This is a genomic window from Sphingomonas sp. GCM10030256, from assembly GCF_042666415.1.
Lineage (GTDB): Bacteria > Pseudomonadota > Alphaproteobacteria > Sphingomonadales > Sphingomonadaceae > Sphingomicrobium.
Map to the genome: position 1 here is coordinate 1,300,689 of NZ_JBHTDI010000001.1, position 54,095 is coordinate 1,354,783.

Here is a 54,095-nt window from a genome sequence, read left to right on the forward strand (position 1 = left end):
CGGGGTCATCCTGATGCAGCGTTCGGAAGGCGGGGGGCTGGGCGTGGGCGGAAGCTCGTCGGGCTTCATGACTGCTCGCGGCGCGGCGGACTTCCTGACCCGCGCCACCGCCATCCTCGGCGGCGTGTTCGTTGTGCTCTGCATCGTGCTGGCGGCGATTGCCGGCACGCGCGATAATGCTGCCACCGTGGATACTTCGCTGGTCAACCAGACGGCTCCCGCGCCGGCCCCGATCAGCCCGCTGGAGCCCGGCGGCAACCCGTTGACCGCTCCGCCAGCCGGGCCGAACACGGCTCCGCCGAACAACGCCGCGCCCGGCACCCAGCCGCCGGCCGACAATGGCGCCGTTCCGCTCGCGCAATAAAGCACGGCGTTCCAAAAAACTCGGCGCCGGGCGGATAATCCGCTTGCCTGTCCGCGCGCCTACGACTTAAGGCCCGACTCCCATGGCGCGGTTCATTTTCGTTACCGGCGGCGTGGTCTCCTCGCTCGGCAAAGGTCTTCTCTCGGCAAGCCTCGCAGCTTTGCTGCAGGCGCGTGGCTATTCAGCCCGCATCCGCAAGTTCGATCCCTATCTGAACGTCGACCCGGGGACGATGAGCCCCTACCAGCATGGCGAAGTCTACGTCACGGACGATGGCGCTGAGACGGACCTCGACCTTGGCCATTACGAGCGCTTCACCGGGGTCGCGGCGCGCCAGTCGGACAACGTCACCTCCGGCCGCATCTACCGTGACATCATCGCCCGCGAGCGGCGCGGCGATTACCTTGGCGCAACGGTGCAGGTCATCCCCCACGTCACAAACGCTATCAAGGAGTTCGCCGTCGCGGACACCGACGATCTCGACTTTGTGATCTGCGAGATCGGCGGGACCGTCGGCGACATCGAGAGCCTGCCCTTCATCGAGGCGCTGCGCCAGCTCCGCAACGATCTCGGCCGGGGGCAGACGGTCAGCGTCCACACCACCCTGGTACCGTGGATCAAGGCGGCGGGCGAGCTCAAGACCAAGCCGACCCAGCATTCGGTCCGCGAAATTTCCTCGTTGGGCGTGCAGCCGGACGTGCTGCTGTGCCGCGCCGACCGGCCGATTCCCGACAGCGACAAGGCGAAGATCGCGCAATTCTGCAACGTGTCCAAGTCGGCGGTGATCGAGGCGCTCGACGCTCGCTCGATTTACGACGTGCCGCTGCAATATCATCGCGAAGGGCTGGACGACGAAGTGCTCGCCGCCTTCGGGATCACCGACGCGCCGCGGCCGGACCTTTCCCGCTGGGAAACGATCATGGACCGGCTCGACAATCCCGAAGGCGAGGTCACGATCGGCGTGGTCGGCAAATATGTCGGCCTTCCCGACGCCTACAAATCGCTGCGGGAGGCGCTGGTCCACGGCGGCATTGCCAATCGGGTCAAGGTCAACATCCAGTGGCTCGACGCCGAGATGTTCGAATCCGATGGCAAGGACCTGCCGGTCGAGCTCGAGCCGATGCACGCGATCCTCGTCCCCGGCGGCTTCGGCGAGCGCGGGTCGGAAGGCAAGATCGCATCCGTGAAGTTCGCCCGCGAACGCAAGGTGCCGTTTTTCGGAATTTGCCTGGGCATGCAGATGGCCTGCATCGAAGGCGCGCGGAACACCGCCGGAATCGCCGACGCCTCGACCACCGAATTCGGCGACACGGCGGAGCCGGTGGTCGGTCTGATCACCGAGTGGATGAGCAAGGAAGGTCTCCAGGCGCGCGAGGCCGGGGGCGATCTTGGCGGCACCATGCGGCTGGGCGCCTACGAGGCGGAGCTTGGCGGCAACAGCCATGTCTCGGCGATCTACGGCGCGACCCGGATCAGCGAGCGCCACCGCCACCGCTACGAGGTCAACGCGCACTACAAGGAGCCGTTGGAAAAAGGCGGACTGGTCTTCAGTGGCATGTCGCCCGACGGTCGTCTGCCCGAGATCGTGGAGCGGCCGGACCATCCCTGGTTCATCGGCGTGCAGTTCCACCCCGAACTCAAGAGCCGCCCCTTCGCGCCGCACCCGCTGTTTGCCAGCTTCATCGAAGCTGCTGTGAAGCAATCAAGGCTGGTTTGACGGCATTGCCGCCGCGACCGTGTATCGCCAGATAGGAAGCGTATGAGCGAGACTCTTCACACCCGCATGGCCGTCCTCGGCTCCGGCCCGGCCGGCCTCACCGCCGCCATCTACGCCGCGCGTGCCGGCCTGCAGCCGATCGTTATCCAGGGGATCCAGCCCGGCGGTCAGCTGACGACCACGACCGACGTCGAAAACTATCCGGGCTTCCGCGACGTGATCCAGGGCCCGTGGCTGATGGAGGAGATGCAGGCGCAGGCCGAGCATGTCGGCACCCGCATGGTCTGGGACCACATCAGCGAGGTCGATGTCTCGCGGCGCCCGTTCCGGCTGGTCGGTGACGGCGGCACCACCTATCTTGCCGACACGCTGGTGATCGCCACCGGGGCGCAGGCCAAGTGGCTCGGCCTCCCGTCCGAAGAGCATATGAAGGGAAAGGGCGCCTCGGCGTGCGCGACCTGCGACGGCTTCTTCTATCGCGGCAAGAAGGTGGCGGTGATCGGCGGCGGCAACACCGCAGTGGAGGAAGCGCTCTACCTCACCAACCATTCGCAGGACGTGACCCTGATCCACCGCCGCGACTCGCTTCGGGCGGAGAAGATCCTGCAGGACCGGCTGTTCGCCAGTCCGCACATCAGGATCATCTGGAACCATGAGGTCGAGGAGTTCCTCGCCGGCGGCCAGCCCGAAGCGCTGGTCGGCTTGCGCCTCAAGGATCGCCTGACCGGCGCCACTCAGATCCTCGATGTCGATGGCGCTTTCGTCGCCATCGGGCACAAGCCCGCGACCGAATTGTTTGCAGGCAAGCTCAAGCTGGATTCGGACGGCTATATCGAGGTGGAGACCGGCACCACCCGGACCAGCGTCGACGGCGTATTCGCTTGCGGTGACGTGATGGACAAGATCTATCGCCAGGCGGTCACTGCGGCCGGTACCGGCTGCATGGCCGCCTTGGACGCCGAGAAATATCTCGCCGCACAGGAATATGAGGCGATCGCCGCGGAGTGAGCTAGCGCCTTAGCCGCTCGACGAATGCAAGCAGTCGGCCGAAGGTCAGGAAGTCCTCGGCTTCGACGTCGTCATCCTCGATCACGACATGGAAGCGCTCCTCGATCCCCGTGAGCAAATGCGCGACCGCCATCGAGTCGAATTCCGGCAGCGCTCCGAACAACTCCGTCTCGTTAGCAAAGGTGGCGGCCCGCGCCGGCGCAAGGCCGAGCACATCGGCAAGCAGCGTGCGGAGCGTGGCCTCGGCGTCTTGCGCGGGCGAGGGAAGGGGCTGGGCCGTCATCCGTCGGGCCACTAGGGGAGTGCGGAAAGACGGGCAAGTTTGCGTCGAACATTGCAGCGGGCCGTTCGGCGACGCAAACGCACCCTGTGGAACCAGATCCTACACCTTTTCCGCTCGACCACCTGGCTCGCCGCGGCCGTCCCGATAGTCCGGCACTGCATGCCGGGGGCGTGACGCTGACCTATGCGGAGCTGGACCAGGCCGTCGGTCGCACCGCCGCGCGGCTGCTCGAGCTCGGCCTTGCTCCCGGCGAGCGGGTGGCAAGCTGGATGGGCAAGACCGCTCTCGCCTGCGTTCTCCCACTGGCTGCTGCGCGGGCAGGGCTGGTGCATGTGCCGATCAACCCAGTCTTCCGCCATGCCCAGGCGGAGCATATCCTGGCGGACAGCGGCGCCTCGCTGCTGGTCGGCAATAGGCCTCGGCTCAACACCCTCTCGGGCGGCAGCAGTCCGCAAATGGTCGCCTTGGAAGAGTGGCGGGACGGCGGGGACGCCCTTCCGCCATCGGACCGCGACCCCACCGAACTCACGGCCTTGCTCTACACGTCCGGCTCCACGGGACGCCCTAAAGGCGTGATGCTCAGCCATGCCAACCTCTGGCTGGGAGCGCTCAGCGTCGCTCACTATCTTGGCCTCTCTGCCGCCGACCGGACGCTGTGCGTGCTGCCATTGGCATTCGACTACGGCCAGAACCAGTCTCTCTCCACCTGGGCGGCCGGCGGGCAGGCCATCGCGTTCGACTATCTGCTTCCCAAGGAGGTCGTCCGGGCGGTTGGCCGCCATGACGTCACGGTTCTGGCCGGAGTGCCCCCCTTGTGGTTGCAGCTGGCCGAGACGAGCTGGTCCGCTGGTGAAGGCGACTCCCTGCGCACCCTGACCAACAGCGGCGGCCATCTGCCCGAGCCGCTGGTTCGCCGCTTGCGCTCCCAGTTCCCCGCGGCGAATCTGCACCTGATGTACGGCCTGACCGAAGCTTTCCGCTCCTCCAGCCTCGATCCAGCTTCGGTCGACGCGCATCCGGACAGCGTCGGCACCGCCATCCCCTTCGCCGAACTGCTGGTCGTCCGCCCGGACGGAAGCGAGGCGGGGCCCGGTGAGGAAGGCGAACTGGTCCATGCCGGCCCGCTGGTCGCTAAGGGCTATTGGCAGGATGCCGAGCGCACCGCCGAGCGCTTCCGACCGGCACCCGACTTTGCCCGTTCGGGCGGCACTGCGGTCTGGTCCGGCGACACGATGGTGCGCGGCGCGGATGGCCTGCTCCGCTTTCGCGCACGCGACGACGCGATGATCAAGGTCAGCGGCAACCGGATCAGCCCGACCGAGATCGAGGAAGCGGCACTGGCAAGCGGCGCGGCAGCCGACGCCGCGGCCTTCGGAGTGCCGGACGAGCGGCTCGGCCAGGCGATCGTCCTGTTTGTCGTCGCGCGCGGCGATGATGCGGAGAAGCTACTGCGCTCTTATCTTCGCGCCGAACTGCCCCAGCATATGCAGCCTGCCCGCTTCGTCTGGCGCGACAGCCTTCCACTTGGCCCGAACGGCAAGCTTGATCGAGCAGCACTGAAGGCGGAGCTCGCATGAAGGGCATGGGCCCGATCCCGCCCGCGTTCCGGGCGAGCGAAGACGGGATTCTGCGGGTCGGCGGCCGACGGGTGGATGAACTGGTCGAGGAGGCGGGGGGCACGCCCTTGTTCGCCTATGATCGAGCCGCCATTCGCGAGCGCGTCCAGCTCTTTCGCGGCTCCATGCCGACGGGTCTGGCCCTGCACTACGCGGTCAAGGCGAACCCGTTCGGACCCCTGCTCGCGCACCTGCGCGACCTGGTCGATGGCTTCGACCTCGCGTCCGGCGGCGAGCTGGCCCGCATCGACGCGAGCTGGCCCTCGATGCCGATCAGCTTCGCCGGCCCGGGCAAGACGGACGCCGAACTCTCTGCCGCACTCGCGCGCGGCATCACGATCAACCTCGAAAGCGAAGGTGAGGCCGAACGAGCCCTGACCCTTGCCGCCGAGGCTTCAACCCGCCCGCAGCTCGCCGTCCGGGTCAATCCGCCGTTCGGCCTAAAGGGGTCGGGCATGAAAATGGGTGGTCTCGCCAGCGCCTTCGGTGTCGATCACGACCGCGTGCCCACGCTGGTGAGGCGACTTCTCGACGGCGGCGCCAACTGGCGCGGCCTGCACATCTATGCAGGCTCACAATCACTATCCACCGAGGCAGTGATCGAGAGCCAGCGCGCCACCGTCGCGCTCGCCGCCGAGATCGCGCAGGCCGTCGGGGAGGGTCCGCCGGAAGTCAACCTCGGCGGCGGCTTCGGCATCCCTTATTTCGCGGGCGACAAACCGCTCGACATCGCGGCAATCGGCGAAGCCCTGAAGATGACACTGCGCGATCGCTCGCCGGTCCTCGCGGATACCCGTTTCGCCATCGAGCTTGGCCGCTGGCTGGTCGGGGAGGCAGGGGTCTACCTGACCCGCATCGTCGATCGAAAGGTGAGCCGCGGGCGGACCTTCCTCGTCACCGACGGCGGGCTCCACCAGATGCTCGCCGCGTCCGGCAATTTCGGCCAGCTGCTCCGCCGCAACTATCCGGTGGCGCTGGCCAATCGTTTCGGGGGGGAGGGCGAGGAAGAAGTCACGGTCACCGGCTGCCTGTGCACGCCGCTCGACTTGCTCGCCGACGAGGTGATGCTGCCCAAGGCAGAGCCGGGCGACCTGATCGCGGTGTTCTGCGCCGGGGCCTACGGCCTCACCGCCAGCCCGCAGCAATTCCTCAGCCAGAGCGTGGCACGGGAAGTGCTGGTCTAGGCCTCCGCAGGCTCGATCTTGTCCGGATACAAGGCTTCCACGAAATAAAGCCCCGCGGCCGGCGCATTCAGCCCCAGCGCGGTCCGGTCCCTAGCCTCCAGCGCCTCACGCACCTGCTCGGCCCGCCATTGACCTTGCCCGACCAACGCCAGGCAGCCGACCATGGACCGCACCTGGTGATGCAGGAAGCTACGCGCCGCGGCGTGGATATGGATCTCCCGGCCGTGTTGCTCGACCTCCAGCCGATCAAGCGTCTTCAACGGACTTTCCGACTGGCAATGGACGGAGCGGAAAGTGGTGAAATCATGCCGTCCGACCAGCATCGCCGCGGCGTCCCGCATCGCTGCCAGGTCCAGCTCCGGGCCGATCCGCCATGCCTTGCCGCGATCCAGCGTCAAGGGCGCGCGGCGGTTAGCGATCCGGTAGAGGTAGCGCCGCCCGTCGCAGGAAAAGCGCGCGTGCCAGTCGTCGCTGACTTCATCCGCTGACAGGACGGCCACCGGATCGGGCCGCAGCAGCGCGTTCATGCCCTCCCTCAGTCGGTGAGCGGTCAGCGGCTTGGCCAGGTCAATGTGCGCCGCCATGCCGAGGGCATGCACCCCCGCATCCGTCCGCCCGGCGGCATGGGCGGTGACCGCCTCCCCGGTCATCGCCCGGGCCGCCCGCTCGACTGCGGCCTGCACCGATGGGCCATGGTCCTGGCGCTGCCAGCCCATGAAGGGCTCTCCGTCCCATTCGAGGATCAGCTTCCAGCGTGTCACGGCAGGATTGTGCCGGCCGGAATCGCGAACCCGCGGAGCAGATCCTGCGGGCTCATTGCTCCACGGCCCGCGCGCTGGACTACCGTCGGCCGGATCGCTCCGCCCTCGCACGCGATGGTCAGCGCCTCGTCGAGCACTTGGCCAGCGACGCCGCTTCCCTCAGCGAGATGCGCTGCCAGCAGCTTGATCCGCTCCCCGCCATGCTCGAACCAGGCTCCCGGTGCCGGCGCAAAGGCGCGCACCTGCCGCTCCACGGCCTCCGCGGGCAGGCTCCAGTCGAGCCTTGTCTCCGCCTTGTCGATCTTCGCGGCGTAGGTGACGCCCTCGTGCGGCTGCGGCTGCGGCTCGGGAGGAGAGGAGGCGGGGTCCGCAAGGTAATCGACCAGCAGGCTCGCGCCCAGCTTCGCAAGGTCGTCGGTCAATTCGGCGGCGTTGCGGCGACCGATCCGGAGCTCCGCGCGTGACAGCATCGGGCCGGTATCGAGGCCCGCCTCCATCTGCATGATGGTGACTCCGCTCACCTCGTCCCCTGCGAGGATCGCGCGATGGATCGGCGCAGCACCGCGCCAGCGGGGAAGCAGCGAAGCATGGACGTTGATGCAGCCCATCCGCGGCGCATCAAGGACAGGCTGCGGCAGGATCAGCCCATAAGCGGCGACCACGGCCACGTCGGCGCCCAGTGCTGCGAATGCCGACTGCTCGTCCTCGCTGCGCAGGCGGACAGGAGTGCGCACCTCAAGGCCCAGCTCCTCTGCGCGCTTCTGTACCGCCGTCGGCTGAAACCTCTTGCCCCGTTGTGCGGGGCGGGGCGGCTGGCAATAAACCGCGGCAATCTGGTGTCCCGCCCCGATCAGCGCGTCCAGCGTCGGGACGGCGAACGCCGGGCTCCCCATGAAAATCACTCGCGCCATCTGAACCCGTATGCCCTGAGCGTGTCGAACGGGCGTCCTTCTACTTTGACAGCAGCAAAGGGGAAGGGCAGGCCGTCGACAGGCTCAGGCCATTCGGATGAAGGAGATTGGATGGCCAGTCAGGAAATCGAAGCACTCAGCAACGCGCTCGCCCGCCTTCCCGGACTCGGCCCGCGCTCTGCCCGGCGTGCGGTGTTGCACCTGATGAAACGGCGCGAAGCGGCGCTGCAGCCTTTGCTCGCCGCGCTGCAGACCGTCGCCGACCGGCTTTCCAACTGCAGTATCTGCGGGAACGTCGACACCGCCGATCCCTGCTCCATTTGCCGCGACCCGCGCCGGGACGAGCGGTCGTTGTGCGTGGTCGAGGAAGTGTCCGACCTTTGGGCGCTCGACCGCTCCCGCCTGTTTCCCGGCCGCTACCATGTGCTCGGCGGCCGGCTGTCCGCTCTCGAAGGCGTTCGGCCGGAAGACCTGCACATCGATAGTCTGGTGCGGCGCATCGGCGACGGCGGGATCGACGAGGTCGTGCTGGCGATGAACGCGACACTGGAGGGCCAGACGACCGCCCACTACCTCGTCGAAAGGCTGGAGAAATTCCCGGTGCGCTTGACCCAGCTGGCGCACGGCCTGCCCGTCGGCGGTGAGCTCGACTATCTCGACGAAGGGACGTTGGCCCAGGCCCTGAGGGCGCGGCGGCCGGTTGCCTGAACCGCTTGAACAATAGGATTGCAGCTGCTCCAGTTCGCCTCGGCTCCGCCGCGGCTCTTTAACATCGCTGGTTTTCTTCGCCGGTGCAGCGCGAGAGGGCTGACTTCCGTCTCAGCTTTGGCGGTTTTCCAAGCTCGTCAGTGTGAACATTGTGAACATTCGTGGCCGTAGCTTGAAACGGGAGGCCCGAAAGGATTAACGCACCGCCATGGCCATCCGTCCGATCCTCTGCATTCCCGATCCCGTCCTGCGGGAGATTTCCACGCCGGTCGATTCGATCGACAATGAGGTGCGGACGCTCATCTCGGACATGTTCGAAACGATGTACGCCGCGCCCGGAATTGGGCTTGCGGCGGTGCAGGTGGGGGTTCCCAAGCGGCTGCTGGTCATTGACCTTATGGAGCCGGCGGAAGAAGGCGTTGAGCCGGTCAAGGACTCCCGGGTCTTCATCAATCCGGAGATCCTCAGCGAATCGAACAATCTCGTCCCCTACAATGAGGGTTGCCTGTCGATTCCGGAGCAATATGCCGAAGTGATGCGGCCGGACCGGGTCCATGCCCGCTGGCTCGATGAGCAAGGCGAAACGCAGGAGGAGGAGATCAGCGGCCTGCTTGCCGTCTGCCTCCAGCATGAGATCGACCATCTGAACGGCGTGCTGTTCATCGACCATCTGTCCCGGCTGAAGCGGGACATGGTGGTCCGCAAGGTCGCCAAGCTCCGTCGCGAGGGCCGAATCGCCGCCTAGGCGAGGGCCGGCTCAGGCGAGCGAAAGGGCAGCGTTGCGGCAGTCGGCGGCGCACTCGCGGCAGATCTGCGCGCAGAGCCGGCAATGCTCATGATCGTGCCGCTCGCACTCGGCGGCGCATTCCTCGCACATCCGCGCGCACAGCTGGAGCAGTTCACGAAGGATCGGCTGGTCTTCCCCGGTGCGCCGGAGGCCAAGTCTCGCCGTCGCCTCGCAGATGTCCGAACAGTCCATGCACAGTCGGATGCACTGGGTCATGTCCATCTGTTCCGCCATGCACGCGTCGGCGCACGACAGGCACATCTTGGAACAATACATCAGGTGGTGCACCGCATCGCCAAGCGCCTGATTGACATGGTCCCGGCTGTTCGGGTGCAGCGCGATCATCTTGCGGATGGACATGGGCTCTCCTGTTGGAACGTCAGCGCCACAGTGCGCGCAAGGTTCCGCTTGAGCAAGGGTGCAGATGGCCCTAGGTTCGCTGTCTGTTCTTCTGTGGGGGCGTCGCGATGAATGCGGTATTGGCGGTAGTGCTGGCAGTTGCTGCTCTGCTCGGTGGGCTGGTGCTCGGTTGGGTGCTCGGGTCGCGCAGCGTTGCGGCGGCCAAGGGCGAGGTTGAATCGCTCAAGGGTGAAGCCGAGGGGCTGCGGTGCAACCTGGCCGAGGCAACACGCGAGCTTGCGACCGAGAGCGAGCGGGCGCGGCGGCTTCCCCAGGTGGAGGCCATGCTGGAGGCGGTCACCGAGGAGCGAAACACTGCCCGGCAGGAGTTGGCCGCGGTTGCGCCGGAGGCCGAGCGCGCACTTCGGCAGGATGGTGAATTGGCTACGCTCCGGGCGGAAAAGGAGCAGCTTGCAGCTGCGAAGGCTGCGTTCGAGCGCGGGGAGCAGGAACGCCTGCGCGCATTCGAAGAGCAGCTGGCCCAGGTCAAGGAATTGGAAGCGCGGATGGAGACGCGGTTCGGCGAGCTTGCCGGCAAGGCCGTCGAGACCGCGCACGAGTCCTTCCTCAAGCGGGCCAGCGAGCGGCTGGGCCATGAAAGCAAGGAGCATAGCGTCAAGCTGCAGAACCTCCTTCAGCCGGTCGAAGCGACCCTGAAGCGCTACGAGGAAGGCCTTCAGCGGGTCGAGAAGGAGCGCGTCGACCAATATGCCGGATTGCGCGAGGCCGTGGAGCTGGTTCGCGCCGGGCAAGGGCAGGTGCGCGACGAGGCCCGCCGTTTGGTGACTGCCTTGACCTCCTCGCCCAAGCAACGTGGCCGGTGGGGCGAGAAATCCCTGGAGAACGTCCTCACCCAGGCCGGACTGGTGAAGAACGTCGACTTCCGCTTGGAAGTCTCGGTTGAGGGTGACGATGGACGCTTGCGCCCCGACGCGGTGGTCAATCTGCCCGAAGGCCGCAAGCTGATCGTTGACGCCAAATGTTCGCTGAACGCTTATCTGGATGCGTGCGATGAGGTCGACGACGACCGGCGCACCACTTGCTTCAAGGCCCATCTGGCCTCGATTGTCCGGCATGCGCAGCAGCTTGGAAGCAAGCAGTATTGGGCGCAGTTCGGCGAGTCCGCTGAGTTCGTCGTGATGTACATTCCCGGCGAACACTTCCTTTCGGCGGCGCTCGACCAGGATCCCGAGCTTTGGGAAAAGGCGTTCAAGGACCGGGTCCTGCTGGCCACGCCGACCAACCTGGTCGCGATCGCCCGGACGGTGGCCAGCGTGTGGCGCCAGGAAAAACTGCGTGAAGGGGCGGAAGAGATCGCCTCCATCGGCAAGGAGTTGCATTCCCGCCTGGCGACCATGGCGGAGCATGTCGCTCGGATGGGCAAGAACCTCGCCACCGCCAACGCCGCGTACAATCAGATGGTCGGAAGCTTTGAAAGCCAGGTCTTTACCCAGGCGCGGCGGTTCGAAACCCTCGGCGCTGGCAGTGCCAAGGAAATCGGCACCCCGCTGGTCATCGAATCCAGCCCCAGGCCGCTGACCAAGCTGATGGCGCCCGCCGCAGACGACCCGCAGCAGATTGCCGCCGAGTAGCCGCTACCAGCTGAGATTGATTGAGCTCAAGCCGTTCAATAGCTCCGCTCCAGGACGATGCGCCCGTCCGGGTTGCTCAGCGTCAGCCGGTCGCCGCCGCGCCACTCGGCCGTCACCGGATTAGCGAGGATGCGGCTGGCCTGATCCTCGAACCGCATGTCCGCGCAGGCCATGCGCGTCGCAGCGAGGCGGTTCGCCACCAGCGTCCGGCCGTCGTAGGTGTAACCTCCGCCCATGCTGTTGCAGCCGAAGCGGGCACTGACCCGTTCGCCCTCGAACCGCATCAAGAAGTTGTCGCCGGGAGGCGCGAGCATGGCGTTCACCGCCGCCACCCTCCAGTTGGTGCCCGCCAAGGCAGTCGGGACTGCGCTCCCGCCGCCGCATCCTTCGAAGGCCCGGTTGTCGACCCGCACCTGCACTCGATCTGGATACACGCGGTCACTCATCCCGTCGCTGCACCGGGCGTGGACCACGTTCACGTTGATCCGCGGCGTCTGGTAAATCTCACCGGCTATGCCGACGATCGGCCGCGGCGTCGGCTGGACGATCCGCACGCCCGGCGCGTTCGCCTCGGTGAAGACCATCTCGCGAGGTCCGATCTCCAAGGACCAGAACGGCTCGGTCCCGAGGGCGCGGTACCCCGGGTCGCGCGAAATCGGCCCTTCAGCGGGCAGAGGAACCGTCATGCAGCCGGCCAAAGGCAGTGCGAGAAGCACCAACGCTCGTTTAGTCATCGACTCAGCACCTCCTCTTTTCACCGAGGCTACTGACCTTATCCGCGCCAGCTTGCCCTGACCTGAAACGCCATCACGGCGGCGGCGATCGCTGCGTTCAGGCTGTCGGCACGCCCGGCCATAGGAATCTTTACCAGCAGGTCGCACTCAGCCTCATATGCCGAAGGAAGCCCCGCCTGCTCGTTGCCGATCAGCAGGAAGCAGGGCTGCTCGTAGCGGGCGGAAAGATAGTCCGTGTCGGTCTTGAGGCTTGTCCCGACCAGTTGCCCTGGGCCGGAGCGCAGCCACAGCAGGAACTCGTCCCACCGGGCGGCGGCCACCGCCTGTGTGAAGATCGCGCCCATCGACGCGCGCACCGCCTCCACCGAATAGGGATCGGCGCTGTCGTCCAGCAGGATCAGCCCACCGGCGCCAACCGCGTCCCCCGTCCGAAGGATGGTGCCGATGTTGCCGGGATCGCGCAGAGACTGCAGGACCATCCACAGCGGCGAGGAGGTCCGGTCAATGCGGGCGAGGTCCGTCGCCGGCTGGCGATACGCCCCCAACAGCATCTGCGGATTGTCCTTGCCGCTCATTTTGGAAAGGATGTCCGGTGTGGTTTCGATCGCGTCGCCGCCCGCCGCTTCCGTGGCGGCGATGATTTCGGCGGCGAGCGGGTGCAGCCCGCCCGAGGCGAAGACGATGGTTTCGGGCAGACGCCGGCTGTCCCGCGCTTCGGCGATGATCCGCAACCCTTCGGCCAGGAACAGGCCCTGCTCGCGCCGCGCCTTCTTGTCGCGCAGCGCACGGATGCGCTTCACCGTCTCGTTGGAAAAGGAAGTGACCTGGCGGGGCATCAATCCTCGCCGAAACGCGCCTCGACCAGTTCACTGAGCCTGGCCAGGGCATCTTCCGCGCCTTCGCCCGAGGCGTGGATGCGAATCGAGTCGCCCTTGGCCGCACCAAGCATCATCAAGCCCATGATCGAGGTGCCGCAGACCCGGTTGCCGTCCTTCTCGACCTCGACGTCGGCGGAAAGCGAGCTTGCCAGTGTGACGAACTTGGCACTGGCCCGGGCGTGCAGGCCGCGCTTGTTGTCGATGCGGATCTCGCGGGACAGCATCGTCAAGCCGCCGCCTCGCCCAGGATTTCGGATGCCACCGAGATGTATTTGCGCCCGGCCTCCCGCGCCGCGGCAACAGCAGCGCGCACGCTCATCACCTTGCGCGCGCCTTCCAGCCGGATCAGCATCGGCAGGTTGACGCCTGCGATCACCTCGATGTTTTCGGCCTTCATTAGGCTGATCGCGAGATTGGACGGAGTGCCGCCGAACAGGTCTGTCAGGATGATCACGCCCTGGCCGCTATCCACGCGGACAATGGCCTCCGCAATGTCGTTGCGGCGGAGCTCCATATCGTCGTCGGGGCCGATGCAGATGCCTTCGATCGCCTCTTGCGGACCGACGACATGTTCCATGGCAATGATGAACTCGGCCGCAAGCCGGCCATGGGTCACCAACACTAGACCGATCATTCAATTACTCACTCAGGTCATTTGCGCGCGGCTGGCTCGGCGCCGGATGTTCCTCGACGGAATCGCTGGGCTTCAAGGATAGGTCGCGGTGCCGGATATTCGGCGAAAAGCCTCGCGCGCGCAACCTGTTCGCCATCATCGCCGCGGCAGCAACTGAACGGTGCCGCCCGCCGGTGCAACCGAAGGCGACCCCGAGATAGCTTTTCCCTGCCCCGAAGTGGCGCGGGATGAGGTCGGCCAGCAGGTCTTCAATGCGGTCCAGGGTCTCGGTCCAGCCGGGCTGCCGGGCGACGTAGTCCTGGACCGCCGCATCAAGCCCGGTGAGCGGGCGCAACTCGTCGATCCAGTGCGGGTTTGGCGCAAATCTGAGATCGAAGACGAAGTCGGCAGTGCGGCTGATCCCCCGGGCGAAGCCAAAGCTGGTGATGGTGATCACCGGCTCGTTGCTGTTGCCGCCGTAGCGGCGCCGCAGTTCGTCGCGGAGATCGGAAGGCTTCAGATCGGTCGTGTCGAGCACCGAATCGGCAGCCAAGCGGAGCGGCGCGGTCAAGGCCCGCTCGCGCGCGATGCCATCTTCGGCGGGCCGATCGGGCGCGAGCGGATGGCGCCTGCGGGTCTCGTCGTAGCGGCGAATCAGCTCCGCCCCGGCAGCATCCAGGTAGAGGATTTCGGGGCGCACACCCTCGACCGAGCGGATCAGGTCGGGGATGGCGTGGGCGTCGAAGCCCCGGCTGCGCGCATCCATGCCGACGGCAACGTTGGCTGCCTGGCGCTCACGATCCGAGCCATGGACAAACGCCTGGAGCAAGGCCGTCGGCAGATTGTCGACCGTGTCCCAGCCCATGTCCTCCAGCGCGTCGAGCACCGTGGACTTTCCGGCCCCGGACATGCCGGTGACCAGGAGCAAGCGCGGAAGCCGGCTGTCCGTCCGCGCCTCGCTCATCAGAAGGTCAGACCGAGGCGGTCGAGGGCCACGGCCACCTTCGCCGGGGCGGAGGCGGTCAGTGCATCGACGCTGATCAGCGGCACGGGAATACCCAGAATGGCTCGTTCCCGGCTATCGTCGGGCAGGCGCTGGATGTCGCTGGTCAGCTCCACCACCAACGCCACAGGGATGTCCGCAGCGGTCGGCATTTCGACGATGCCGATGCCGCGGATCTCGAGCTTCCCGGCAATCGATGCCGGAGCCGAGGCGACCAACCGCCCAGACGCCTTGCGGACGATCGTCTGGTCGTCGCTGACCAGCGTGAAACCGCGGTCGATCAGGCGCAGCGCAAGATCGGACTTGCCGGCGCCCGAAGGGCCGCAGATCAGCACGGCGCGCCCGTCGATCGCGACCGAGCTGGAGTGCATCGTCTCGGACGACAGCCGCAGGTTCATGCGGCATGCTCCGCCGCTGGAAGGCTGATGGTGAAGCGGGCGCCTGAAGGCGCGTCGTCGCGGTCGGCCACGTCAATCTCCCCGTTGTGGCCTTTGACGATCGCCCGCGCGATCGCAAGGCCAAGCCCCGAATGGCGTCCGAACTGGTCGCCGGACGGCCGTACTGAGTGAAACCGGTTAAAGATGGCTTCACGAGCCGCTTCGGGAACGCCGGGACCTTCGTCGTCAATCCTGATCCGGACCCGCGGCCCGACCCGGGTCACGGCCACTTCCACTAGACCGCCGGGAGGGGAGAAGCTGATCGCGTTGTCGATGAGATTGTCGATCGCTCGGGCAAGGCGCGCAGGCTCGCCCATCACGAGGGTGCTGCCCCGGCGCGGCCGAGCGAACGCAAGACGGGCGCTGCCGGTGGTCCGCCGTTCTTCCCAGCCATTTGTGATCTGCTCGACCAATTGGCCCAGATCGACCGGTTCGAAGCGGGCGCGGGCGAGCTCCGCGTCGGTTCGGGCCGCTTCGCCGATATCGCCGATCAGCCGGTCCAGGCGCAGCACGTCTTGCCGCACCACGTCGAGCAACTGCGCCCGCAGCTTGGGATCCTCAATCCGCTCCAGCCCGTCCACTGCCGATCGCAGGGAGGCGAGGGGGTTCTTGAGTTCATGCGTCACGTCGGCCGCGAAGGCTTCGATATTGTCGATGCGGTGGCGCAGTGCTTGGCTCATGTCGCTCACCGACCGCGCAAGAAGCCCTATCTCGTCGCGGCGGGACGGCAGGCGCGGCACCTTAACCTCGCGTGCGCGACCAAGGCGAACGCGGTGGGCGGCGAGCGCCAGCCGCCGTAGCGGGCGGGCAATGGTGCGGGCCAGGAACAAGGACAGCAGCAGCGACAGGATGGTCGTCGCGAGCAGCGCCAGGGCGAGCTTCGCGCGCTCGCTCCGGACCGTGCGGGTGAAGTTGCGGTCGTTAGCGGTGACGAGAAGGATGTTGCCGTTGCCCGACGGTGTGGCGGCGGACAGAACTGGAGTAAGGTCGGGAGCATTACGCACGCCGATGGCGGTTTCGCCGCGACTTTGGGCGAGCGCTGCCTCGGGCCATGAATGGAGCCGATCTTGCCCCGGCTCGAGGAAGTCTGGCGGCGTGGTCTGACCGACGACGGCGTTGAAGCCGCGGTCGAGCGCGCGGGCGATGTCCTTGGTCCAGCGCTGGGTGGCAGGGTCGCGCAGGCGGTAGGTGGGGCCGGTGGTTCGCCAGCTGTCGAGCAACAGCGCTCCGTCGAGAGCGTACAGTCGGTAGCGGCTCTTGCTCGCAAGCCCGATGCGCTGGAGGTAGGGCGCGCGTGCTTCGGCGGGGAGCACAGCGAGCGCGGCGGCGGCCAGCTCGGCCTCCCGGCGGGTTTTGAGCGCGCGCTCCTCCAGCAACTGGTTGCGGAAGCTGTCGAGAAACAGAAACGACAGGGCAATCAACGCAAGCGTCAGGACATTCACCGCGAGGATGCGATGGGACAGGCGCCAGTCGCGGGAGTGGATCAGGGCAAGACCCTGCTCCCCCTCATCCTTCGTTGCTTCATTCTTCGCCAAAGCGGTAGCCGACGCCGTAGAGGGTTTCGATCGCATCGAAGGCCGGATCGACTCCCCGGAACTTGCGGCGAAGCCGCTTGATGTGGCTGTCGATCGTCCGGTCGTCGACATAGACATCGTCTTGATAAGCGACATCCAGCAACTGGTTGCGGGATTTCACGACCCCGGGGCGCTGCGCAAGCGCTTCGAGGATCAGGAACTCGGTGACGGTCAGCGTCACGTCCCGGGCGTCCCAGGTGACCTTGTGGCGCGCCGGGTCCATGGTCAGCCGTCCCCGCACAAGCAACTGGACTTCGCTCTCCGACGCGCCTCCGCCGTTACCGGTCGTCCGGATCATGTCGGTTCTTCGCAGAATCGCGCGAATGCGGGCGATCAGCAGCCGCTGGCTGAACGGCTTGGCGATGTAATCGTCCGCCCCCATGGCGAGCCCGAGAGCTTCGTCCAGCTCGTCGTCCCTGGAGGTGAGAAAGATGACCGGCATCGCACTTGCCGCCCCGCCGTTTTCGCGCAAGCGGCGGAGCAGCTCCATCCCGTCTATGCCCGGCATCTTGATGTCGAACACGCCAAGCTCCGCCGGATTTTCGGTCAGGGCTTTGAGTGCGGTTGCGCCGTCGGTGTAGACGCGGGTCACGAAGCCTTCGGCCTGGAGAGCGATCGACACCGATGTCAGGATGTTGCGATCGTCGTCGACGAGCGCGATGACTTGGCTCATGTGGACGCTGCTCCCTGCTCGCCAGACGGATTAGCCAGCGCGGCGAGGCGAAACAAGCAGGGCCGCGCTGCTTTGACCGAGCAACCATTTCGAGTCATAGGGCATTTGCGCACCATGAAATGCGGCGGCCGCTTCGGGTTTGAGGCGCGCCGCTGCTTGCATATTGAAATTATAGGGGATGTTGAGTGACGAACCGGGTTCCGCAGCATGGACTTGAAGCACAGGGGATCCGGACGGACGCCGAGCTGCACTGGAACCTGACCACGGCACCCCTGGTCGAAGAAGCGCTCAAGCGCGGCGAAGGCCTGCTCGCAAAGGACGGCCCCATCGTCGTCTCGACCGGCCGGCACACCGGCCGCAGCGCCCAGGACCGTTTCGTTGTCCGCAATGCGGTCAGCGAAAGCAGCGTATGGTGGGGCAAGTCGAACAAGCCGATGGAGGCCGATGCCTTCGACCGGTTGCACGAAGACTTTCTGGCGGCGCTCGGTACCAAGGCGGAGCTCTTCGTCGCCGACCTGTTCGGCGGCTCGCAGCCGGAGCATCGGGTCAAGGTCCGCGTGATCAACGAGCTTGCGTGGCACAACCTGTTCATCCGCACTATGCTGGTTCGTCCCGAGAGCGGGGAACTGGCCGCGTTCGTTCCCGACTACACGATCATCGACCTGCCGGGCTTCAAGGCCGATCCGCAGCGGCACGGTTGCCGGTCGGAGACGGTGATCGCCGTCAATCTGGAGAAGAAGCTGATCCTGATCGGCGGCACCCAGTATGGCGGCGAGATGAAGAAGAGCGTCTTCTCGCTCCTCAACTTCCTGCTGCCGGAACAGGGCATCATGCCGATGCACTGCTCCGCCAACATCGGTCCGGCGGGCGACACGGCGATCTTCTTCGGCCTGTCGGGCACGGGCAAGACGACGCTGTCGGCCGACCCGAACCGCACGCTGATCGGCGACGACGAGCATGGCTGGTCCGACACGGCGGTCTTCAACTTCGAAGGCGGCTGCTACGCCAAGATGATCCGCCTGTCGGCCGAAGCCGAGCCGGAAATCTACGCCACCACCAAGCGGTTCGGCACCGTGCTCGAGAATGTGGTGATGGACCCGGTCACCCGCGAGCTCGATCTCGACGACAACAGCCTGGCCGAGAATAGCCGCGGCGCTTATCCGATCGACTACATCCCCAATGCCTCCGAGCAGAACATGGGGCCGCTGCCGAAGAACATCGTCATGCTGACCGCCGACGCGTTCGGCGTGCTGCCCCCGATCGCGCGGCTGACCCCGGACCAGGCGATGTACCACTTCCTGTCGGGCTACACGGCCAAAGTCGCCGGCACCGAGATCGGCGTTACCGAGCCGGAGGCGACTTTCTCGACCTGCTTCGGCGCGCCGTTCATGCCGCGTCATCCCTCGGTCTACGGCAACCTGCTCAAGGAGCGGATCGCCAAGGGGGGTGTCGACTGCTGGCTGGTCAACACCGGCTGGACCGGCGGCAAGTACGGCGTCGGCAGCCGCATGCCAATCAAGGCGACCCGCGCGCTGCTCAATGCCGCGCTCGACGGCAGCTTGAAGAATGCGCAGTTCCGCAAGGATCCGAACTTCGGCTTCGAAGTGCCGGTGGCGGTTCCGGGCGTCGACAGCGGCATCCTCGACCCACGCTCGACCTGGGCGGACAAGCAGGATTATGACCGCACCGCGGCCAAGCTGGTCGACCTGTTCTGCGACAATTTCGCGCAGTTCGAGGAGCATGTCGACGAAGCAGTCCGCCAGTGCCGGCCAAAGGTGGCGGTTCAAGCGGCCTGAGGAGGCTTACCAGCCGCGCCTCTTCACCACCGACGCGGAGGTCGTCCGACTCGGCGAGGGGCTGCTCGGCTGCACCCTGGCGCGCGCCGACTGGACCCACGAGGCGCACCTGGCGGCGACGCTGTACCTGCTGACCCGCCGACCGGACATTGACCTGGACACAGAGCTGCCGGGCATCATCGGCCGCTTCAACGAAAGCGTGGGCGGAGTGAACAGCGACAGCGAGGGTTATCACGAGACGATCACCCGCACATACCTGCATGGCGTCCGGTTCTTCCTGCGGGAGGCCCGGCCGGGAGCCCTGACGCAGCAGGTCAACGCGCTGCTGCTCTCGCCAGCCGGCGGGCGCGAGTGGCCGCTGCGCTTCTACTCGCGCGAGCTGCTGTTCTCGGTCGAGGCACGGCGTCGGTTCGCCGCTCCGGACGTCGCGCCGCTGCCCTGACAAGGAACGGGCCGACCTCCCCGCTCATTGTGCGCTCCGAACAGGAGAAACACACATGAACATGTTGGAGGCATTGACGCAGGCCGGCGGCGCGCAGGCGATTTCGCGGGACCTTGGAGTGGACCAGCAGACGGCGCAGACCGGCATGGCGGCGCTGCTGCCGATGGTGCTTGGCGGCATGCAGAACCACGCGGGTGGCGCGCAGGGTCTCGGCGGCCTTGCCGGGATGCTTGGCGGCCTCGGCGGCGGCGGGCTGATGGACAATGTGCTGGCCCCGCAGCCAACCGATGTCAGCCAGGGTAACCAGGTGCTCGGCCAAATTTTCGGCAACAAGGACGCCAGCCGCACCGTCGCAACCCACGCCGCGCAGCAGAGCGGCCTGTCGCCCGATCTGCTCAAGAAGATGCTGCCGATCGTGGCGATGCTGGCCGCCGGCTATTTCGCCCGGCAGGCGGGAGGACAGGATGGAGCCATTGGCGGCGGTGCCGGCGACGGCCTGGGCGGCATGCTGGGCGGACTGCTCGGTGGCGGTGGAGGCGGGGCCAACCCGCTCAACTCCATCCTCGGTGGGCTGATGGGTGCTCGGCGGTAACCGCGAGGTCGCACTGGTCTCCGGAAGGCCAGGCGGCGCGAATGTTCACAATGTTCACGGTGACAGCGGCTGTTTTCGGCCGTTTTCACCTGTCGATGTCAAAGAGCAGCGCAGCGAAGGTCCGCCCGAGGGAGCAGGTGAAGTCCTATTGTTCAAGGATGAATGCGCGTTCGCGCCCGGGAGCCGGGGTCACGCTTGATATCAGCGCGCGTCCTGCTTCCTGGCGGCTTGCCTGAACAGAAAGGCGGCGGCTAGCCAGATCGCCGGGACGATCGCGGACGCGAAGACCAGTTCGCGCAGCCATATGCCTTCGCGGCCAGCTTCGTTCATGAAAATCAGCGGGGCGATCGCCGCCTGCACGATCGTAATCGCGACCATAAGGCGGGTCAGGCCCGCTGCCCGAGCCCGAACCGCCAAAGTGCCGAGAAGAGCGATCAGTGGGACCAGATTGAAGAACAGGTTGTGCTCGTCAGCCTCGTTGCCGATGATCCCGACGGCGCCGTTGACCCAGAACGTCAGGAGGCTTGCCAGAGCAGCAGCCGCACCTCCGAGGCGATAGGTCCAGTCGCGGCCCTTGCGCACAGCAAGTTCGAGGATCAGCCCGCCCGAGCCGAGCAACGCGCCGGCGAAGGCGAAATCGCTTGGGGTCCAGGAAACGCCATCGGTCACCTGCATCGCGAGAAAAGGGAACGTTAGCATCGCCGCCGCCGCTCCAGCCGATGACCCGCCAGTTGATGCGTCGCCCCCTGGCCACCGTATTCGTCATGGTCTCTCCCCTATGTAGAAGTGAGCCGAGACAATAGCGGCGGCCGCGCTGGGCGGCATGAGGGCAAGGTGAGGAATGGGTGAGCAATGCGGAATGTTCACAGACGGTTGTGCGGGCGAACACCTGCGCTCCTCAACTCGGCAGGCATGCGGTCTGGCGTAGCGCTTCACCCAAGGCGAGCGCAGTGGACGTCGCCAGGTTCAGCGAACGGACCTGCTGTCGCATCGGGAGGCGGACGCGAGCATTGCAGGCCTCGGCCACGGCGGGCGGCACACCGCCGCTCTCCTTGCCGAAGAGGAGGACATCGTCACTCCTGAAGCTGAAGGCATATGCCGACTGAGTGCTTCTGGTCGTAAACAGGATCAGCCTGCGCGGGCGAATGCTGGTCCGGAAGGTCTCAAAATCGGGGTGCCGGAGCACTTCGACATGGTCGATATAGTCCATTGCTGTCCGTCGCACCCTTCGATCGTCCCATTCGAAGCCCAACGGCTCGATCAGGTCGACGGCTGCCCCCAGACAAGCGCCAAGCCTGAGGATTGCGCCGACGTTGCCGGCAATTTCCGGTTGGTAAAGCGCGATCCGCATCCAGACGGAATGGGGCCGCCGGTCGCCGCCGGCAAGCCTGTTGTCCCGACACGCGCGAACCCGGAGTTGCGGGTTCAAGCTTCAAGGTGATGCAACTGCCCGTGCAACTCGCATTGCCTTTCAGCGGTTTAACGATCGTCCTCATCTTCGCCATGGAGACGCGACATGACTTACATGCACGTGGCCGTTACGTTCAGCCTTGTCGCCGCCTCGCCAGTGGCCGCAGCCGAGACCCAATCGGCGGGTGCGCCTGTGGCGGAGCCGGGCGCCCGCTACTGCATGCGGGTCGAGCCGCCGACCGGCAGCCGGATCGAACGCGTCCTGTGCTGGACTCGTCAGGAATGGGCCGATCAGGGCGTCAATGTGGACAAAGACTGGGTAAGGGAAGGTGTCTCCATCCTCCAGCCAAGGCCGGCCCGAATCTAGGCTGAGGTCAGGGCGCTGCTCAGCCCCGCGCTCCCCGAACATATTCGTCCACATTCCTCGCCAGCACATCTAGCGGGACGTTGCCGCCGAGCACGACCGTGTCGTTGAACGCCTTCAAGTCGTAACGCGGGCCAAGCGCTGCCTGAGCCCTGGCGCGCTGGCGGACGATTTCCTGGTGGCCGACTTCGTAGCCGCAGGCCTGGCCGGGCCAGCTGCAGTAGCGGTCGACTTCGCTGGCGACTTCCAGCGGGTTGGAGCCGTTTTCGTCGACGAAGAAGCGCACCGCCTGCTCCCGGGTCCAGCGCTTGTGGTGGAGGCCGGTGTCGACGACCAGGCGGACCGCGCGGAACGCGATCGACTGGAGGTAGCCCAGGCGCCCGACGATGAAGTCGTCGAACACGCCGAGCTCGTCGGCAAGCTGTTCGGCATAGAGCGCCCAGCCTTCGGAATAGGCGTTGAACGCTAGGATCGAGCGGATCAGGGGCAGCTTTTGTGCATATTCGCCCTGCCACACGTGGCCGGGTATCGCCTCATGATGGGTGAGGTCGGGCAGGCTGTACTTGCTGTGCAGGTCGGTGGTGCGCAGGTTGATCCAGAACTTGCCGGGGATGCTGCCGTCGATCGAGCCGGGACCGCCGTAAGCGCCGGGGGCGCCGGGTTCCTCCTCCGGGGGAAGGCGCTTCACCTCGAGATTGCCGCGGGTCATGGTGTTGAAGGCGCGGGGAAGCTCGGCACGGATGATGCGGAGCCGCTCCTGTATGAAGGCCATGATCTCGGCGCGGCCCTTGTCGCCCTCGCTGAACTTGTACCTTGGGTCCTTGGCAAGCGCGTTCATCCGCTCGCCGACGGAGCCCTGCGTGTAGCCGAGCTGGCGCAGGATCGGGTCCATCCGGCCGTGCAGCATCCGCAGCGTGTCGAGGCCGAGCTGGTGCACCTCGTCGGGTGACATGGTGGTGGTGGTCGAGGCTTTCAGCGCCCAGCGGTAATATTCCGGCCCGTTCGGACGCGACCACATGCCCGCGGTGTTGTCGGCGACGGCTTTCTGCGCCTGAAGCTCGAGTATTTGGCGCTCAAGGGCGGGAGCGACGTGGCCAGTCACGATCTGGCGCGCCTGCTCCACCCACTTGCCGGGGATCGCCTTGGTCTTGGTGCGCACCATCTCGACCAGTGAACCGCCCTCGCGGGCGCCTTTGGCCGACTGGCCGATCTGGGTCAGCGCCTTGTCGATGAGGAACGCTGGCGGGACGAGGCCGCGCTGCCGGGCGTCGCGCATCCGCTCCAGCTCGCCGTCAAGCGCGGTCGGATATTGGGCGAGGCGCTGAAGCAGGGCCTCGGCATCGGCGGCGTTGGCCACCTGATGCTCGCTGTCGAGGAAGCGCGGGATGTCGAGATAGGCGCCGACGTTCTGGATCACGACGTATGGCGTGTTGCGCCAGCCGCCGACCGCGACGTCCCCATAAGGCAAAGCGAAGCCTTCCAGCGCGGTGGAGTAGGCGCTCTTCACCACCTCGATGCTGGTGCGAGTGGAGTGGGACAGGGACGAGGTGTTCACGCCCTGGGCGCGGGCGAGGTCGGCGCGAAGGGTGGCCGCGATGGCGCGCTGGCCCTTGGCGGAACGGTCCGAGAGCAAGGAGCGCAGCTTCTCGCGCGGGCCCTTGTCGACGCCGAGGCTGGTCGCGGTCTCGGGCTGCAGGCGGAGGAGGTTGTCGGCAATGGAGTCGAGCAGCGCCCCGGCGCTTTCGTCGGTCGCCGGGCGGCCGGCTCCCAAGGTCGCGCAGCCGGACAGCAGCGGCATCGCCGCGGTCGAAGCGAGGGCGGCAACCGCCTGGCGGCGGGTGAGGGTCGGCTGGTGCATGGAGAACTCCGGCGGGATCAGGCGGTTGGAAGGTGGAGTTCTGCTTCCACGGTCAGGCAGTTGCCGTCAACGCCGGTGATCCGCACCCGTTCGCCGATCGATGCCGGGCCGCCGCGCGCGCTCCACTCGCTGTCGCCGACGCGCACGCGGCCGCCATGCTCGTCCACTGTTTCGACGACGGTGACGCTTCGGCCGATCAGACGGGCGGCACGGTCGTTGAGGTTCGGGTCGCTGCTGTTGACCGGGCGGTTGGCATAGACCTTGCGCCCGACGGCAACGGCGATTGCGGTATAGAGGGCGAACAAAGCGAGTGCCGCCGCGGGGCCGAGGTCGAACAGGACCACGAACAGGCCGGTGGCGATGGCCGCCGCTCCAACGAAGACCAGGAAGAAGCCGGGAGCGATGATCTCCGCGATCAGCAGAACCACGCCGCCGATCAGCCACAGCCACCCGGGTTCGAGATCGTTCAGCATCAGCCCTGCACTCGCGGAACGCCGGGCATGGCCGCGGGCGCACCGCGCTCCGCCCTGAGTTCACCCTTGGGTTTCGGCTGCGGCGGGGAAGTCTGGTCGCCTCCCAACGCCGCCTTCGCCAGCTCGCCGATGCCCCCGAGCGAGCCGATCAGCTGGGTTGCCTCAACCGGGAACAGGATGGTCTTGGCGTTCGGGGAGTCGGCGAACTTGCCGATCGCCTCCACGTACTTCTGGGCGATGAAATAGTTGATCGCCTGGGTGCTGCCGCCTTCGATGGCGTCGCTGACCGCCTTGGTCGCGGCGGCTTCGGCCTCAGCCGAACGCTCCCGCGCCTCCGCATCGCGGAAGGCGGCTTCCCGGCGGCCTTCCGCCTGGAGGATCTGGCCCTGCTTCTCACCTTCCGCGCGGAGGATCTCGGAGGCGCGCATGCCTTCGCTCTCGAGGATGGCGGCGCGCTTCTCGCGTTCCGCCTTCATCTGGCGGGTCATGGCATTGACGATGTCGGAGGGCGGGCGGATGTCCTTCAGTTCGACGCGGGTGATCTTCACCCCCCAGGCTTCGGTGGCGTGATCGACGACGCTGAGCAGGCGGGCGTTGATCTCGTCGCGCTTGGACAGGGTTTCGTCGAGGTCCATCGAGCCCATCACCGTGCGGAGGTTGGTCGTCGAAAGCGCGAGGATTGCAGTATAGAGGTCGCTGACTTCGTAGGCGGCCTTGGCCGGATCGAGCACCTGGAAGAAGACCACGCCGTCGACCGCGACCATGGCATTGTCCTTGGTGATGATCTCCTGCCCCGGGATGTCGAGGACCTGCTCCATCATGTTGATCTTGCGGCCCACGCGGTAGAAGAAGGCGGGAACGAAGTTGAAGCCGGGGTTGCCGACCCGGACGAAGCGGCCGAAATGCTCGATCGTGTAGCGATAGCCCTGGTGGACGATCTTGATGCTCATCATCACGAACAGCAGCACCAGCGCCGCGACGACAGCCATGAAGGTGGTCAGCATGTGTTCTCCCGGTGGATACTCGATCCATGATGCGACAGGTCGCAGTTCAAGCGAAGCGAAATCGGCATGAGTCTCGACCTGTTCGGCAGACGGTCGGCGCTATTTCTGCCGGCCAGCAATCCACGGGCGATTGCCAAGGCGCGGACGGCCGGCGCGGACCTGGTGATCCTCGACCTGGAAGATGCGGTACGGCCCGAGGACAAGGACGCCGCGCGGGCGGCGGCGGTGGAGGCGGTTGCTTTCGCCTGGCCGTGTCCGGTGGCGATCCGGATCAATGGACTGACCAGCGAGTGGCACCGTGCGGACGAGGATGCGGTGGCGGGCTCAGCGGCGGACCTGGTCGTGCTGCCCCGCTGCGAGGACGAGGCCCAGTTGCGGCTGGTGCAGGAACGGACGCGCAAACGGGTTGCAGCGATGATCGAGACCCCGGCCGGGGTGCTCGCCAGCCCAAGGATCGCGCGGTCGGCGGCGGCGCTGATCGCGGGGACAAACGACCTGCGGTCCGCGCTTCGGTTGCCGCCGGGCGCGGGGCGGGACAGGATTTCGGCATCGCTGCAGCTGATCGTGCTCGCGGCGCGGGTCGGGGGCATCCCGGCGTTCGACGGCGTGTTCAACGGGCTGGACGATGCGGAGGGCTTTCGCGCGGAAGCTCAGGACGGGCGGATGCTGGGGTTTGATGGGAAGAGCTTGATCCACCCGAACCAGATCGCCCTTTGCCATGAGGCCTGGGCGCCGACGGGGACGGAAATTGCACGGGCCGAGCGGCTGGTGGCGGCGGCGCAGGGGGGGGCGGAGCGGTTCGAGGGCGAGATGATCGAACGGATGCATGTCGAGGCGGCGGAGCGTCTTCTTTCGTCTCGTCATTCCCGCGAAGGCGGGGATCCATCTCCGACAGCATCTCGCGAGTGATCGGTTCCGGAGCTGGATCCCCGCCGTCGAGGGGATGACGAGTTTCCTACCAACCCTTGCCGAATCGCTCCTCTCCGGCCAAACGCCCGCATGGCCGATATCCTCGACGCTCCCGACATTCCCTTGGGTCTGACTTTTGACGACGTGCTGCTGCAGCCGCTGGAATCCAGCGTGCTGCCGAGCCAGGCGGAGACGCGCACCTTCCTCACGCGCGACATTCCGCTGTGCATTCCGCTGCTGTCGTCCGCGATGGATACGGTCACGGAAGCGGATATGGCGATCGCCATGGCCCAGCTGGGCGGGATTGGCGTGCTCCACCGCAATCTCACGGTCGAAGAGCAGGCGGCGGCGGTGCGGGCGGTCAAGCGCTTCGAGAGCGGGATGGTGGTGAACCCGATCACCATGACGCCTGACCAAACGCTGGCCGAAGCGCTGGACCTGATGCGGGTCCACAAGATCAGCGGCATTCCGGTGGTGGAGGCCTCGGGCAAGCTGGCCGGCATCCTCACCAACCGCGACGTGCGTTTTGCCGAGAACATGCGCCAGCCGGTGAGCGAACTCATGACGCGCGACAACCTCGCCAAGGTGGCGGTGGGTACAAGCCAGGACGAGGCGCGGCGGCTGCTGCACCAGCGGCGGATCGAAAAGCTCCTGGTGGTGGACGAGGGCGATCATTGCGTCGGCCTCATCACCGTCAAGGATATCGAGAAGGCGGTGGCGACGCCCAACGCGACCAAGGACGGCGAGGGGCGGCTGCGCGTCGCTGCTGCGACCACGGTCGGGGATTCCGGGTTCGAGAGGTCCCAGGCGCTGATGGATGCCGGGTGCGACTGCATCGTCATCGACACCGCGCATGGCCACAATATCGAGGTCGCCCGGGCGGTCGAGCGGGTGAAGAGCGTGTCCAACCGCGTGCAGGTGATCGCCGGAAACGTCGCGACCGCCGATGCAGCGAGGGCGCTGGCGGATGCGGGCGCGGATGCGATCAAGGTCGGGATTGGGCCGGGATCGATCTGCACCACGCGGATCGTCGCTGGTGTCGGCGTGCCGCAGCTGTCGGCGATCATGTCCGCTGCGGCGGCGAGCCAGGCCAAGGACGTGCCGGTGATCGCCGATGGCGGCATCCGCACCTCCGGCGATGTCGCAAAGGCGCTGGCCGCCGGTGCCTCGACGGTGATGGTCGGGTCGCTGCTGGCGGGGACAGACGAAGCGCCGGGCGAGACCTTCCTGTACCACGGGCGAGCTTACAAGGCGTATCGCGGCATGGGCAGCGTCGGGGCCATGTCGCGCGGATCGGCCGACCGCTACTTCCAGCAGGACATCAAGGACCAGATGAAGCTGGTTCCCGAAGGGATCGAGGGGCAGGTGCCGTACAAGGGCCCGGCGCGCGATATCGTGCACCAGCTGGTCGGCGGCGTGAAGGCGGCGATGGGCTATACCGGCTCCACCACCATCGGTGAGCTGCAGAAGCGGGCGCGGTTCGTACGGATCACGAATGCGGGCCTGAGCGAGAGCCATGTCCATGACGTCGCGATCACTCGGGAAGCGCCGAATTATCCAACGCGGTGATCACCCCTCCCGCTTGCGGGAGGGGCCGGGGGTGGGCATGGCCGCAGCAATGACACAGAGGCCCGCCCCTCAATCCCCTTCTGCAGGTTCGAGGGGAGGTCTGTGACACCTTCCGCGCGCGTTCAGGCGGCGATCGAGATCCTCGACCAGGTGATCGCATCCGCCCGCGATGACGGCCCCCCGGCTGACGCCATCGTCGCCGGTTACTTCAAGACGAGGCGCTATGCCGGCTCCAAGGACCGCCGCGCAGTCCGCGAGCTCGTTTTCTCGGCGATCCGGCATTCGGCGGAGCGGCCGGACAGTGGGCGAGCGGCAATGCTGGCGATCGCGCCGGAGCTGTTCGACGGCTCACCGCACGGACCGGCAGCGGTGCGCGAGGGCGAGACCGGAGCGAAGTCCGGGATCGTGCCGCATTGGCTGGCGGCGGAATTGTCCCCGCTGGTGCAGGCCTCCGAGCAGCGTGCGCTGCTCGACCGGGCGCCGCTGGACCTGCGCGTTAACGTGGCGCGAGCCAGTCGCGAGGCGATGCTTGCTCAGTTTGAAGGGTCGCAAGCGACCCCGCTCAGTCCTTGGGGCATCCGAATGCCGGCGGACAGCCGCGTGAGCGATCATGCGGCGTTCGCGGCCGGACTGGTCGAGGTGCAGGACGAAGGCAGCCAGCTGATCGCGCTCGCCTGCTGGCCTGCCGACGGGGAGCGGATTCTCGACCTGTGCGCCGGGGCGGGCGGCAAGGCGCTGGCGCTCGCCGCCGCGGCGCCGGGCGCGGAGGTCATCGCCTCCGACACTAATCTGCGCCGCCTCGGCAATCTGCCGCCGAGGGCTGATCGGGCCGGGGCGCGGATCGCGACCCTGCTGCTGGATGCACCGCGCGAAGCGGAGGGGCTGCGCGACCTCGCTGGCACCTGCGACCTGGTGCTGGTCGATGCGCCCTGTTCCGGAAGCGGCACCTGGCGGCGCAACCCCGAGGGTCGCTGGCGGCTGGCGCCCGAGCGGCTGGAACGGCTCATTGCCACACAACGACGCGTGCTCGACCTTGCCGCGCCGCTGGTCCGGCCCGGCGGGCGGCTGGTCTACGCCGTGTGCTCGCTCCTCGCCCGGGAAGGAGTAGGCCAAGCCAGCGCCTTCCTCAGCCGCCATTCATCGTTCATCGCTACGGATACAGGCCTCGCTGCCGGGCGTTTGGATGGAGTCGGGCGTTTGCTGACTCCGGGCCACGAGGGCACCGACGGCTTTTTCATCGCGCGGTTCGATGCATCGTGATAGCAGATCGGACCAAGTGGCTGGAGATTGGGATGCGCCTTTTGCCGATTGGTCTTGTTGCGGGTGTTGGGGCGGCCCTGATCGCCAGTTCGGGCGCCAGCCAGGCGCCGGACAACCAGTTGAACCCGCAGTCGGTGACCTTGCTCCGCAAGGGGGAGGCGGCGCTCGCGGCCGGTCAGTTCCAGGCGGCCGACGACGCGCTGGAGACGGCCTTGGTGGTCGATCCGCGCAATCGCGCCGCGTTCAATGCACTGGCCAAGGTGGCCCAACGGCAGAAGCTGTATGGACAGGCGATCCGCTACACCAACAAGGCGCTGGCGCTGGAGCCGAACGACGTGAATGCCCTGTCCATCCAGGGCGAGGCGATGGTCGAGATGGGCGCTGTCGCCCGCGCGCAGCGGAACCTGGCCAAGGTCCGTCAGCTCTGCGGTTCGGGGGCTTGTCCGCAGGGCACAAGCCTGGCCGCAGCGATCGCGCGTGGCCCGGCCGTAGCGCAGAAGGTGACGACCCCGGCGCCGAAGCAGAACTGAGTATTCAAGCGCTGTCCTGAACTTGTCGAAGGACTGTCGTTCCTTCTGGCGCCTCAGAAGAAGTGCAGCCCTTCTACAAGCTCAGGGCAGCGGGACCTCGGGCCGCAATTTGCGTGCCAGTGCCACGAACTCGTTGACGCTGACCGTCTCGGCTCGCCGGTCGCTCGCAATTCCGAGTTCTTCCAGCGCGTTGAGCGCACCTGGCACCGTCTTGAGGCTCTGCCGCAGCATTTTGCGCCGCTGGCCGAACGCAGCGGCGGTCAGGCATTCCAGCACGGCGGGATCGACTCCGTCCGGCATGGTGGCGGGGACGATGTGCACCACGGCCGACGCGACCTTGGGCGGCGGAGTGAAGGCGGAGCGGTGCACGTGCAGCGCGATCCGGGGCGTGGCGCGCCACTGGGCGGCAACCGACAATCGGCCGTAATGCTCGCTTCCGGCGGCGGCGACAATCCGCTCGGCAACCTCGCGCTGGAACATCAGCGTCAGGCTGCTCCACCACGGCGGCCATGGTCCTTCGAGCCAGCGGAGCAGCAGCGCGGTGCCGACATTGTAAGGCAGGTTGGAGACGACGTGCGCGCCTTGGCCGACCACCCCCGGTTCGTCGATGGCGAGCGCATCGTCCTCCAGCAAATGGAGCTTTCCGGGGAAAGCCTCCTGCAGTTCAGCCAGCGCCGGCAGGCAGCGGCGGTCGCGCTCCACCGCCACGACTTGGGCGCCGGCGCTCAGCAGCGCGGCAGTCAGGCCACCGGGGCCGGGACCGACTTCATAGACGGTCTGGCCGTGGAGATCGCCCGGCAACGCGGCAATGCGGGAGAGAAGCTGGCGGTCGAGGATGAAGTTCTGGCCAAGCGCCTTGCTGGCGCTCAGGCCGTGGCGCGCGATGACTTCCCGGAGTGGCGGAAGGGAAGCGCTCACGCCTGCGCGCGGTGCGCGGCGCAGCTGGCCGCGACCCGGATTGCAGCGGCCATCGCCCGGGGATCGGCGATGTCTTCGCCGGCGATGTCGAACGCAGTGCCATGATCGGGTGAGGTGCGGACAACCGGCAGCCCAAGGGTGATGTTCACCCCTTCTTCGAAGTGCAGCGCCTTGAGGGGAATGAGCGCCTGGTCGTGGTACATGCAAAGGGCTGCGTCGTACCGAGCGCGGGCGGCCGTGTGGAACATGCTGTCGGCGGGATGCGGCCCCGTCACTTGCCAGCCCTCGGCTCGCAGCGCCTCGATCGCCGGCATGATGATCTCGATTTCCTCGCGCCCAAGGGCCCCGCCTTCGCCCGCATGCGGGTTGAGGCCGGCGATCGCCAGCCGCGGCTCGGCGATGCCGAAATTTCGCTGGAGGCCCCGCAGGGTCGCGCAACCGCGCGCTTCGACAAGCGCGCTGGTCAGCCGGCCCGCGACTTCGGCCAGCGGCAGGTGAGTGGTGACGGGCACGGTGCGGAGGGTTGGACCGGCCAGCATCATGGCGACGTTGGACTGGGACACGCCGCAGCGCTCCGCCACGAACTCGGTCTGGCCGGGATGGGAGAAGCCGATCGCGTAGAGCTGCTGCTTGCTGACCGGGCCGGTGACCACTGCCGAGGTGGAGGTCGAGCGCGTCAGGCCGACGGCGATCTCCAGCGAATCGAGCGAACAATGCGAGCCGGCAACGGTTGGGCAACCCGGCACCCCGGCTTCGGCGGCGGGCACGGGGATCAGCGGGAGGCCATGGTCGAACGCCGAGTCCGCGTCGCGGGGATCGTCGAGAACTGCGAGCTCTCCGTCCCACACGCTCGCGACCGAGCGTGGGTCGCCGACCGCGACGAACGGCGGAAGGTTGAACTCGGATCGCCGGTCCCAGCATTTGGCGACCACTTCCGGGCCGATGCCGGCGGGGTCACCAAGGGAGATTGCAATGGGAAGAAGGGACGGCACCATCCGCCGTTCCTTAGCCCGCGCTCCTAGCGGAAGTCGATGACCGCGTCACGCCGCAGGTCGCGCAGGTAGCGGCGGGCGCGCAAGCTCACGCGCTCCTCCGTCAGCTGGGCGATCACCTGGTCGGTGCTCGGCGGCTGGGCGTCGCTGGCCTCGTCGCGGCCGCAGATCACCAGCACGCGGACGCCGTCCTCGAGGCTGCCGAACGGCCGGGTGGCCTGGCCGACCTGCATTGGGAGCATCATCTGCTGCAGAGCCGGCGGCAGGTCGCGGAGGCGGACCTGGTCGGACTGCACGACGTCACCCTTGAAGTCGGCGGCAAGCTTGTCGGCGCCGCCGCAGCCGCCGACGCTCTGCGCGGCAGCAGCGAAGCGCTGCAGGATCGGTTCGGCCTGGGCGCTGGTGACGCCCTTGGCCAGGCCGATGGAGACCTGCTTGAGGCTGAGCACGGCATTGCGCGGATCGGCAGTCAGGATCTTGCGGGTGTCCTGGACGGCGAGGATCGAAAAGCCGCCCGGCACCTGGATCGGCTCGCTGAGCTGCCCCGGCTGCATCGCCCGCACGACATTGGCCAGCTGGTCAGGAAGCTGCTCGGGCCGGACCCAGCCAAGATCGCCGCCGACCGCGGCAGTCGAGGCTTCGGAGAACTGGCGCGCATAGCCGGCGAAGGAAGAGCCCTGCTTCAGGGCGGCCACGACCTTCTGGGCGTTGGCGAGCGACTGGGCCTGGGTGGCCGGGGTCGAGGCGATGAAGATCTCACCGACGCGATATTCCTGCGTGCCCTTGGACGACGTCAGGCGATCGATGACCGCCTTCACTTCCTCGTCCCCAACGCTGATCTGGCTCTCGATCTTGGCGCGCTGGAGGCGCGACCAAGCGATCTCGCCATGAATCTGGCGGCGGATCGAGCGGATCGAGGAGCCGCGCGCCTTGAGGTAGGACGCCATCTGTTCCGGGGTCTGCTTCACGCCTTCCGCGACTCGCGCGACCGTGCGGTCGATATCGGCGTCGGTGACCTTGATCTCGGCGGCCTTGGCGGCCTGGATCTGCAACGCTTCGTCGATCAGGTTGCGAAGGACCTGGACTCGCACCCGCTCCAGCTCATCCGGCTGGATGGTGCCGCCGTTGGCGATCGCGAGGAGCGCGATCCGCTGGTCGATATCGGTCTGGGTGATGACCTCGCCGTTGACGATCGCGCTGGCCTTGATGACCGAGGGGATGTTGCCGCCAAACAGGGTCGGGTTCTGGGGCAGGTTGAGTGCGCTGACGCTGCTGGGCGCGGCGGTCCTGCCGGCCGCCGCGGTCTGCGCGGTAGCGACAGTGGCGACTGCGATTGCCGATGCGGCGGCCGCGACGACGCGAATTCGGCCCGAGACGTTGGTGAAGCCTGCTGCCACTCTTCTCAATCCCTTGTTATTCCAGCGAATAGGAGGGCGCATTAACCTCACGGCCGCTGAACGCGGGATGAGCGGCTTGCGCCCGTCCCTAGCGGCCGAGGCCCTTCAGCGCGATCCGGAACTGGAACGTGTCCCCTTCGCGGCCCTCGCCGAGCCGCTCATAGTCGCGTCGCCACGATAAGCCAATCTCCAGGCATTCGTCCTCATAGTCGATGCTGGCGCGATGCCGCACGGGCTCGAACCCATCGGCGATCGACAGCGGGTCTTCCTCGCGGTCGGTGAGATCCAGCACGGTTGCTCCGAACACCGACCAGTGGCGCAGGAACTTCCATCGGGCGGCGACCCGCAACTCCTCGTTGTCGCGAAGGTCTTCGACCGCCTGGTCGATGTTCCGGTTCAGCCGCAGGTAGCCGATCCGGGCGTAGGTCTCGTCCGTGCCGACGGTCAGGTCGACCTCGTTGCGGCGGACTCCGAAATCGTCCTTGTCCAGCCGGAAGCGGTGGGTGAGATCAAGGAAGCGGCCGAATTGCACCCGCGTTCGGCCGACGATGTCCGACCAGCGGCCGGTGAGCCCGGTGCCGTCGGGAAAGATCGCAGCATTCTTGGTCAGGCGGAAGCTTTGGCCGACCGTGCTGGTGATGGCGAGGTTCGGCCGGTCGTAGGACCAGTCCGCGCCATAGGTAATCCGCGAGCCGTCCTCCCAGCGGTCGTACCCCGGGAAGCGGTTGAGAGCGAACAGATTGCTGTCCTCCAGGTCGACGGCGCGCGCGTCCTCGTTGGGGATGCGCAGGTTGGCGACAGGTGGGGTGAGGACGACCTGAGCCCGGGGGGTAAGACGTTGAACTCCGCCGAACAGCGGCCCGATGAGGGGCCAGCGCGCTTCGCCCGCGGCGGCGGTTATGCCGCGGAAGTGCCAGCCTTCTTCACCGCGGTAGATCAGCTGGCTGGTCTCCTCCACTTCGTCCGTGTGGTAGACGTCGCCGCGGCCGTAAGCGGTCAGCAGAAGCTCCTGACCCCAGGGGGTCAGCCGGCGCGAGTCCCAACGCGCGCTGCCGAAGGCACGCTGCGTGTCCTGCCCGTCGCGGCGAAGAATGGCGAGGCTGTTCGCCTGTAACTCGAGCTGGCCCCCGAGCGCCGGCGGAACCACTCGCCAGCGCGCGTCGACCGCGGGCAGGGCGATGGGAATGGCGGCTTGCCGGTCGCTCTCGCGAAGCCCCTGGAATGCCCAGCCGGAGATGCCGATGTACGAATCGAGGTCGATCCGCTCCAGGTCGACGAAGCTGCGCAACTTGTCGTCGCGCGTGATGTCGTAACGGCGCGCCACCGTTTTATCGGTGGCGGCGCGGACCTGGGTGCTGAGGCTCCACAGCGGGTTGAACTGCGCCTTGCCGTAACCTTCGACGAAGGCGCGGATGCCGTTGTCTACGTCGTCGGTGAAGCCGTCCGTGTCGCCATAAGTCACGAACCCGCCGAGCTGGAACGCGCCGAGCTTGTCGAGGTGACGGTAGCGCGCCTCGAGCGAAGGAAGCGCACCAGTGTAGACGTGCGGGGTCAGGGTCAGGTCACGGTTGGGCGCCATGCTGAGATGATAGGGGACCGCGAGTTCGAAGCCGTTGCGCCGGCTGACCTTGATCTCGGGCAGGAGGAGGCCGCTCACGCCTTCGTCCCCGCCACCGGTACCGACGCTGAAGATCGGCAGCAGCGGGAGGGAGATGCCGAGGATGTCGAGCCGGCCGCGGACGAAACGGACCCGGTCGCGCGCCGGATTGTAAATCACCCGCGCCGCGGTGATCTTCCACTTCGGACTGGGCCGGGCGCAGCCGTCTTCGCCGGTCACCGGGCAGGGCGAATAGACCGCATTCTCCAGCGTCGTGACGCCGTTTTCACGCCGGGTGCCGCGCTGGGCAGCCAGCCGTCCGCCGCTCTCCATGACCACCAGGAGATTGTCGATGGTCCCGTCGCGCAGGCTGTCGGTCAGCACGACCCGGTCGCCGACAAGCTTGTCGCCTTCGGGATTCACCACGACCACGTTGCCGGTGGCGACCACTTGGCCGGTGTCCCGGTTCCAGGTCACCTGGTCGGCGGCGACGTAGTTGCCGTCGCGGGACAGGCGGACCTGCCCGGATGCGGTGACCAGCTCCGCCTCGCTGTCGTAGGCGACGCTGTCCGCGCTGAAGGAGACGCTCTCTCCTTCCTGGAGCGAGGTTTCCGGTGTGATCGCGGTGACTGGGACCGCGACCGGCGCTTCGCCCGTCTGCGCGACGGCCGGGCAAGCGAACGCAAGGGTCAGCGGCAGCGCCGTCCAGCAAATCAGGTGCCCACGCAAAAGCTTCGCCCGCCCGCCACGCTCGAAAAAGGAACTCAGAAGCGCCAGCCTATCGCACCTCGCCGCAGGAGCGGCAACCGCTTCGCGCCGCCGCGCGCTTGGCATCGGCCAAGCGGACCGCCTAAAGACCTGTGCAATCATCGCTTCATCAGCCAGGAATTCGCCGCATGCAGATCCGCTTCGCCAGCAACCGCCCCTCGGGCAGCTACGCCCTCGTGCTTGCCGTCGCCGGGACGGACCGTAGCGCGCTCGACACGCTGGGGCCCGACCGGTCCGGGATCGAGGCGGCCGCAAAGGCGCAGCGGTTCGACGGCGAGGCAGGCACGTCCGCGGAGGGCTGGGCGACAGCTGACGAGGGCAGCCGGCGAGTGCTTCTGGTGGGCCTTGGCACCGGCAGCGCAACGGCGCAGGCGGCCGAGAAGCTGGGGGGAACCGCGGTCGCCCGGCTGCTGCTGTCGGGCGAGCGCCATGCAGTGATCGACCTGTCCGGCCAGCCGTTCGATGCCGACGCGGCGGCGCGGGTCGCGCTTGCCGCGGGCCTGCGGGCGTGGCGCTACGACCGCTACCGCACGAAGCTCAAGGACAAGCAGCGCCCGACGCTGGCGGAGATCACCATCGTCGGCGCTCCGGAAGGCGCCGACGAGCGGTGGACCTCGCGCTGGGAACCGGTGCTGGCTGGCAACGACCTGACCCGCGAACTGGTGACCGAGCCGGCCAACATTATCTATCCCGTGAGCTTCGTCGAGCGCTGCCAGAAGGCGATGGCCGGCAGCGGGCTCGAGATCGAAGTGCTGGACGAACCCGCGATGCGCGACCTTGGCATGGGTGCGCTGCTTGGAGTGAACCAGGGCTCGGTCCGCGAGCCGCGGCTGCTGGTGATGAAGTGGAACGGCGGGGAGGCGGGAAGCTCGCCACTGGCGCTGATCGGCAAGGGCGTGACCTTCGACACTGGCGGCATCTCGATCAAGCCGGCAGCCGGCATGGAGTCGATGAAGTGGGACATGGGCGGCGCAGGCGCCGTCGCCGGGGCGATGCTGACGCTGGCAAGGCGCAAGGCCAAGGCGAACGTCGTCGGCATCTGCGGACTGGTCGAGAACATGCCGTCCGGCAATGCCCAACGTCCCGGAGACGTGGTCACCAGCATGTCGGGCCAGACGATCGAGGTGATCAACACGGATGCCGAGGGGCGGCTCGTGCTGTGCGACGCGATGACCTACGCGCAGCGCACCTTCCGGCCCAAGACGATGATCGACCTTGCGACCCTGACCGGGGCGATGCTGATCGCGCTCGGTCATGAGTATGGCGGGCTGTTCTCCAACGACGACGGGCTCGCCGCCGAGCTTCAGGCTGCCGGCAGTGCGTCGGGTGACAAATTGTGGCGGCAGCCGATGGGCGAGGCCTACGACCGGCTGATCGACTCGCCGATCGCTGACATCAAGAATGTCGGGCCGCGCGAAGCGGGCTCGATCACCGCGGCCCAATTCCTCGGCCGCTTCGTCGACGAAGGCGTCCGCTGGGCCCATCTCGACATCGCCGGCATGGTGTGGAGCGAGCGGGCCGGTACCACGTTCGACAAGGGCGCGACCGGGTTCGGGGTGCGGGTGCTGGATCAGTTCGTCGAGGATGCCGTCGAGAAGTGATCCTTCGAGACGGGCCTTTGATCCGCTCCTTCGGAGCTACTCAGTCCCTCCTCAGGATGAGCGACAAGGGAAGTCGCTCATGCTGAGGAGCCTCTGAGCCCGTCGAAGAGGCGTCTCGAAGCACCATGCGCGTCGACTTCTACCAGCTCGCCGGCTCCCCTGTCGAAAGCATCGCTGCGAGCCTTGCCGGCAAGCTGCTCGGCGACGGCGGGCGGCTGCTGATCGTCGCTGCGGACGAAGCGCAACTCGCCCGGCTGGACCGCCTGTTGTGGGATCAGGGGCCGACCAGCTTCCTGCCTCACGGGATTGCGGGCGGTCCGGACGATGCACGCCAGCCCATCCTGCTGTCGACCACGCCGGACGCGCCGAACCTGGCACGAAATATCCTGATCGCGGATGGTGAGTGGCGCGAAGCGGCGCTGGCGTTCGACCGGGCGTTCTACCTGTTCGATGCGGAGACGCTGCAGGGCGCCCGGCTGGCGTGGAAGCTGCTCGCCGGGCGCGAGGGTGTGGAGCGGCACTATTGGGCTCAGGAGGATGGCCGCTGGACGGAGAAGGCGTCCGGCTAAGCAGTCATCTTGCCCTTTGCGGGTGCCCCCGCTAGGGCCCGCGCCAATCCCACTACCACCCAAGCAGGAGATCGCCCGGTCATGGCCGCGACGCGCACCTTTTCGATCATCAAGCCCGATGCCACCCGCCGCAACCTGACCGGCGCCGTCACCAAGATGCTGGAGGAGGCCGGCCTGCGCGTCGTAGCGTCCAAGCGTATCCAGATGACCCGCGAGCAGGCCGAAGGTTTCTACGGAGTCCACCGCGAGCGGCCGTTCTTCAACGACCTCGTCAGCTTCATGATCTCCGGTCCCGTCGTGGTCCAGGTGCTGGAAGGCGAAAATGCAGTCCAGCGCAACCGCGACGTGATGGGCGCGACCAATCCGGAAAATGCCGAGCCCGGCACGATCCGCAAGGAATTGGCGGAGTCGATCGAAGCCAATTCGGTGCATGGCTCCGACAGCGACGAGAATGCGCAGATCGAGATCGATTTCTTCTTCAAGCCGGAAGAGATCGTCGGCTGAGCTATTTGGCGGTGGAGCTGCCCTCGCGACGGTAACTCCACCGCACCGGCTTGCTGCCATCGGCCAGCGAGATTTCCGCCTCCAATCCGTCCTTGGTGCGCGAGTAGCGGATGCGCTGGGGATAGTCGTGGGCGGGGTTCACGAACTCGATCGAGTTCGCCGTGACCTCGCGTGCCTCGAACTTGGTGGCCGCTGCGCCGCGGGGCGAGGCGAAGAAGGCGATCCGGCCGCTGGCATCCTGTGCGATGCGCGCCTGTTCCCAACTCTCGAGCTTCGCGCCTTTGCCCTCCCGCGCGGCGCCGAGCATCAGCCCCGCGCGGGGTTCCATCCAGCATTCCTGGCCCCAACTTTCAGTGGAGATGCGGTCCCAGCATCCGGCCATGAAGGAGGGCAGGCCGGCCGCGGCCGGCGCTTCCGCGAGCAGGAGGAGGGCTGGCAGCAGCATCGTTGGTCCCCTTCATTCGCGGTCCCGCCATAGCATTTTCCTCAGCTCGCCGCCCTATCGGAGCGTTACTTAGGTCCGCGGTGCGATGGAACTGCTGCCCGGCGGAATGGAATGGATGATGAAACGAGCTCGGCATGATGGCGGCCGAGCCCTGCTTTTCGACCAATGGCAGTTGGCGAGCAGGAGGGGCAGTGGCACACTCCTGCCTCCATTCCGCTGGAGTAGGTCCCATGATCACGACCTTGCTTTTGCTCGCCTCCGCCATCTCCTCCGATCCGGAGCCAGGCCAGTCCGTTCGATCGGCCAACGGCGAGTTCATCTTCCGCAACTATCCGGCACAGGCGCTGGCAGCCGGCGAGCAGGGGCAGGTGCAGTTTCGCGCGGAAGTTGATGAGAAAGGAAAGGTCATCGGCTGCAAGGTGACGGCAAGCAGCGGCTTCCGGCGCCTCGACCGCGAGACCTGCCAGCTGATCGCCGACCATGCGACGTTCGCGCGGGTCGTCGACGGCAGCGGCAAGGCGCGGGGCGCGTCGCACGAGGGCACGGTCAACTGGCGCATTCCCGGTGCGGCCCCGACCAGCGCGAAGATGGCGGCCTCAGGCGGCCGGAACATGGACGAGGTCGTCTGCCGGAAGCAGCTGGAGACCGGCTCCCTGGTCAAGAGCTCCCGCCGCTGCATGACCCGCCGCGAATGGTCTCGCTCTGCCGAGCGCAACCAGAACGAGTGGGGCGAGCTGCAGGGCATCAAGGGCAGCACCCGCGAGGATCAGCCGACCTTCCCGGGTGGAGCCTCACCGCCCTGATGCATCCGCTTTGCAGCCGCGCTTAGTCCTGCTTGCTGCCTTTCTTGCCGAACTCCTCCAGCTGCTCGGAGCCTTGTTCTTCCGGGCTTTGGTCGACGACCGATTTCTCGCCCTCCGCCGTGAACGACTTGCGCTGGCCGTCACCCGGATCGTCGCTCATTGCATTGTTCTGGTTCTGCGGCGTATCGCCGGTACCTTGGTGGCTGCTCTTGGACATGCCTCATCTCCTTGCCGTTGGTGCGTTCCCAAGGACAACGGAGCGGCGACCGGACGGTTTCACATGCGCGTCTAGAACTCGTCGGAAGCGCGTATCAGCCGGGTGAGCCGAGCGGGCGCACAGGCGCGCCAGCTTCGCTCCAGCCACTCGTTCACCTGGTCCCAATCCACGTCGGGGCGGTTGAGCTTGAGGCCGAGCCAGCCGCTGGCGCCATAATATTCGGGCCAGTAGTAGATGTCCGGCTGGGCCTCAATGAGGCCGGTCATCTCGTCGGCGCCGCTGGCCTTGACCAGCAGGCCCACCGCTTCCTCGCCATGGTGGCGGTCGGCGAGGATTGCGAAGAGCTTGGCGCCTTTCTCGCTTCCAACCGACCAGCCCGGGGAGCCGTGCGACGTCTTGCGGCGGACTTCGGGCAGGCCGCTGGCGAGCCGGTCGACGTGCTGCTCGATCCAGCCGGCATCCTGGTGACGCGAGACGAATTGGGCGAGCACGCGCGGGTAGAGCTGGTGTTCGGCGATGAGCACCCGGGCGGCGAGGGTTTCGGCCGTGTCGCCCGGCAGGACTGCGACCTCGACCTGTCCGAGCACCGGTCCGTCGTCCACTTCCGGGGTCACGAGGTGGACCGAGCAACCGGCATGGGCATCACCGGCTTCCAACGCGCGGCGGTGCGGTTCGAGGCCCTTGTACTTGGGGAGGAGGGAGGGATGGATGTTGAGCATCCGTTCGGTCCAGCGCCCGACGAATTCGGCTGAGAGAAGCCGCATGTAGCCCGCTAGCGCAACGTAATCGGCTGCGGCGGAGCGAATCTGCTCGTCGATCAGCGCATCGAACTCGGCGCGCTTCAGCCCCTTGTGCGGATGGGCAAAGGTGCGGATGCCCTCCGCTTCGGCGAGCTTGAGGCCGGGTGCCTCGGGATTGTTGGAGGCGACCAGCACGATCTCGAACGGCGCGTCGGGCAGACGCGAGGCGTAGAGCAGGGCGGCCATGTTGCTGCCGGTGCCGGAGATCAGGACGGCGACTTTAGCCCGTTCAGTCATGCCGCCATTTTCCGTTTGCTCCCAGCGCAGTCGAGAAGCCATGCCGAGCGAAGCCGAGGTTTGTTCTCGCCTACGCTCAAAAGCGGTTCTCGACTTCGCTCGAACCGAATGGGGACGTAAGATCACCCATGATGATGCGTGGCGCTCCACTCCTCGCGAGCGCTCCAGGTCTCTGCAGAACCGCGGACGGTGCAGCCGCGGGGGCCTTGCTCGATTCGGCCGATGCGCATCACACGCTCGCCGGCGCCCTGGAGGTTGGCGGTGACCTCGTCCACTTCCTTCTCACAGACGACGGCGACCATGCCGACCCCGCAGTTGAACGTGCGGGCGAGCTCCTCCGGCTCGATGCCGCCGCCGGCCTGGAGGAAGGCGAACAGACGCGGCAGTTCCCACGAGTCGGCGTCCACGGCCGCGTGGCAGCCCTCCGGCAACACCCGTGGGATGTTCTCCAGCAACCCGCCGCCGGTAATGTGCGCCAGGCCCATGATTCGGCCGGCCCGCACTTCGGGAAGCAGTGAGCCAACGTAGATCCGGGTCGGCTCGAGCAAGGCATCGCCGAGCAAAACGTCCGGGTCGTAGCGGGCGGGACGGTCGAGCTTCCAGCCATTGTCGGCGACGATCCGGCGGACCAGGCTGAAGCCGTTGGAATGCACCCCCGAACTCGCCAGCCCAAGGATCACGTCGCCGGGCTCGATCGAAGCGCCGGTCAGCGCCGCACCACGCTCGACCGCTCCGACGCAGAAGCCCGCGAGATCGTAGTCGCCCTCGGCATACATGCCCGGCATCTCCGCCGTCTCGCCGCCGATCAGCGCGCAACCGGCCTGGCGGCAGCCGTCGGCGATCGAGGCCACCACCTGTTCCGCGACAACATTGTCGAGCTTCCCGGTGGCGAAATAATCGAGGAAGAACAGAGGCTCGGCGCCCTGCACGATCAGGTCGTTGGCGCACATGGCGACCAGGTCGACGCCGACGCCGCCATGCTTGCCGGTGTCGATCGCCAGCTTGAGCTTGGTGCCTACCCCATCGTTGGCGGCGACCAGCATCGGGTCGGTGTAACCGGCGGCTTTCAGATCGAAGAAGCCGCCGAACCCGCCAAGCTCCGCATCCGCGCCCGGACGGCGGGTGGATTTCGCCAGCGGTCCGATCGCCTTCACCAGTGCGTTGCCGGCGGCGATGTTCACACCGGCCTGTTCGTACGTCAGCCCCATGAATGAGGGCCCTAGACCACAAGCCGCTTGGAAATCCACCGAAGTGTCGCCAGAAGGCGGCCATGCTGCCCTCCCGGACGGTCCGTCTTTCCGCTGCTGCCCTGCTGTTCACCGCCGTGCTCGGCGGTGGCCTGCTTGCGCAGCTCGAAGCGGGTGACCGCGGGATTCCGCCGCTCGACAGCTCGACCACGCTGGAGATCACCGGCATCAAGGTGGATGTCGCGGGCAAGGACGCCAACAGCGCGCGCTTCGCCGGCTGGCGCATCGCCCAGCGGGAAGGGTTCAGGCAATTATGGGCGCGGATGCACAAGCGTCCGGCCAGTGAGGCGCCGACCCTGCCCGATTCGACGCTCGACAGCCTGGTCAGCTCGATCATCGTCCAGAACGAGAAGATAGGGCCCAACCGCTACATTGCGACACTTGGCGTGCTGTTCGATCGGGCGCGCTCCGGCGAGCTGCTCGGCGTCGCGGGACAGGCCCGGCGGTCTGCGCCGCTGCTGCTCATCCCAGTGACGGTCAGCGGCGGAGCGATGACCAGCGTCGAATTGCGCAACGCCTGGCAAAAGGCGTGGGCCGAGTTTCGCACCTCCAACAGCCCGATCGATTATGTCCGGGTGTCCGGCATGGGCATCGACCCGCTGCTGATCAACGCGGCGCAGACCGCGCGGCCCGGTCGCGGCTGGTGGCGCAATATCATCGACCTGTATGGCGCCGCCGACGTATTGGTTGCCGAAGTGCAGCTGCGCCGGCTCTATCCGGGCGGGCCGACCGTCGGCACCTTTGTCGGTTATCACGGGCCGGACCGCCGCCCGGTCGGCACCTTCACCATCCGGGCGGAGAATAGCGGGCAGCTGGACGAGATGATGGCCGCGGGCGTGCAGCGGATGGATGCACTCTACGCTCGCGCGCTCGCCGCCGGCATGCTGCAGCCCGATCCAAGCCTGATCGTTCCCGAGGCGCCGCTTCCACCCGAGGAAGAGGAAGAGGATGAACGCCCCACGGCCACCCAGCCGACCTCGCGAGTGATCCAGATCGTGGTCACCAGTCCCTACTCGCCGGTCGGCTGGTTGCGCTCCATTCCCGGCGTGTCGTCGGTCCAGGAAATCGGATCGGCGGTGCTGGTCGTCAATTATCGCGGCAGCCCGGATCAGCTGCGGGCGGCCCTTTCCGCGCGCGGTTGGCAGTCGGACAGCGCGGGCGGAGTCTTCCGGATCACCGGCTACTCACCGCCGGCCGCGCCCCGGCCGCCGCCGCAACCCGTGGCGCCCCCGACCCCGGCACCTCAGCCGGCACCAGCCCCTGCGCAGCCCCCCGGCGAGGGTGAATGATGCAGTCCCGGGCGGACCAGATCGCGCTCCCGCTCGACTGGCCCCAAGGTAGCGACGACAGCCGCTTCATCCTCGGCGACGCCAACCGGGACGCCTTCGAGCACCTGCGGCGCTGGCACACCTGGCCGGTGAAGGCGACCCTGCTGACCGGGCCGCGGCGATCCGGCCGCTCGCTGCTCGCCCGCAGCTTCGTCCAGCGGGTCGGCGGCAGGCTGTTCGACGATGCCCAGCGGCATGACGAGGAAGCGTTGTTCCATGCGTGGAACCAGGCGCAGGACAGCGGGCGGCCGTTGGTGCTGGTGGTCGACGACGTTCCGCCGGCATGGACCCCGGCGCTGCCCGACCTGCGCACCCGGCTGGCGGTGACTCCGGTGACGCGGATCGAGCAGCCGGATGATGCCCTGTTCGGCTTGATCATCCAGCGGCTGTTCGCCGACCGCGGCCTGCATCTTCCTGACGAGGCGCTGCGTTATGCCGTACAAAGGGTAACCCGGGATTACTGGACGGCGGAGCGGCTGGTCGATGCGATCGACCGCCACGCCATCGCCAGCAATGCGCGCCTGACCCTTCCGACGGTGAAGCGAGCCTTGCTTGCCGCCGGGCTGATCGAAGGTGGAGGAGACGAGGGTTGAACGCGCCTGCCGAGATCAAGTCCGTTCCGGACAAGGCCCGGTCCCGCATGTTCAACCGCGAGCTGTCCTGGCTCGCCTTCAACCGAAGGGTGCTGGAGGAAGCCGCCAACCCGGCCCATCCGCTGCTGGAACGGCTTCGGTTCCTCTCCATCTCCGGCACCAACCTCGACGAATTCTTCATCGTTCGCGTCGCCGGGCTGAAGGGCCAGCAATTGGAAGGGGTGGAAGAGCGCAGCAACGATGGGCTGACGCCGACCAGGCAACTGGCCGACATCAGCCGCGCCGCCGACGCGCTGGTGGCTGAGCAGCAGGCGATCTGGCTCCAGCTGGGCCAGGAACTCGCCGCAGCCGGGATCGAGGTCGTCGCCCCGGAGGAATTGCAGGACGAGGAGCGCGAATGGCTGCGCGACTGGTTCCGCGAGCAGATTCTGCCGGTCCTCACCCCGCAGGCGATCGATCCGTCCCATCCGTTCCCGTTCATCCCCAACGGCGGGTTCAGCCTGATCTTCTCCATGGTCGACACGGCGGACGGGGAGCCGGTCAACGAAGTGCTGATGATCCCCGCCTCCATGCCGCGGTTCATCCGTGTGCCGGGCGAGAGGGGACGGTTCGTCACCAACGATTCAGTGATCGAAGCGCATCTCGACCTGCTGTTCCCCGGCTTCGAGCTGCGCGGCGCCGGCGCTTGCCGGGTTCTGCGCGACAGCGACATCGAGATTGAAGAGGATGCCGAGGACCTGGTCCGTCACTTCCGTTCGGCGCTGAAGCAGCGGCGGCGCGGGCGGGTCATCCGGCTTGAGTTCAGCGCCCGCACTCCGCAGGCGCTGGAGTCGCTGGTGCGCGCCGGGCTCGACGCGGAACATGCGATCATCGCCGAAAGCGCCGGCTTCATCGGCATCGCGGATCTCGGCCAGCTGGTCGACGAGGACCGGCCCGACCTCAAGTTCCCGCCCTACAGCCCGCGCTTTCCCGAACGCATCGCCGAACATGGCGGCGATTGTTTCGCGGCGATCCGCGCCAAGGACATCCTGGTCCACCATCCGTACGAGAGCTTCGAGGTCGTGGTGGCCTTCCTCAGGCAGGCTGCGAACGATCCGGATGTGATCGCGATCAAGCAGACGCTGTACCGGGCGGGCAAGCAGTCGGCGATCATCGATGCCCTGGTCGCAGCGGCGGAAGTGGGCAAGTCCGTCACTGCGGTGGTCGAACTGAAGGCCCGCTTCGACGAGGAGCAGAACCTGTTGTGGGCGTCCCGTCTCGAGCGCGCGGGGGTGCAGGTCGTCTACGGCTTCATCGAGTGGAAGACCCACGCCAAGGTGTCGATGGTGGTGCGGCGGGAAGGCGGCATGTTCCGCACCTACTGCCACTTCGGCACCGGCAATTATCACCCGACGACGGCGCGCATCTATACCGACCTCAGCTTCTTCACCGCCTCGAAGCGCGCCGCGCGCGATGCCGGCAAGCTGTTCAACTTCATTTCGGGCTACGTCCCGCCCAAGGGGCTGGAGCTCATCTCCATGTCGCCGCGCGGGCTTCGCGAGAAGCTTTCCAGCCTGATCGACGCGGAGATCGCCAACGCCGGCGCCGGCAAGCCTGCGGCGATCTGGGCCAAGATGAACAGCCTGGTCGATCCGGCAATCATTGAGAAGCTGTACGAAGCGAGCGAAGCGGGGGTGAAGATCGAACTGGTGATCCGCGGAGTTTGCTGCCTCCGGCCCGGCGTCCCTGGCATGTCCACTAACATTCGGGTGAAATCAATCATCGGCCGCTTCCTGGAGCACAGCCGGATCTGGGCCTTCGCCAACGGCGCTCGCCTGCCGCACCGCAAGGCGAAGGTGTTCATCTCATCCGCCGACTGGATGCCGCGCAATCTCGATCGGCGGGTGGAGTTCATGCTGCCGATCGAGAACCCGACGGTCCACACCCAGGTGCTCGATCAGGTGATGGTCGCCAATCTGATCGACAATCAGCAGAGCTGGGTACTGGACAGCGAAGGGCGGTACACCCGTCTGAAGGCGGGCAGGAAGAGCTTCAACCTGCACCATTATTTCATGACCAACCCGTCGCTGTCCGGTCGTGGCCAGGCGCTTGCCGGCAAGGCGGTGCCGAAGCTGCGGCTGGATCAGGGGGGATAGGTGATGCAGACTCCCGTTCCCGTCTTGGCTGAGCTTGCCGAAGGCCTGCCCTTCTTGGCTGAGGGCCGAAGAAAAGCAGCCCCCTTCGGCCGTCCGCCTGCGGTGGCCGCTCAGGACAGGCTTCGACCAGCTCAGGGCAGCGGAGTGTTCAAGTGAAGCATCGCCCGTTCGGTCCGGTGGGGATCATCGACATCGGCTCCAACTCCGTACGCTTTGTCGCGTTCGGTGGATCGGAGCGGGTGCCCAGCCTCCTGTTCAACGAAAAGGTCATGGCGGGGCTGGGGCGCGGTATCGCGGAGGACGGCCTGCTCGACGACGAGGCCATGGAGCACGCCGTCGAGGCGCTCGGCCGCTTCCGGCTGCTGGCCAAGGAAATGAAGCTCAAGAAGCTTCATGTGGTCGCCACCGCCGCGGTACGCGACGCGGCCAACGCTGACGACTTCGTGGATCGGTCGCGCAAGGTTGGCATCGATCCGGTGGTGATCAGCGGTGAGGAAGAAGCGCGGCTGTCCGCGCTGGGCGTGATCTCGGCTATCCCCGCCGCGAGCGGGATCGCTGCCGACCTGGGCGGCGGAAGCCTCGAGCTGATTCCCGTCGAGGATGGCCGGGCCGGGCAAGGCGTATCGCTGCCGCTCGGGATCCTGCGGGTCGGGGACAAACCGACCGCGCGGGCGCTGGCCAGGCAGATCGGCGAGGTGCTGGCGGGGACCGAGCTGCTGGACTCGGCACGCGGGCGTTCGCTCTATCTGGTGGGCGGCAGCTTCCGTGCCTTTGCGCAGCTGGACCTCCACCTTTCGGACAATCCGCTGCCGATCGTCCATCAGCATTGCTTCTCGCGAGCCCGGGTCGGCGAGCTGCGCGATGTCATTCGCGCGACACCGCTCGCCGGGTTGCGGGAGCGGACCGGCCTGCAGTCGGTTCGCGCGTCCAGCCTGCCGGCAACCGGCGCGATCCTGGAGGCGCTCGGCCGGGTGCTTCGGCCGGACCGCTTCACAATCTCCGCTTTCGGCTTGCGCGAGGGTATCCTGTTCGATGACCTGTCGGCCGAGGTTCGCGGGCAGGACCCCTTGCTGGCCGCAGCGCTGGAGGTGGGCGAGCGTCTCGGACGGTTCGGCGATCATGGCGCGCTGCTCGACCGCTGGATCGGGCCGCTGTTTGGCGACGATACCCCCACCGACGCCCGCATCCGGCTGGCCGCCTGCCTGCTCGCGGACGTGGCGTGGAATGCCCATCCTGACTTCCGGGCCGAATGGGCGATCGACACGGGCGTCCATGGCAACTGGGTCGGGATCGATGGCCACGGCCGGGCTCTGCTCGGGCGGGCACTGAGCAGTGCGTTCGGCGGCGACGGCGCCTACGACGACAAGATCGGCGGGATCGTCGACGCGCGCGAATTGGAGCATGCGGATCATTGGGGGCGGGCGATCCGCCTGGCGCAGCGAATCAGCGGCGGAACCGCGTCACTGCTCGATCGGAGCACCGTCCGCCAACAGGACGGTGAGCTAATCCTGACCCTGAAAGGACGCGACCGCGCCTTGTATTCGGACGCGGTCGCGAAGCGGCACCGCCAGCTGGCAAGCGCGCTCGACCTCCGGGCCGTGCTCGACCTGCTCTAGCCGCAGCGAGCGGAGAGGACTTTGCCCGAGGCGTCCAGCCGGACACGGACGCGGTCGGCACGGAACTCCATCGTCACCATCTCGTCCGGGTTGATCCACTGCACCAGCTTCGCGCCGGACACCCGCCTGATCTCCGCGCCGAGCTCTTCGCTCCGCTGGCGTCCGGTGAACTGATCGAGCGCATCGTTGCGGCACTGGCCGTCGCCGGCAATCTGCGGTTCCATGTCGCCAGCCGTGGCCGGCGCCGGCACCGTCGCGCAAGCGCAAAGCGACAGTGCGAGGGCTGCGGGCACAAGGAAACGGATCATGCGGCATTCTCCAGTGTTCGGGTCATCTTGAGCCGGCCATTCTCGGTTGCAAAGGCAAGGCGCCCCTCGACGAGGTCGAGCGCGTCGCGGCCGAACTGCTCGAAGCGCCAGCCGCTGAGGATATTGAGGCCTTGGCGCGCGCCGGCTGCCAGCGCCTCCAGTTCGTCGGAGCGGGCGATCAGCTTGGCCGCGACGCCGGTTTCCTTGGCGCGAATCTTGAGCAGCAGCTTGAGGAGGTCGCTGACCAGCGCTGCATCCTTGGTCAGGCCCGGCCGGCGCGGCTCGCGGTCCGGCAGCTCCTCGGGGGTCAGCGGCTGGGCGGCGGAAAGCGCTGCCATCAGACGCGCGCCTATTTCGTTGGTCCTCCACCCCGCCGAGAGCCCGCGCACCCGGCCGAGATCGTCCTGCGTTTTGGGCGGGTGGCCGACGAGCTCGCCCAGCGTGTCGTCTTTGACGATCCGGCCCCGCGGCAGATTCTTGCCCCGCGCCTCGACCTCGCGCCAGGCGGCGAGCGCTTTCAGGCGCCCGAGCACGGCGGGATTGCGGCTCGGCAGCTTGAGGCGCTTCCACGCGTCCTCCGGCGGAAAGGCGAAGGAGGACGGATCGGCGAGCCGCTCCATCTCCTCGTCCAGCCATTCGCCGCGGCACTTGTGGCGGAGTTTCTCGACCATGCGCGGGAAGATCGTGGCGAGGTGGGTCACGTCGCCGATGGCATAGTCGATCTGGCGCTTGTCGAGCGGTCGGCGGCTCCAGTCGGTGAAGCGCGCGCCCTTGTCGAGCGTGTGGCCGAGCATCGATTCGATCAGGCTCGAGTAACCGACCTGCTCGCCGAACCCCAACGCCATCGCGGCGATCTGCGTGTCGAACAGGGGGTGGGGCACCTTGCCGGTCATGTTGTGGACGATCTCAAGATCCTGCCCGCCCGCGTGAAACACCTTGAGCACGTCCTCATTGTTCACCAGCAGGTCCCAGAGCGGCTGCAGGTCCAATCCGTCCGCCTTGGGATCGATTGCCGCCGCCTCGTCCGGGCTGGCGATCTGCAGCAGGCAGAGGTCCGGCCAGTAGGTGTTCTCCCGCATGAATTCGGTGTCGACGGCGACGAAGGGATGGCGGGCGAGCCGCTCGACCAGGGCGCGAAGGGTGGCGCTGTCGGTGATCAGGGGATGAATCTGCATGTCGGCTGCGCTGTAGCGGCGGCAGCGCGCCTTGACAAAGCGGAAGGGGAAGGGGAAGCGCCCGGCCGTAATTACCTCCTTCGTCACCCTCCGCGGAGGCGGGGGTCCCGCTTCTGCTCCCTGGGGCCACCGAGCGGGATTCCCGCGTGCGCGGGAATGACGGGCAAACGAGAGCCAAGTCGATGCACGCCTACCGAACCCACACCTGCGCCGATCTGCGAGCCGCCGACGTCGGCCAGACGGTCCGCCTGTCCGGCTGGATCCACCGCAAGCGGGACCACGGCGGCGTGCTGTTTGTCGACCTTCGCGATCACTACGGGCTGACGCAGATCGTCGCCGACAGCGACAGCCCGGCGCTGCCGATCCTCGACCGCCTCCGGGTGGAGTCCGTCGTCACCATCGACGGCGTGGTCAAGCAGCGGGCGGAGGGCACCGCCAATCCCAACCTCGCCACGGGTGAGATCGAGCTGTTCGCCAAGGGCGTGACCGTCCAGTCGCAGGCGGCCGAGCTGCCGATGCCGGTGGCGGGCGAGGCGGAATATCCCGAGGATATCCGCCTCAAGTATCGTTATCTCGATCTGCGCCGCGAGCAGCCGCACCGCAACATCATGCTGCGCTCGTCGGTGATCGCCTCCATCCGCCGCCGGATGATCGAGCAGGGCTTCTTCGAGTTCCAGACCCCGATCCTGACGGCTAGCAGTCCCGAAGGCGCGCGCGACTATCTGGTGCCGAGCCGGGTCCATCCGGGCAAGTTCTACGCGCTCCCGCAGGCGCCGCAGATGTTCAAGCAATTGATCATGGTCGCGGGCTTCGACCGCTATTTCCAGATCGCGCCCTGCTTCCGCGACGAGGACGCGCGCGCCGACCGTTCGCCAGGCGAATTCTACCAGCTCGACTTCGAAATGAGCTTCGTCACGCAGGACGACGTGTTCAACGCAATCGAGCCGGTGCTCGCCGGCCTGTTCCGCGAGTTCGCCGACGGGCGCCAGGTCACCGAGGGCGCGTTCCCGCGCATTCCCTACCGTGAGGCGATGCTGAAATATGGCTCGGACAAGCCGGACCTGCGCAATCCGCTGATCATCGGGGACGTTGGCGGGCACTTTACCGGTTCGGGCTTCGGGCTGTTCGCGAAGATCGTCGATGGCGGCGGCGTGGTCCGTGCGATCCCCGCCCCGAACACCGCCGACAAGAGCCGCAAGTTCTTCGACGACATGAACGAATGGGCCCGCGGCGAGGGCTTCGCAGGCCTCGGCTACGCGACCCGCAAGGGAGGCGAGTGGGGCGGACCGATTGCCAAGAACCACGGTACCGAAGGCATGGACAAGCTTGCCGCCGAGCTGGGCCTTGGTCCCGACGACGGCATCTTTTTCGCCGCCGGCAAGGAAGCCGAAGCGGCCAAGCTCGCCGGCGCGGCGCGGACCCGGGTGGGGCAGAGCCTCGGCCTGATCGACGAGAACCGTTTCGACTTCTGCTGGATCGTCGATTTCCCGATGTTCGAATATAACGAAGAGCAGAAGAAGATCGACTTCAGCCACAATCCCTTCTCAATGCCGCAGGGCGAGATGGAGGCGCTTGAGACCAAGGACCCGCTGGACATCCTGGCGTGGCAGTACGACATCGTTTGCAACGGGGTGGAGCTGAGCTCCGGTGCGATCCGTAACCACCGGCCGGACATCATGTACAAGGCGTTCGAGATCGCCGGCTATTCGCAGGAGGAAGTCGACACCAACTTCTCCGGCATGATCAACGCCTTCAAGTTCGGCGCTCCGCCGCACGGCGGGTCGGCACCGGGAATCGACCGGATCGTCATGCTGCTCGCCGGCGAGCCGAACATCCGCGAGGTGGTGCTGTTCCCGATGAACCAGAAGGCCGAGGACCTGATGATGAACGCGCCGGCGCCGGTCGCGCTCAAGCAGCTTCGCGAGCTGTCGATCCGGGTCGTTGGCGAGCATGCGGCCCAGCCGATCGGCTGAGCGTACCGGAACGGGACAGGCCGGCCGAAAAACCGAACGGGGCCAGTCCCATCGATTGCCGGTCCGGGGTGGATGCGATACCTCCGCCGCGTGCCGATCGATTTAAGGCGATTTGAACGGGCCGCACCGTTCAGCGGAGACTATGCCGCGGCGCTTGCCGCGGTGCAGGAGCGGCTGTCCTCGCTGCAGACTGCACAGATCGTCCACGGGCGCAGGGCGATTGTCCTGTTCGAGGGATGGGAAGGCGCCGGCAAGAAGGGCACGCTGAAGCGGCTCGCCGCGGCTTGGGATCCTTGTCACGTTGCCACCGAATGCGTCGGCCCGCCGCGCGACGGCGAGCGCGAACAGCATTGGCTTGCCCGTTTCTGGACCGCGCTGCCGCGTTCCGGGCGGACGTCCATCTTCTATCATGGCTGGCACCGGGAGGTGGTCCGGCAGATCGTGGCTGGCCGCGCCGACACCAAGTCGGTTGCCCGCGCCTGCGACGAGATCAACGAGTTCGAAAACCAGCAGCACGAGCATGAGACATTGATCGTGAAGCTGTTCTTCCACGTGTCGCACGAGGTCCAGGCGGAGCGGCTCCAGCGGCGCGAAGCCGATCCCTGGCGGCGCTGGCTGGTGGACGGCGACGAACTCCGCAGCCCGGCCGAGCGCGCGTCGCTGCAAGCCGCGTGGGAGCGTATCTTCGCCCAGACCGATACACGCTGGGCGCCATGGACGGTGATCGACGCCTCCGACAAGCAGGCGGCGCGGCTGGCCGCGCTGGATGCGATTGCAGGAGCGTACGCGAAAGCCGTATCGGCAGAGCCGCCCGCGAATGGGGGTAAAGTGGTCAGTCTGGCGTCATTGCGAGAAGCGTAGCGGCGCGGCAATCCAGCTTTCGGCTAGGAGAGACCCGGATTGCTTCGCTGCGCTCGCAATGACGATTATTCGGGATAGCTGAGCCCCACCACCTCGTACGACTTCTCGCCGGCCGGCAGGCGCACGACCCGCTCGTCGCCGACGCGCGCGCCGATCAGCGCTCGGGCAAGCGGTGCGCTCCAGCCGATGCGGCCGGAGGCAGCGTCCGCTTCGTCATCGCCGACGATGGTCAGCGTCCTCCGCTCGTCCTCTTCGTCCGCCAGTTCGACAGTGGCACCGAAGCGGACCTGGTCGCGGGCGGGTTGCCGTGCCGGGTCGACGACCTTGGCCGCCTTCATGACCTTCGAAAGATAGCCGAGCCGGCGGTCGATCTCCCTCAGCCGCTTGCGCCCGTAGATGTAGTCGCCATTTTCCGAGCGGTCGCCGTTGCCCGCCGCCCAGGAAATTACCTCGACGAGCTTCGGCCGCTCGATGCCGAACAGCTGCTCATACTCGGCGCGAAGCCGGGCGAAGCCTTCGGCGGTGATGAACCGCGGCCGCGGTTCGCTCATCCCAGGCGCGACTTGCCCAGGAAGTGACTGAGCTGGCGCGGCTGCGCCGTGGGGCGCGGGTTCAGCCGATCGTAGACCACGCTGTTTTCCAGCACGCGCTGCACGTAGCCGCGGGTTTCCGAGAACGGGATGTCCTCGATCCACGCGACGATATCGCCGCCAGCGGCCCGCGGATCGCCATTCTGGCGGATCCACTTGCGGACGTTACCAGCCCCCGCGTTGTAGCTCGCCACTGCCAGCGGATAGCTGCCGTTCCACGTCGTCAGCAGCCGCTGGAAGTAAGCGCTTCCCAGCATGACGTTATAGGCCGGGTCGCTGGTGAGCCGGCCGTAGTCGTAGCCATACCCCATCTTGCCCGCCTGCTCCTGCGCCGTTCCCGGCATCAGCTGCATCATGCCCCGAGCGCCGACGGGGCTTGTCGCCGTCCGGTCGAACGAGCTTTCCTGACGAGTGATGCCGTGCGCGATGCTCCACAAGCCATAGTCGCTTAGCCCCGCTGCGATGGTCGGGAAAGCCGGGCGGTAATAAAAGGCATCGCCGTCATTGCGGGCGGAGCGGGCGGTCCACACCGCGAGGTCCTGCCGGCCGATCTGGGTGCCGAGTTCGCTCGCGAACCAGCGGTCGGCGGGGTTGTTGAGCGATTCGCTCAGCGCGCGGATGAACAGCGCCTGCTCGTCGCGCCGGCCTTGCTGCCCGAGCAGCACGGTGGCGCGGGCCAGACGCTTCTGACGAAAGGCCTGCCGCTGCAATTCGGTCAGAACCACCGCCGGAGCGGCGGCCGGGGCCGGCACGGCGCGTCCAAGCCGCTCCATCGCCAACTGTCCGTAGAACAGCTCCGGATAGGCCGCGGCGCGGCTGAAGTAAGCGGTCGCCTCGGCGAAGCGCCCGGCCTGGCTGGCGGCCCTGCCGGCCCAGTAAGCGCCCTTGCTGACCACCTGCAGCGAGCGTCCGCCACGCGAGTAGCGGTCGAACATCACGACCGCATTCGCGGGCTGCCGCAACGCACGCAGGGCGACGGTACCCGCCAGCCAGGTCAGCGAGGTGTAATCGTCACGAACACCATAGGATTGCAGGGCGAGGTCGGCGCCGGCCGGAAGCGCGTCGTCCACCTGGCGCGCGATGTTGTAGGCAAGGCCGTACTGACCGGACGCCTGTGCTTCCCGCGCGGTGGTCAGCAGCAGCTCGAACCACTTCTCCGCATCGACGGGCCGGTAGGCAAAGGCGTGGGGGCGGGCGAGGAGCTGGCGCGCCGCGGCGTCCCAACCGGCCGCCTTGAGATAGCGTGCACGGTCGATCATCAGGCCGGCGTCCGTCGTGACCTGGCCAACCACCGCATTGTAGCGCGCTTCCACGTCCGGCGAGCGCTGCAGCATGGCGATGCGCGCCTCGAACGCGGCGCGGCGGCCGGGGCTGGCCGAGACCAGCATCCGGTAGGCGTTGCTGGCGTGACGCTCCAGCAGCAGCCGATCGATCCGGCGATCGTGGTCGGCCGCAGTGAAGCTGCTCCCGAACCGCTGGTAGAGCGCATATTCGTCCGTCGGCGAAAGGCCCGGCGCACCCCAAGCGCTTTTGGCTGCCTGGAGGGCTTCCGCCGGCCGACCCGAGGCGCTGAGCGACTCGGCGAGCCGTGCGAACCCGGTCGCCGTGGTCGGCTGCTCGGTGCGGAAGAAATACAGAACGGTGGCGGGGTCCTCGCCCGGCCGCATCGCTCGTTCGGCATTGCGGCGCATCGCGCTTTCGCCCGGCCAATCGGGATTGGCGTTGATGAACCGGGCATAGTCGGCAAACGCATAGCCGCTCGCCGCCTTCAGCCGCCGCCAGTCGGCCAGCGCCCAGTTCACATCCGCGGCGGACGAGAGGGTGGGGGCAGGAGCAACCGGCGCCGGACGGTAACCGGGGGCGTGATACTGGCTGGACGCGATCGCGGCCGAGCCAAGGACCAGCGGAAGAAGATAAGCTACTCGTCTCATGCTGGACATGGTCGCTCGCCGGTCCTTATCAGGGTCTGAAC

The 54,095-nt window shown here is 67.0% G+C and carries 55 protein-coding genes (1 of these 55 only partly in view); 26 read left to right on the forward strand and 29 right to left on the reverse strand.

Annotated features, from left to right (window positions below):
• The 3 genes from secG to trxB form a co-directional block, all read left to right on the forward strand.
• A protein-coding gene (gene secG / locus ACFQPG_RS06520; protein ID WP_380811178.1) for a preprotein translocase subunit SecG crosses the window boundary here: on the forward strand, nucleotides 1-364 show its 3' portion. Its footprint begins 50 nt before the window's first position; 364 of the gene's 414 nt are visible here — the last part of the coding sequence; the start codon falls outside the window, past its left edge; its stop codon occupies nucleotides 362-364.
• An 82-nt stretch (nucleotides 365-446) separates the two neighbouring features.
• A complete protein-coding gene (locus ACFQPG_RS06525) occupies nucleotides 447-2,081 on the forward strand; it encodes a CTP synthase (protein WP_380811180.1) in 1,635 nt (544 codons plus the stop codon).
• A gap of 42 nt (nucleotides 2,082-2,123) precedes the next feature.
• Entirely contained in the window at nucleotides 2,124-3,089 is a 966-nt protein-coding gene (gene trxB / locus ACFQPG_RS06530) for a thioredoxin-disulfide reductase (RefSeq protein WP_380811182.1), read from the forward strand.
• A gap of 1 nt (nucleotide 3,090) precedes the next feature.
• Here trxB and ACFQPG_RS06535 read toward each other — a convergent pair whose 3' ends face one another.
• The gene (locus tag ACFQPG_RS06535; protein WP_380811184.1) at nucleotides 3,091-3,372 is read right to left on the reverse strand and encodes an acyl carrier protein; all 282 of its coding nucleotides are present in this window, start codon (nucleotides 3,370-3,372) and stop codon (nucleotides 3,091-3,093) included.
• Between the two features lie 86 nt (nucleotides 3,373-3,458).
• Here ACFQPG_RS06535 and ACFQPG_RS06540 point away from each other — a divergent pair, with 86 nt between their 5' ends.
• Nucleotides 3,459-4,949: an AMP-binding protein gene (locus ACFQPG_RS06540; protein ID WP_380811186.1), complete on the forward strand. Its 1,491-nt coding sequence runs from the start codon at nucleotides 3,459-3,461 to the stop codon at nucleotides 4,947-4,949.
• Nucleotides 4,946-6,172: a pyridoxal-dependent decarboxylase, exosortase A system-associated gene (locus ACFQPG_RS06545; protein WP_380811188.1), complete on the forward strand. Its 1,227-nt coding sequence runs from the start codon at nucleotides 4,946-4,948 to the stop codon at nucleotides 6,170-6,172. The genes ACFQPG_RS06540 and ACFQPG_RS06545 overlap by 4 nt, the downstream gene beginning before the upstream one ends.
• Here ACFQPG_RS06545 and truA read toward each other — a convergent pair.
• Together truA and fmt are read right to left on the reverse strand one after the other, a co-directional pair.
• Nucleotides 6,169-6,933 (reverse strand): tRNA pseudouridine(38-40) synthase TruA, encoded by a 765-nt coding sequence (truA, locus tag ACFQPG_RS06550; RefSeq protein ID WP_380811190.1) that lies wholly within the window; start codon nucleotides 6,931-6,933, stop codon nucleotides 6,169-6,171. The genes ACFQPG_RS06545 and truA overlap by 4 nt on opposite strands.
• Nucleotides 6,930-7,844, reverse strand: coding sequence for a methionyl-tRNA formyltransferase (gene fmt / locus ACFQPG_RS06555; RefSeq protein ID WP_380811192.1), 915 nt, complete (start codon nucleotides 7,842-7,844; stop codon nucleotides 6,930-6,932). Before fmt ends, truA begins: the two co-directional genes overlap by 4 nt.
• Before the next feature lie 111 nt (nucleotides 7,845-7,955).
• Between fmt and recR the strand changes: the two genes are divergently transcribed.
• Both recR and def read left to right on the forward strand, forming a co-directional pair.
• Nucleotides 7,956-8,552 (forward strand): recombination mediator RecR, encoded by a 597-nt coding sequence (recR, locus tag ACFQPG_RS06560; RefSeq protein ID WP_380811194.1) that lies wholly within the window; start codon nucleotides 7,956-7,958, stop codon nucleotides 8,550-8,552.
• Nucleotides 8,553-8,760: 208 nt separating this feature from the next.
• A complete protein-coding gene (gene def, locus ACFQPG_RS06565; protein WP_380811196.1) occupies nucleotides 8,761-9,297 on the forward strand; it encodes a peptide deformylase in 537 nt (178 codons plus the stop codon).
• 12 nt (nucleotides 9,298-9,309) lie between these two features.
• Here the strand turns inward: def and ACFQPG_RS06570 are convergent, their stop codons facing one another.
• Entirely contained in the window at nucleotides 9,310-9,699 is a 390-nt protein-coding gene (locus ACFQPG_RS06570) for a four-helix bundle copper-binding protein (RefSeq protein ID WP_380811198.1), read from the reverse strand.
• A gap of 107 nt (nucleotides 9,700-9,806) precedes the next feature.
• Between ACFQPG_RS06570 and rmuC the strand changes: the two genes are divergently transcribed.
• Nucleotides 9,807-11,330 (forward strand): DNA recombination protein RmuC, encoded by a 1,524-nt coding sequence (rmuC, locus tag ACFQPG_RS06575; protein ID WP_380811200.1) that lies wholly within the window; start codon nucleotides 9,807-9,809, stop codon nucleotides 11,328-11,330.
• A gap of 35 nt (nucleotides 11,331-11,365) precedes the next feature.
• Here rmuC and ACFQPG_RS06580 read toward each other — a convergent pair whose 3' ends face one another.
• The 8 genes from ACFQPG_RS06580 to ACFQPG_RS06615 form a co-directional block, all read right to left on the reverse strand.
• Complete coding sequence (locus tag ACFQPG_RS06580; protein WP_380811202.1) at nucleotides 11,366-12,016, reverse strand: META domain-containing protein; 651 nt, start codon at nucleotides 12,014-12,016, stop codon at nucleotides 11,366-11,368.
• 86 nt (nucleotides 12,017-12,102) lie between these two features.
• Complete coding sequence (locus ACFQPG_RS06585) at nucleotides 12,103-12,900, reverse strand: TrmH family RNA methyltransferase (protein ID WP_380811204.1); 798 nt, start codon at nucleotides 12,898-12,900, stop codon at nucleotides 12,103-12,105.
• The gene (locus tag ACFQPG_RS06590) at nucleotides 12,900-13,172 is read right to left on the reverse strand and encodes an HPr family phosphocarrier protein (protein ID WP_380811206.1); all 273 of its coding nucleotides are present in this window, start codon (nucleotides 13,170-13,172) and stop codon (nucleotides 12,900-12,902) included. Before ACFQPG_RS06590 ends, ACFQPG_RS06585 begins: the two co-directional genes overlap by 1 nt.
• Nucleotides 13,169-13,576, reverse strand: a complete 408-nt coding sequence (locus ACFQPG_RS06595) for a PTS sugar transporter subunit IIA (RefSeq protein ID WP_380811207.1) — start codon at nucleotides 13,574-13,576, stop codon at nucleotides 13,169-13,171. The genes ACFQPG_RS06590 and ACFQPG_RS06595 overlap by 4 nt, the downstream gene beginning before the upstream one ends.
• Nucleotides 13,577-13,580: 4 nt before the next feature.
• Complete coding sequence (rapZ, locus tag ACFQPG_RS06600) at nucleotides 13,581-14,519, reverse strand: RNase adapter RapZ (protein WP_380811208.1); 939 nt, start codon at nucleotides 14,517-14,519, stop codon at nucleotides 13,581-13,583.
• Complete coding sequence (locus tag ACFQPG_RS06605; protein ID WP_380811210.1) at nucleotides 14,519-14,956, reverse strand: HPr kinase/phosphorylase; 438 nt, start codon at nucleotides 14,954-14,956, stop codon at nucleotides 14,519-14,521. The genes rapZ and ACFQPG_RS06605 overlap by 1 nt, the downstream gene beginning before the upstream one ends.
• Entirely contained in the window at nucleotides 14,953-16,530 is a 1,578-nt protein-coding gene (locus ACFQPG_RS06610) for a stimulus-sensing domain-containing protein (RefSeq protein WP_380811212.1), read from the reverse strand. The genes ACFQPG_RS06605 and ACFQPG_RS06610 overlap by 4 nt, the downstream gene beginning before the upstream one ends.
• Nucleotides 16,517-17,242, reverse strand: coding sequence for a response regulator (locus ACFQPG_RS06615; RefSeq protein WP_380811214.1), 726 nt, complete (start codon nucleotides 17,240-17,242; stop codon nucleotides 16,517-16,519). Before ACFQPG_RS06615 ends, ACFQPG_RS06610 begins: the two co-directional genes overlap by 14 nt.
• A 185-nt stretch (nucleotides 17,243-17,427) precedes the next feature.
• Between ACFQPG_RS06615 and ACFQPG_RS06620 the strand changes: the two genes are divergently transcribed.
• From ACFQPG_RS06620 to ACFQPG_RS06630, 3 genes are read left to right on the forward strand one after another with little or no spacing between them, the layout of a single operon-like run.
• Nucleotides 17,428-19,038, forward strand: coding sequence for a phosphoenolpyruvate carboxykinase (locus ACFQPG_RS06620; RefSeq protein WP_380811216.1), 1,611 nt, complete (start codon nucleotides 17,428-17,430; stop codon nucleotides 19,036-19,038).
• Nucleotides 18,983-19,480: a hypothetical protein gene (locus ACFQPG_RS06625; RefSeq protein ID WP_380811218.1), complete on the forward strand. Its 498-nt coding sequence runs from the start codon at nucleotides 18,983-18,985 to the stop codon at nucleotides 19,478-19,480. The genes ACFQPG_RS06620 and ACFQPG_RS06625 overlap by 56 nt, the downstream gene beginning before the upstream one ends.
• Before the next feature lie 55 nt (nucleotides 19,481-19,535).
• A complete protein-coding gene (locus ACFQPG_RS06630) occupies nucleotides 19,536-20,072 on the forward strand; it encodes a DUF937 domain-containing protein (RefSeq protein ID WP_380811220.1) in 537 nt (178 codons plus the stop codon).
• A 201-nt stretch (nucleotides 20,073-20,273) separates the two neighbouring features.
• On the opposite strand, the gene ACFQPG_RS06635 is transcribed toward ACFQPG_RS06630, so the two are convergent.
• On the reverse strand, nucleotides 20,274-20,771 hold the full coding sequence (locus tag ACFQPG_RS06635; RefSeq protein WP_380811222.1) for a hypothetical protein: 498 nt from the start codon (nucleotides 20,769-20,771) through the stop codon (nucleotides 20,274-20,276).
• A 199-nt stretch (nucleotides 20,772-20,970) separates the two neighbouring features.
• On the reverse strand, nucleotides 20,971-21,423 hold the full coding sequence (locus ACFQPG_RS06640; RefSeq protein WP_380811224.1) for a tRNA (cytidine(34)-2'-O)-methyltransferase: 453 nt from the start codon (nucleotides 21,421-21,423) through the stop codon (nucleotides 20,971-20,973).
• Between the two features lie 165 nt (nucleotides 21,424-21,588).
• On the opposite strand from ACFQPG_RS06640, the gene ACFQPG_RS06645 reads away from it, so the two are divergent.
• The gene (locus ACFQPG_RS06645) at nucleotides 21,589-21,849 is read left to right on the forward strand and encodes a hypothetical protein (RefSeq protein WP_380811226.1); all 261 of its coding nucleotides are present in this window, start codon (nucleotides 21,589-21,591) and stop codon (nucleotides 21,847-21,849) included.
• A gap of 19 nt (nucleotides 21,850-21,868) precedes the next feature.
• On the opposite strand, the gene ACFQPG_RS06650 is transcribed toward ACFQPG_RS06645, so the two are convergent.
• The 3 genes from ACFQPG_RS06650 to ACFQPG_RS06660 are packed head-to-tail and all read right to left on the reverse strand — an operon-like array spanning nucleotide 21,869 to nucleotide 25,181.
• Complete coding sequence (locus ACFQPG_RS06650; protein ID WP_380811228.1) at nucleotides 21,869-23,704, reverse strand: DUF885 domain-containing protein; 1,836 nt, start codon at nucleotides 23,702-23,704, stop codon at nucleotides 21,869-21,871.
• 17 nt (nucleotides 23,705-23,721) lie between these two features.
• The gene (locus tag ACFQPG_RS06655) at nucleotides 23,722-24,177 is read right to left on the reverse strand and encodes an NfeD family protein (protein WP_380811230.1); all 456 of its coding nucleotides are present in this window, start codon (nucleotides 24,175-24,177) and stop codon (nucleotides 23,722-23,724) included.
• The gene (locus ACFQPG_RS06660) at nucleotides 24,177-25,181 is read right to left on the reverse strand and encodes an SPFH domain-containing protein (protein ID WP_380811232.1); all 1,005 of its coding nucleotides are present in this window, start codon (nucleotides 25,179-25,181) and stop codon (nucleotides 24,177-24,179) included. The genes ACFQPG_RS06655 and ACFQPG_RS06660 overlap by 1 nt, the downstream gene beginning before the upstream one ends.
• Before the next feature lie 66 nt (nucleotides 25,182-25,247).
• On the opposite strand from ACFQPG_RS06660, the gene ACFQPG_RS06665 reads away from it, so the two are divergent.
• From ACFQPG_RS06665 to ACFQPG_RS06680, 4 genes are all read left to right on the forward strand, one after another.
• Nucleotides 25,248-26,090 (forward strand): HpcH/HpaI aldolase/citrate lyase family protein, encoded by an 843-nt coding sequence (locus ACFQPG_RS06665; protein WP_380811234.1) that lies wholly within the window; start codon nucleotides 25,248-25,250, stop codon nucleotides 26,088-26,090.
• Between the two features lie 90 nt (nucleotides 26,091-26,180).
• Nucleotides 26,181-27,659, forward strand: coding sequence for an IMP dehydrogenase (guaB, locus tag ACFQPG_RS06670; RefSeq protein ID WP_380811235.1), 1,479 nt, complete (start codon nucleotides 26,181-26,183; stop codon nucleotides 27,657-27,659).
• Between the two features lie 102 nt (nucleotides 27,660-27,761).
• A complete protein-coding gene (locus tag ACFQPG_RS06675) occupies nucleotides 27,762-28,919 on the forward strand; it encodes an RsmB/NOP family class I SAM-dependent RNA methyltransferase (RefSeq protein WP_380811237.1) in 1,158 nt (385 codons plus the stop codon).
• A 32-nt stretch (nucleotides 28,920-28,951) separates the two neighbouring features.
• On the forward strand, nucleotides 28,952-29,449 hold the full coding sequence (locus tag ACFQPG_RS06680; RefSeq protein ID WP_380811238.1) for a hypothetical protein: 498 nt from the start codon (nucleotides 28,952-28,954) through the stop codon (nucleotides 29,447-29,449).
• 81 nt (nucleotides 29,450-29,530) lie between these two features.
• On the opposite strand, the gene rsmA is transcribed toward ACFQPG_RS06680, so the two are convergent.
• The 4 genes from rsmA to ACFQPG_RS06700 form a co-directional block, all read right to left on the reverse strand.
• The gene (gene rsmA / locus ACFQPG_RS06685) at nucleotides 29,531-30,367 is read right to left on the reverse strand and encodes a 16S rRNA (adenine(1518)-N(6)/adenine(1519)-N(6))-dimethyltransferase RsmA (protein ID WP_380811240.1); all 837 of its coding nucleotides are present in this window, start codon (nucleotides 30,365-30,367) and stop codon (nucleotides 29,531-29,533) included.
• Nucleotides 30,364-31,362: a 4-hydroxythreonine-4-phosphate dehydrogenase PdxA gene (gene pdxA / locus ACFQPG_RS06690; protein ID WP_380811241.1), complete on the reverse strand. Its 999-nt coding sequence runs from the start codon at nucleotides 31,360-31,362 to the stop codon at nucleotides 30,364-30,366. Before pdxA ends, rsmA begins: the two co-directional genes overlap by 4 nt.
• 23 nt (nucleotides 31,363-31,385) lie before the next feature.
• Complete coding sequence (locus ACFQPG_RS06695) at nucleotides 31,386-32,765, reverse strand: peptidylprolyl isomerase (RefSeq protein ID WP_380811243.1); 1,380 nt, start codon at nucleotides 32,763-32,765, stop codon at nucleotides 31,386-31,388.
• Nucleotides 32,766-32,844: 79 nt separating this feature from the next.
• A complete protein-coding gene (locus ACFQPG_RS06700; protein WP_380811244.1) occupies nucleotides 32,845-35,082 on the reverse strand; it encodes an LPS-assembly protein LptD in 2,238 nt (745 codons plus the stop codon).
• Between the two features lie 167 nt (nucleotides 35,083-35,249).
• On the opposite strand from ACFQPG_RS06700, the gene ACFQPG_RS06705 reads away from it, so the two are divergent.
• The 3 genes from ACFQPG_RS06705 to ndk all read left to right on the forward strand — a co-directional run bounded on the left by ACFQPG_RS06705 (nucleotide 35,250) and on the right by ndk (nucleotide 37,795).
• Complete coding sequence (locus ACFQPG_RS06705; RefSeq protein ID WP_380811246.1) at nucleotides 35,250-36,722, forward strand: leucyl aminopeptidase; 1,473 nt, start codon at nucleotides 35,250-35,252, stop codon at nucleotides 36,720-36,722.
• 125 nt (nucleotides 36,723-36,847) lie between these two features.
• Nucleotides 36,848-37,291 (forward strand): DNA polymerase III subunit chi, encoded by a 444-nt coding sequence (locus ACFQPG_RS06710; RefSeq protein WP_380811248.1) that lies wholly within the window; start codon nucleotides 36,848-36,850, stop codon nucleotides 37,289-37,291.
• A gap of 81 nt (nucleotides 37,292-37,372) precedes the next feature.
• Nucleotides 37,373-37,795: a nucleoside-diphosphate kinase gene (gene ndk / locus ACFQPG_RS06715; RefSeq protein WP_380811250.1), complete on the forward strand. Its 423-nt coding sequence runs from the start codon at nucleotides 37,373-37,375 to the stop codon at nucleotides 37,793-37,795.
• A 1-nt stretch (nucleotide 37,796) separates the two neighbouring features.
• Here ndk and ACFQPG_RS06720 read toward each other — a convergent pair whose 3' ends face one another.
• On the reverse strand, nucleotides 37,797-38,240 hold the full coding sequence (locus tag ACFQPG_RS06720) for a DUF6265 family protein (RefSeq protein WP_380811252.1): 444 nt from the start codon (nucleotides 38,238-38,240) through the stop codon (nucleotides 37,797-37,799).
• A 230-nt stretch (nucleotides 38,241-38,470) separates the two neighbouring features.
• Here ACFQPG_RS06720 and ACFQPG_RS06725 point away from each other — a divergent pair, with 230 nt between their 5' ends.
• Nucleotides 38,471-39,043 carry an energy transducer TonB gene (locus ACFQPG_RS06725; RefSeq protein WP_380811253.1) on the forward strand — a complete coding sequence of 191 codons (573 nt, stop codon included), beginning with the start codon at nucleotides 38,471-38,473 and terminating at the stop codon, nucleotides 39,041-39,043.
• Nucleotides 39,044-39,065: 22 nt separating this feature from the next.
• Here ACFQPG_RS06725 and ACFQPG_RS06730 read toward each other — a convergent pair whose 3' ends face one another.
• The 3 genes from ACFQPG_RS06730 to purM all read right to left on the reverse strand — a co-directional run bounded on the left by ACFQPG_RS06730 (nucleotide 39,066) and on the right by purM (nucleotide 41,505).
• A complete protein-coding gene (locus ACFQPG_RS06730) occupies nucleotides 39,066-39,260 on the reverse strand; it encodes a hypothetical protein (protein ID WP_380811255.1) in 195 nt (64 codons plus the stop codon).
• Nucleotides 39,261-39,331: 71 nt separating this feature from the next.
• Nucleotides 39,332-40,339 carry a phosphoribosylglycinamide formyltransferase gene (purN, locus tag ACFQPG_RS06735; protein ID WP_380811256.1) on the reverse strand — a complete coding sequence of 336 codons (1,008 nt, stop codon included), beginning with the start codon at nucleotides 40,337-40,339 and terminating at the stop codon, nucleotides 39,332-39,334.
• A gap of 80 nt (nucleotides 40,340-40,419) precedes the next feature.
• Nucleotides 40,420-41,505 carry a phosphoribosylformylglycinamidine cyclo-ligase gene (gene purM / locus ACFQPG_RS06740; RefSeq protein WP_380811257.1) on the reverse strand — a complete coding sequence of 362 codons (1,086 nt, stop codon included), beginning with the start codon at nucleotides 41,503-41,505 and terminating at the stop codon, nucleotides 40,420-40,422.
• A 62-nt stretch (nucleotides 41,506-41,567) separates the two neighbouring features.
• Here purM and ACFQPG_RS06745 point away from each other — a divergent pair, with 62 nt between their 5' ends.
• The 4 genes from ACFQPG_RS06745 to ACFQPG_RS06760 all read left to right on the forward strand — a co-directional run bounded on the left by ACFQPG_RS06745 (nucleotide 41,568) and on the right by ACFQPG_RS06760 (nucleotide 47,216).
• Nucleotides 41,568-42,833, forward strand: a complete 1,266-nt coding sequence (locus ACFQPG_RS06745; protein WP_380811259.1) for a heavy-metal-associated domain-containing protein — start codon at nucleotides 41,568-41,570, stop codon at nucleotides 42,831-42,833.
• On the forward strand, nucleotides 42,830-43,465 hold the full coding sequence (locus ACFQPG_RS06750; protein ID WP_380811261.1) for a chromosomal replication initiator DnaA: 636 nt from the start codon (nucleotides 42,830-42,832) through the stop codon (nucleotides 43,463-43,465). Before ACFQPG_RS06745 ends, ACFQPG_RS06750 begins: the two co-directional genes overlap by 4 nt.
• The gene (locus ACFQPG_RS06755; protein WP_380811262.1) at nucleotides 43,462-45,600 is read left to right on the forward strand and encodes an RNA degradosome polyphosphate kinase; all 2,139 of its coding nucleotides are present in this window, start codon (nucleotides 43,462-43,464) and stop codon (nucleotides 45,598-45,600) included. The genes ACFQPG_RS06750 and ACFQPG_RS06755 overlap by 4 nt, the downstream gene beginning before the upstream one ends.
• A gap of 152 nt (nucleotides 45,601-45,752) precedes the next feature.
• Nucleotides 45,753-47,216, forward strand: a complete 1,464-nt coding sequence (locus ACFQPG_RS06760) for a Ppx/GppA family phosphatase (protein WP_380811264.1) — start codon at nucleotides 45,753-45,755, stop codon at nucleotides 47,214-47,216.
• Here the strand turns inward: ACFQPG_RS06760 and ACFQPG_RS06765 are convergent.
• Together ACFQPG_RS06765 and rnd are read right to left on the reverse strand one after the other, a co-directional pair.
• Nucleotides 47,213-47,524: an I78 family peptidase inhibitor gene (locus ACFQPG_RS06765; protein WP_380811266.1), complete on the reverse strand. Its 312-nt coding sequence runs from the start codon at nucleotides 47,522-47,524 to the stop codon at nucleotides 47,213-47,215. The genes ACFQPG_RS06760 and ACFQPG_RS06765 overlap by 4 nt on opposite strands.
• Entirely contained in the window at nucleotides 47,521-48,699 is a 1,179-nt protein-coding gene (rnd, locus tag ACFQPG_RS06770) for a ribonuclease D (RefSeq protein WP_380811268.1), read from the reverse strand. The genes ACFQPG_RS06765 and rnd overlap by 4 nt, the downstream gene beginning before the upstream one ends.
• Before the next feature lie 182 nt (nucleotides 48,700-48,881).
• On the opposite strand from rnd, the gene aspS reads away from it, so the two are divergent.
• A complete protein-coding gene (gene aspS / locus ACFQPG_RS06775) occupies nucleotides 48,882-50,672 on the forward strand; it encodes an aspartate--tRNA ligase (RefSeq protein WP_380811270.1) in 1,791 nt (596 codons plus the stop codon).
• 72 nt (nucleotides 50,673-50,744) lie between these two features.
• Nucleotides 50,745-51,533: a polyphosphate kinase 2 family protein gene (locus ACFQPG_RS06780; protein WP_380811272.1), complete on the forward strand. Its 789-nt coding sequence runs from the start codon at nucleotides 50,745-50,747 to the stop codon at nucleotides 51,531-51,533.
• A 65-nt stretch (nucleotides 51,534-51,598) separates the two neighbouring features.
• Here the strand turns inward: ACFQPG_RS06780 and greB are convergent, their stop codons facing one another.
• Both greB and ACFQPG_RS06790 read right to left on the reverse strand, forming a co-directional pair.
• Nucleotides 51,599-52,084 (reverse strand): transcription elongation factor GreB, encoded by a 486-nt coding sequence (greB, locus tag ACFQPG_RS06785; protein ID WP_380811274.1) that lies wholly within the window; start codon nucleotides 52,082-52,084, stop codon nucleotides 51,599-51,601.
• Complete coding sequence (locus ACFQPG_RS06790) at nucleotides 52,081-54,054, reverse strand: lytic transglycosylase domain-containing protein (protein WP_380811276.1); 1,974 nt, start codon at nucleotides 54,052-54,054, stop codon at nucleotides 52,081-52,083. Before ACFQPG_RS06790 ends, greB begins: the two co-directional genes overlap by 4 nt.
• Between the last annotated feature and the right edge of the window lie 41 nt (nucleotides 54,055-54,095).

Excerpts from the sequence above, each read along its gene's own strand:
- ACFQPG_RS06680 (WP_380811238.1), top strand. The coding sequence starts at position 28,952 with ATGCGCCTTTTGCCGATTGGTCTTGTTGCGGGTGTTGGGGCGGCCCTG.
- ACFQPG_RS06545 (WP_380811188.1), top strand. The coding sequence starts at position 4,946 with ATGAAGGGCATGGGCCCGATCCCGCCCGCGTTCCGGGCGAGCGAAGAC.
- ACFQPG_RS06720 (WP_380811252.1), bottom strand. The coding sequence starts at position 38,240 with ATGCTGCTGCCAGCCCTCCTCCTGCTCGCGGAAGCGCCGGCCGCGGCC.
- ACFQPG_RS06640 (WP_380811224.1), bottom strand. The coding sequence starts at position 21,423 with ATGCGGATCGCGCTTTACCAACCGGAAATTGCCGGCAACGTCGGCGCA.
- fmt (WP_380811192.1), bottom strand. The coding sequence starts at position 7,844 with ATGGCGCGAGTGATTTTCATGGGGAGCCCGGCGTTCGCCGTCCCGACG.
- ACFQPG_RS06790 (WP_380811276.1), bottom strand. The coding sequence starts at position 54,054 with ATGAGACGAGTAGCTTATCTTCTTCCGCTGGTCCTTGGCTCGGCCGCG.
- aspS (WP_380811270.1), top strand. The coding sequence starts at position 48,882 with ATGCACGCCTACCGAACCCACACCTGCGCCGATCTGCGAGCCGCCGAC.
- ACFQPG_RS06605 (WP_380811210.1), bottom strand. The coding sequence starts at position 14,956 with ATGAACCTGCGGCTGTCGTCCGAGACGATGCACTCCAGCTCGGTCGCG.
- ACFQPG_RS06585 (WP_380811204.1), bottom strand. The coding sequence starts at position 12,900 with ATGCCCCGCCAGGTCACTTCCTTTTCCAACGAGACGGTGAAGCGCATC.
- ACFQPG_RS06725 (WP_380811253.1), top strand. The coding sequence starts at position 38,471 with ATGATCACGACCTTGCTTTTGCTCGCCTCCGCCATCTCCTCCGATCCG.
- ACFQPG_RS06660 (WP_380811232.1), bottom strand. The coding sequence starts at position 25,181 with ATGCTGACCACCTTCATGGCTGTCGTCGCGGCGCTGGTGCTGCTGTTC.
- rnd (WP_380811268.1), bottom strand. The coding sequence starts at position 48,699 with ATGCAGATTCATCCCCTGATCACCGACAGCGCCACCCTTCGCGCCCTG.
- ACFQPG_RS06765 (WP_380811266.1), bottom strand. The coding sequence starts at position 47,524 with ATGATCCGTTTCCTTGTGCCCGCAGCCCTCGCACTGTCGCTTTGCGCT.
- ACFQPG_RS06630 (WP_380811220.1), top strand. The coding sequence starts at position 19,536 with ATGAACATGTTGGAGGCATTGACGCAGGCCGGCGGCGCGCAGGCGATT.
- guaB (WP_380811235.1), top strand. The coding sequence starts at position 26,181 with ATGGCCGATATCCTCGACGCTCCCGACATTCCCTTGGGTCTGACTTTT.
- ACFQPG_RS06580 (WP_380811202.1), bottom strand. The coding sequence starts at position 12,016 with ATGACGGTTCCTCTGCCCGCTGAAGGGCCGATTTCGCGCGACCCGGGG.
- ACFQPG_RS06730 (WP_380811255.1), bottom strand. The coding sequence starts at position 39,260 with ATGTCCAAGAGCAGCCACCAAGGTACCGGCGATACGCCGCAGAACCAG.
- ACFQPG_RS06650 (WP_380811228.1), bottom strand. The coding sequence starts at position 23,704 with ATGCACCAGCCGACCCTCACCCGCCGCCAGGCGGTTGCCGCCCTCGCT.
- ndk (WP_380811250.1), top strand. The coding sequence starts at position 37,373 with ATGGCCGCGACGCGCACCTTTTCGATCATCAAGCCCGATGCCACCCGC.
- purM (WP_380811257.1), bottom strand. The coding sequence starts at position 41,505 with ATGGGGCTGACGTACGAACAGGCCGGTGTGAACATCGCCGCCGGCAAC.
- ACFQPG_RS06710 (WP_380811248.1), top strand. The coding sequence starts at position 36,848 with ATGCGCGTCGACTTCTACCAGCTCGCCGGCTCCCCTGTCGAAAGCATC.
- ACFQPG_RS06595 (WP_380811207.1), bottom strand. The coding sequence starts at position 13,576 with ATGATCGGTCTAGTGTTGGTGACCCATGGCCGGCTTGCGGCCGAGTTC.
- rmuC (WP_380811200.1), top strand. The coding sequence starts at position 9,807 with ATGAATGCGGTATTGGCGGTAGTGCTGGCAGTTGCTGCTCTGCTCGGT.
- ACFQPG_RS06570 (WP_380811198.1), bottom strand. The coding sequence starts at position 9,699 with ATGTCCATCCGCAAGATGATCGCGCTGCACCCGAACAGCCGGGACCAT.
- ACFQPG_RS06635 (WP_380811222.1), bottom strand. The coding sequence starts at position 20,771 with ATGCTAACGTTCCCTTTTCTCGCGATGCAGGTGACCGATGGCGTTTCC.
- greB (WP_380811274.1), bottom strand. The coding sequence starts at position 52,084 with ATGAGCGAACCGCGGCCGCGGTTCATCACCGCCGAAGGCTTCGCCCGG.
- ACFQPG_RS06645 (WP_380811226.1), top strand. The coding sequence starts at position 21,589 with ATGACTTACATGCACGTGGCCGTTACGTTCAGCCTTGTCGCCGCCTCG.
- ACFQPG_RS06535 (WP_380811184.1), bottom strand. The coding sequence starts at position 3,372 with ATGACGGCCCAGCCCCTTCCCTCGCCCGCGCAAGACGCCGAGGCCACG.
- ACFQPG_RS06705 (WP_380811246.1), top strand. The coding sequence starts at position 35,250 with ATGCAGATCCGCTTCGCCAGCAACCGCCCCTCGGGCAGCTACGCCCTC.
- ACFQPG_RS06750 (WP_380811261.1), top strand. The coding sequence starts at position 42,830 with ATGATGCAGTCCCGGGCGGACCAGATCGCGCTCCCGCTCGACTGGCCC.
- def (WP_380811196.1), top strand. The coding sequence starts at position 8,761 with ATGGCCATCCGTCCGATCCTCTGCATTCCCGATCCCGTCCTGCGGGAG.
- ACFQPG_RS06525 (WP_380811180.1), top strand. The coding sequence starts at position 447 with ATGGCGCGGTTCATTTTCGTTACCGGCGGCGTGGTCTCCTCGCTCGGC.
- ACFQPG_RS06780 (WP_380811272.1), top strand. The coding sequence starts at position 50,745 with ATGCGATACCTCCGCCGCGTGCCGATCGATTTAAGGCGATTTGAACGG.
- ACFQPG_RS06625 (WP_380811218.1), top strand. The coding sequence starts at position 18,983 with ATGTCGACGAAGCAGTCCGCCAGTGCCGGCCAAAGGTGGCGGTTCAAG.
- pdxA (WP_380811241.1), bottom strand. The coding sequence starts at position 31,362 with ATGGTGCCGTCCCTTCTTCCCATTGCAATCTCCCTTGGTGACCCCGCC.
- ACFQPG_RS06615 (WP_380811214.1), bottom strand. The coding sequence starts at position 17,242 with ATGAGCCAAGTCATCGCGCTCGTCGACGACGATCGCAACATCCTGACA.
- rapZ (WP_380811208.1), bottom strand. The coding sequence starts at position 14,519 with ATGAGCGAGGCGCGGACGGACAGCCGGCTTCCGCGCTTGCTCCTGGTC.
- trxB (WP_380811182.1), top strand. The coding sequence starts at position 2,124 with ATGAGCGAGACTCTTCACACCCGCATGGCCGTCCTCGGCTCCGGCCCG.
- ACFQPG_RS06665 (WP_380811234.1), top strand. The coding sequence starts at position 25,248 with ATGAGTCTCGACCTGTTCGGCAGACGGTCGGCGCTATTTCTGCCGGCC.
- recR (WP_380811194.1), top strand. The coding sequence starts at position 7,956 with ATGGCCAGTCAGGAAATCGAAGCACTCAGCAACGCGCTCGCCCGCCTT.
- ACFQPG_RS06745 (WP_380811259.1), top strand. The coding sequence starts at position 41,568 with ATGCTGCCCTCCCGGACGGTCCGTCTTTCCGCTGCTGCCCTGCTGTTC.
- ACFQPG_RS06655 (WP_380811230.1), bottom strand. The coding sequence starts at position 24,177 with ATGCTGAACGATCTCGAACCCGGGTGGCTGTGGCTGATCGGCGGCGTG.
- purN (WP_380811256.1), bottom strand. The coding sequence starts at position 40,339 with ATGGCTTCTCGACTGCGCTGGGAGCAAACGGAAAATGGCGGCATGACT.